Annotated in this window: 41 protein-coding genes and 1 tRNA gene; 22 read left to right on the forward strand and 20 right to left on the reverse strand. The window is 66.4% G+C overall.

What is annotated here, in order from left to right:
* Window positions 1-9 precede the first annotated feature (9 nt).
* Window positions 10-2,070 carry a bifunctional diguanylate cyclase/phosphodiesterase gene (locus tag QRO95_RS12840; RefSeq protein WP_285302744.1) on the forward strand — a complete coding sequence of 687 codons (2,061 nt, stop codon included), beginning with the start codon at window positions 10-12 and terminating at the stop codon, window positions 2,068-2,070.
* Between the two features lie 119 nt (window positions 2,071-2,189).
* On the opposite strand, the gene cyoD is transcribed toward QRO95_RS12840, so the two are convergent.
* From cyoD to cyoA, 4 genes are read right to left on the reverse strand one after another with little or no spacing between them, the layout of a single operon-like run.
* Window positions 2,190-2,531 (reverse strand): cytochrome o ubiquinol oxidase subunit IV, encoded by a 342-nt coding sequence (cyoD, locus tag QRO95_RS12845; protein ID WP_005408584.1) that lies wholly within the window; start codon window positions 2,529-2,531, stop codon window positions 2,190-2,192.
* Window positions 2,531-3,169 (reverse strand): cytochrome o ubiquinol oxidase subunit III, encoded by a 639-nt coding sequence (cyoC, locus tag QRO95_RS12850; protein ID WP_012510428.1) that lies wholly within the window; start codon window positions 3,167-3,169, stop codon window positions 2,531-2,533. The genes cyoD and cyoC overlap by 1 nt, the downstream gene beginning before the upstream one ends.
* A complete protein-coding gene (gene cyoB / locus QRO95_RS12855) occupies window positions 3,166-5,163 on the reverse strand; it encodes a cytochrome o ubiquinol oxidase subunit I (RefSeq protein ID WP_049462341.1) in 1,998 nt (665 codons plus the stop codon). Before cyoB ends, cyoC begins: the two co-directional genes overlap by 4 nt.
* A 2-nt stretch (window positions 5,164-5,165) precedes the next feature.
* The gene (gene cyoA, locus QRO95_RS12860) at window positions 5,166-6,206 is read right to left on the reverse strand and encodes a ubiquinol oxidase subunit II (protein ID WP_049424459.1); all 1,041 of its coding nucleotides are present in this window, start codon (window positions 6,204-6,206) and stop codon (window positions 5,166-5,168) included.
* A 352-nt stretch (window positions 6,207-6,558) separates the two neighbouring features.
* Between cyoA and QRO95_RS12865 the strand changes: the two genes are divergently transcribed.
* On the forward strand, window positions 6,559-7,194 hold the full coding sequence (locus tag QRO95_RS12865; RefSeq protein ID WP_285302730.1) for a GyrI-like domain-containing protein: 636 nt from the start codon (window positions 6,559-6,561) through the stop codon (window positions 7,192-7,194).
* 71 nt (window positions 7,195-7,265) lie between these two features.
* Here QRO95_RS12865 and QRO95_RS12870 read toward each other — a convergent pair.
* The 3 genes from QRO95_RS12870 to QRO95_RS12880 all read right to left on the reverse strand — a co-directional run bounded on the left by QRO95_RS12870 (window position 7,266) and on the right by QRO95_RS12880 (window position 11,367).
* Window positions 7,266-7,341 (reverse strand) — tRNA-Thr (locus QRO95_RS12870).
* 50 nt (window positions 7,342-7,391) lie between these two features.
* Window positions 7,392-8,396, reverse strand: a complete 1,005-nt coding sequence (locus QRO95_RS12875) for a 2-hydroxyacid dehydrogenase (protein WP_285302731.1) — start codon at window positions 8,394-8,396, stop codon at window positions 7,392-7,394.
* A gap of 97 nt (window positions 8,397-8,493) precedes the next feature.
* Window positions 8,494-11,367, reverse strand: coding sequence for an autotransporter domain-containing protein (locus QRO95_RS12880; RefSeq protein WP_121503909.1), 2,874 nt, complete (start codon window positions 11,365-11,367; stop codon window positions 8,494-8,496).
* Window positions 11,368-11,623: 256 nt separating this feature from the next.
* Between QRO95_RS12880 and QRO95_RS12885 the strand changes: the two genes are divergently transcribed.
* Genes QRO95_RS12885 through QRO95_RS12905 form a run of 5 tightly spaced genes read left to right on the forward strand, consistent with a single transcriptional unit; the run spans window position 11,624 to window position 17,627 of the window.
* Window positions 11,624-12,133 (forward strand): RNA polymerase sigma factor, encoded by a 510-nt coding sequence (locus QRO95_RS12885; RefSeq protein ID WP_029379863.1) that lies wholly within the window; start codon window positions 11,624-11,626, stop codon window positions 12,131-12,133.
* On the forward strand, window positions 12,130-13,098 hold the full coding sequence (locus tag QRO95_RS12890) for a FecR domain-containing protein (RefSeq protein ID WP_285302732.1): 969 nt from the start codon (window positions 12,130-12,132) through the stop codon (window positions 13,096-13,098). The genes QRO95_RS12885 and QRO95_RS12890 overlap by 4 nt, the downstream gene beginning before the upstream one ends.
* Window positions 13,099-13,109: 11 nt before the next feature.
* Window positions 13,110-15,908, forward strand: coding sequence for a TonB-dependent siderophore receptor (locus QRO95_RS12895; protein WP_285302733.1), 2,799 nt, complete (start codon window positions 13,110-13,112; stop codon window positions 15,906-15,908).
* Window positions 15,909-15,954: 46 nt separating this feature from the next.
* Window positions 15,955-16,911 carry a hypothetical protein gene (locus tag QRO95_RS12900; RefSeq protein WP_032127575.1) on the forward strand — a complete coding sequence of 319 codons (957 nt, stop codon included), beginning with the start codon at window positions 15,955-15,957 and terminating at the stop codon, window positions 16,909-16,911.
* Window positions 16,908-17,627 carry a hypothetical protein gene (locus QRO95_RS12905; protein WP_285302734.1) on the forward strand — a complete coding sequence of 240 codons (720 nt, stop codon included), beginning with the start codon at window positions 16,908-16,910 and terminating at the stop codon, window positions 17,625-17,627. Before QRO95_RS12900 ends, QRO95_RS12905 begins: the two co-directional genes overlap by 4 nt.
* 83 nt (window positions 17,628-17,710) lie before the next feature.
* Here the strand turns inward: QRO95_RS12905 and QRO95_RS12910 are convergent, their stop codons facing one another.
* The 7 genes from QRO95_RS12910 to murJ form a co-directional block, all read right to left on the reverse strand.
* Window positions 17,711-18,376 carry a lysoplasmalogenase gene (locus tag QRO95_RS12910; protein WP_285302735.1) on the reverse strand — a complete coding sequence of 222 codons (666 nt, stop codon included), beginning with the start codon at window positions 18,374-18,376 and terminating at the stop codon, window positions 17,711-17,713.
* Window positions 18,373-20,256, reverse strand: coding sequence for a M61 family metallopeptidase (locus tag QRO95_RS12915; protein WP_285302736.1), 1,884 nt, complete (start codon window positions 20,254-20,256; stop codon window positions 18,373-18,375). The genes QRO95_RS12910 and QRO95_RS12915 overlap by 4 nt, the downstream gene beginning before the upstream one ends.
* Before the next feature lie 201 nt (window positions 20,257-20,457).
* On the reverse strand, window positions 20,458-21,408 hold the full coding sequence (gene ispH, locus QRO95_RS12920) for a 4-hydroxy-3-methylbut-2-enyl diphosphate reductase (RefSeq protein ID WP_049424359.1): 951 nt from the start codon (window positions 21,406-21,408) through the stop codon (window positions 20,458-20,460).
* Between the two features lie 27 nt (window positions 21,409-21,435).
* Entirely contained in the window at window positions 21,436-21,960 is a 525-nt protein-coding gene (lspA, locus tag QRO95_RS12925) for a signal peptidase II (RefSeq protein ID WP_049424357.1), read from the reverse strand.
* Window positions 21,960-24,791, reverse strand: coding sequence for an isoleucine--tRNA ligase (ileS, locus tag QRO95_RS12930; RefSeq protein ID WP_121503914.1), 2,832 nt, complete (start codon window positions 24,789-24,791; stop codon window positions 21,960-21,962). Before ileS ends, lspA begins: the two co-directional genes overlap by 1 nt.
* Entirely contained in the window at window positions 24,788-25,735 is a 948-nt protein-coding gene (locus QRO95_RS12935; protein WP_032127582.1) for a bifunctional riboflavin kinase/FAD synthetase, read from the reverse strand. Before QRO95_RS12935 ends, ileS begins: the two co-directional genes overlap by 4 nt.
* A 75-nt stretch (window positions 25,736-25,810) precedes the next feature.
* Window positions 25,811-27,415 (reverse strand): murein biosynthesis integral membrane protein MurJ, encoded by a 1,605-nt coding sequence (gene murJ, locus QRO95_RS12940; RefSeq protein WP_049462332.1) that lies wholly within the window; start codon window positions 27,413-27,415, stop codon window positions 25,811-25,813.
* A gap of 117 nt (window positions 27,416-27,532) precedes the next feature.
* On the opposite strand from murJ, the gene rpsT reads away from it, so the two are divergent.
* Window positions 27,533-27,802, forward strand: coding sequence for a 30S ribosomal protein S20 (gene rpsT, locus QRO95_RS12945; protein ID WP_005408560.1), 270 nt, complete (start codon window positions 27,533-27,535; stop codon window positions 27,800-27,802).
* A gap of 203 nt (window positions 27,803-28,005) precedes the next feature.
* Here rpsT and cgtA read toward each other — a convergent pair whose 3' ends face one another.
* The 3 genes from cgtA to rplU all read right to left on the reverse strand — a co-directional run bounded on the left by cgtA (window position 28,006) and on the right by rplU (window position 29,826).
* Complete coding sequence (cgtA, locus tag QRO95_RS12950) at window positions 28,006-29,058, reverse strand: Obg family GTPase CgtA (RefSeq protein ID WP_285302737.1); 1,053 nt, start codon at window positions 29,056-29,058, stop codon at window positions 28,006-28,008.
* A 177-nt stretch (window positions 29,059-29,235) separates the two neighbouring features.
* Complete coding sequence (rpmA, locus tag QRO95_RS12955; RefSeq protein WP_005415704.1) at window positions 29,236-29,499, reverse strand: 50S ribosomal protein L27; 264 nt, start codon at window positions 29,497-29,499, stop codon at window positions 29,236-29,238.
* Between the two features lie 18 nt (window positions 29,500-29,517).
* Window positions 29,518-29,826 carry a 50S ribosomal protein L21 gene (rplU, locus tag QRO95_RS12960; protein WP_005408557.1) on the reverse strand — a complete coding sequence of 103 codons (309 nt, stop codon included), beginning with the start codon at window positions 29,824-29,826 and terminating at the stop codon, window positions 29,518-29,520.
* 339 nt (window positions 29,827-30,165) lie between these two features.
* Between rplU and uvrA the strand changes: the two genes are divergently transcribed.
* The 3 genes from uvrA to QRO95_RS12975 all read left to right on the forward strand — a co-directional run bounded on the left by uvrA (window position 30,166) and on the right by QRO95_RS12975 (window position 34,399).
* Window positions 30,166-33,168: an excinuclease ABC subunit UvrA gene (gene uvrA / locus QRO95_RS12965; RefSeq protein ID WP_121503917.1), complete on the forward strand. Its 3,003-nt coding sequence runs from the start codon at window positions 30,166-30,168 to the stop codon at window positions 33,166-33,168.
* The gene (locus tag QRO95_RS12970) at window positions 33,168-33,575 is read left to right on the forward strand and encodes a thioesterase family protein (protein ID WP_006424673.1); all 408 of its coding nucleotides are present in this window, start codon (window positions 33,168-33,170) and stop codon (window positions 33,573-33,575) included. The genes uvrA and QRO95_RS12970 overlap by 1 nt, the downstream gene beginning before the upstream one ends.
* A 98-nt stretch (window positions 33,576-33,673) precedes the next feature.
* Window positions 33,674-34,399 carry an enolase gene (locus QRO95_RS12975; RefSeq protein WP_285302738.1) on the forward strand — a complete coding sequence of 242 codons (726 nt, stop codon included), beginning with the start codon at window positions 33,674-33,676 and terminating at the stop codon, window positions 34,397-34,399.
* A 238-nt stretch (window positions 34,400-34,637) separates the two neighbouring features.
* On the opposite strand, the gene QRO95_RS12980 is transcribed toward QRO95_RS12975, so the two are convergent.
* On the reverse strand, window positions 34,638-35,084 hold the full coding sequence (locus QRO95_RS12980) for a copper chaperone PCu(A)C (protein WP_149909378.1): 447 nt from the start codon (window positions 35,082-35,084) through the stop codon (window positions 34,638-34,640).
* Between the two features lie 34 nt (window positions 35,085-35,118).
* Here QRO95_RS12980 and QRO95_RS12985 point away from each other — a divergent pair, with 34 nt between their 5' ends.
* From QRO95_RS12985 to QRO95_RS13000, 4 genes are all read left to right on the forward strand, one after another.
* Window positions 35,119-35,895, forward strand: a complete 777-nt coding sequence (locus QRO95_RS12985) for an enoyl-CoA hydratase/isomerase family protein (protein ID WP_049462328.1) — start codon at window positions 35,119-35,121, stop codon at window positions 35,893-35,895.
* A 127-nt stretch (window positions 35,896-36,022) separates the two neighbouring features.
* The gene (gene tesB, locus QRO95_RS12990; protein WP_004148214.1) at window positions 36,023-36,943 is read left to right on the forward strand and encodes an acyl-CoA thioesterase II; all 921 of its coding nucleotides are present in this window, start codon (window positions 36,023-36,025) and stop codon (window positions 36,941-36,943) included.
* 4 nt (window positions 36,944-36,947) lie between these two features.
* Window positions 36,948-37,457 (forward strand): pathogenicity-like protein, encoded by a 510-nt coding sequence (locus QRO95_RS12995; RefSeq protein ID WP_285302739.1) that lies wholly within the window; start codon window positions 36,948-36,950, stop codon window positions 37,455-37,457.
* Window positions 37,458-37,665: 208 nt separating this feature from the next.
* The gene (locus QRO95_RS13000) at window positions 37,666-38,883 is read left to right on the forward strand and encodes an RNA polymerase sigma factor (RefSeq protein ID WP_121503921.1); all 1,218 of its coding nucleotides are present in this window, start codon (window positions 37,666-37,668) and stop codon (window positions 38,881-38,883) included.
* 51 nt (window positions 38,884-38,934) lie between these two features.
* Here QRO95_RS13000 and QRO95_RS13005 read toward each other — a convergent pair whose 3' ends face one another.
* A complete protein-coding gene (locus QRO95_RS13005) occupies window positions 38,935-39,495 on the reverse strand; it encodes an EF-hand domain-containing protein (protein ID WP_285302740.1) in 561 nt (186 codons plus the stop codon).
* A 156-nt stretch (window positions 39,496-39,651) separates the two neighbouring features.
* Here QRO95_RS13005 and QRO95_RS13010 point away from each other — a divergent pair, with 156 nt between their 5' ends.
* Together QRO95_RS13010 and QRO95_RS13015 are read left to right on the forward strand one after the other, a co-directional pair.
* The gene (locus QRO95_RS13010) at window positions 39,652-40,407 is read left to right on the forward strand and encodes an arginyltransferase (RefSeq protein ID WP_032127594.1); all 756 of its coding nucleotides are present in this window, start codon (window positions 39,652-39,654) and stop codon (window positions 40,405-40,407) included.
* A gap of 38 nt (window positions 40,408-40,445) precedes the next feature.
* Window positions 40,446-41,651, forward strand: a complete 1,206-nt coding sequence (locus tag QRO95_RS13015; protein WP_164081499.1) for an endonuclease/exonuclease/phosphatase family protein — start codon at window positions 40,446-40,448, stop codon at window positions 41,649-41,651.
* A gap of 71 nt (window positions 41,652-41,722) precedes the next feature.
* On the opposite strand, the gene purT is transcribed toward QRO95_RS13015, so the two are convergent.
* Window positions 41,723-42,910 (reverse strand): formate-dependent phosphoribosylglycinamide formyltransferase, encoded by a 1,188-nt coding sequence (gene purT / locus QRO95_RS13020; protein WP_285302741.1) that lies wholly within the window; start codon window positions 42,908-42,910, stop codon window positions 41,723-41,725.
* A 137-nt stretch (window positions 42,911-43,047) separates the two neighbouring features.
* Here purT and QRO95_RS13025 point away from each other — a divergent pair, with 137 nt between their 5' ends.
* From QRO95_RS13025 to QRO95_RS13045, 5 genes are read left to right on the forward strand one after another with little or no spacing between them, the layout of a single operon-like run.
* Window positions 43,048-43,929 (forward strand): SPFH domain-containing protein, encoded by an 882-nt coding sequence (locus tag QRO95_RS13025; protein ID WP_164081502.1) that lies wholly within the window; start codon window positions 43,048-43,050, stop codon window positions 43,927-43,929.
* A 45-nt stretch (window positions 43,930-43,974) separates the two neighbouring features.
* Window positions 43,975-44,154, forward strand: coding sequence for an Arc family DNA binding domain-containing protein (locus QRO95_RS13030; protein WP_065178114.1), 180 nt, complete (start codon window positions 43,975-43,977; stop codon window positions 44,152-44,154).
* Window positions 44,151-44,330: a DUF4177 domain-containing protein gene (locus tag QRO95_RS13035; RefSeq protein WP_285302742.1), complete on the forward strand. Its 180-nt coding sequence runs from the start codon at window positions 44,151-44,153 to the stop codon at window positions 44,328-44,330. The genes QRO95_RS13030 and QRO95_RS13035 overlap by 4 nt, the downstream gene beginning before the upstream one ends.
* 3 nt (window positions 44,331-44,333) lie before the next feature.
* Entirely contained in the window at window positions 44,334-44,927 is a 594-nt protein-coding gene (locus QRO95_RS13040) for a PH domain-containing protein (RefSeq protein ID WP_107433610.1), read from the forward strand.
* Window positions 44,928-44,936: 9 nt separating this feature from the next.
* On the forward strand, window positions 44,937-45,746 hold the full coding sequence (locus tag QRO95_RS13045) for a D-alanyl-D-alanine carboxypeptidase family protein (RefSeq protein WP_285302743.1): 810 nt from the start codon (window positions 44,937-44,939) through the stop codon (window positions 45,744-45,746).
* The last annotated feature ends 110 nt before the right edge of the window (window positions 45,747-45,856 follow it).

A 45,856-nucleotide genomic window follows, 5' to 3' on the forward strand; every position in this document is an offset into this window, starting at 1 on the left:
GGATTCAACATGACTGGCAGTTACAGTCAGAGCCTGGTCGCCATCTCCCTGCTGGTGGCCATTCTTGCTTCGTACACGGCGCTGGACATGGCCGGCCGCCTGGCCACGGCCGAGGGCCGCGTGGCCCGCTGGTGGCTGGCCGGCGGCGCGGCGGCGATGGGCCTGGGTATCTGGTCGATGCATTTCATCGGCATGCTGGCCTTCGACCTGCCGATCCCGGTCGGCTACGACCTCGGCATCACCCTGTATTCGCTTGCAGTGTCGATCGGCGCTTCGGCCTATGCGCTGTGGCTGGTGTCACGACCCAGCCTGCCCTGGCGACGACTGCTGGCCGGCGCCGTGCTGATGGGCCTGGGCATTGCCACCATGCACTACCTCGGCATGGCCGCGATGCGCATGCAGCCGGGTATCGACTATCACCCGGGCTGGTTCGCCGCCTCCATTGCAGTAGCCATCGGTGCCGCCGGCGCGGCGCTGTGGATCGCCTTCCGCCTGCGTTCCGAGCAGCGCCACACCATGCGCCTGCGCGCACTGGCCTCGCTGGTGATGGGCCTGGCCATCGTCGGCATGCATTACACCGGCATGGCCGCCGCACGCTTCCCCGAAGGCAGCATCTGCGGCGCGGTCGGCAGCGGCGGCATCGACACGCGCTGGCTGGCAGTGCTGGTGATCGTCACCACCGTGGCCACGCTGGGCATCGCCCTGGTCGCCTCGCTGTTCGATCGGCAGATGCGCGTGCGTACCGGGTTGCTGGCCGATTCACTGGCACACGCCAACGACAAGCTGATCCAGGCCGCCCTGCATGACCCGCTGACCCAGCTGCCCAACCGCATGCTGCTGCAGGACCGCATCGAGCAGGCCATCGAAAAAGCGCGCCGCCGCGGCCGCGCAGTGGCGGTGATGTTCTGCGACCTGGACGGCTTCAAGGCGGTCAATGATGCCTATGGCCACCAGCTCGGCGACCGTCTGCTGGTGGCGGTGGCACAGCGCATCGGCGGCCTGCTGCGGCCGCAGGACACGTTCGCGCGCCTCGGCGGCGACGAGTTCGTGATAGTGCTGGCCATCGACACCCCGGACGATGCGGTGGTGGTGGCCGAACGCATCATCGCCGCTGCCGGCGAACCATTCACCCTGGATGCCGCCGAACTGCAGGTCAGCGCCAGTCTCGGCATCGCCCTGTACCCGGATGACGCCAGCAACGAGCGCGAACTGATGGCGCACGCCGATGCGGCGATGTACCACACCAAGGAAACCGGCCGGAACGGCTATACGTTCTTCACCCCGTCGATGCAGCTCAGTGCCAACCGCCAGCTGCGCCTGCTGCAGGACCTGCGCAAGGCGATCGCGCGTGACGAGCTGCTGCTGCACTACCAGCCGAAGTTCCCGGCCGCTGGCGCACCAGCTACCGGTGCCGAGGCCCTGCTGCGCTGGCAGCACCCGGAACTGGGCCTGCTGGCGCCGGATGTGTTCATTCCCATCGCCGAGCGCAGTGGCCTGATCCTGCCGATCGGCGACTGGGTACTGGACCGTGCCTGTGCACAGCTGCGTGCATGGCACGAGGCCGGGCATACCGGATGGTCGATGGCGGTGAACCTGTCGCCGCTGCAGTTCGCCTCGCCGGCGCTGCTGGACAGCGTGCGCGAGGCGCTGCAGCGGCACCGGATCGAGCCGGCGCGGTTGACCCTGGAGATCACCGAGACCACGGCGATGAAGGATGTCGACGCCAGCCTGGCGATCCTCAACGACCTGACCGCGATGGGCGTGCATATCGCCATCGACGATTTCGGCACCGGCTACTCCAGCCTGCTGTACCTGAAGCGGATGCCGGCCACCGAACTGAAGATCGACCGCGCGTTCGTGCATGACCTGGAACGCAACGACGAAGACGCCGCCATCGTGTCGTCGATCATTGCGCTGGGACGCACCCTGCAGCTGCAGGTGGTGGCCGAAGGCGTGGAGACGCAGGCGCAGCGCGAATACCTGAGCGAACTGGGCTGCGACCAGCTGCAGGGCTATCACCTGGGCCGGCCTATGGATGCCGAAGAGTTCCTGCGCCGGGTGGCGGGGTAGAGCCGGCCTCCGGCCGGCTTCCCGCGATTGCCGGCCAGCGGCCGGCACTACCCATATCCGCAGACAAACAAAAAGGCCGCCCGAAGGCGGCCTTTCTGCGTGGCAACGTCGCGAGGACGTCAGTGCATCATGTGCACGTTCATGTTGTGCATGACCCACAGGGTACCGACCACGATGATGCCGATCACCACCACGGTGAAGGCCGCAGCGTTGACGTTCCAGCGGCTTTCCGAAGAGCGGTCCAGGTGCAGGAAGAACACCAGGTGGACCAGCATCTGCAGCACCGCGGTGATCGCGATCACCACACCGTTGACGGTGCGCGAGAAGTCGCCCGACATCACCATCCAGAACGGGATGACGGTCAGCACCACCGCCAGCACGAAGCCGATCAGGTACGACTTCACGGTGCCATGGCTTTCGCCGCCGGTGCCGTGGTCGTGTGCATGGTTGTCATGTGCCATTACAGGGCTCCATTGAGGTAGACGACGGAGAACACGCCGATCCAGATCAGGTCCAGGAAGTGCCAGAACAGGCTCAGGCACGCCATGCGGGTCTTGTTGGTCGGGGTCAGGCCGTACTTCTTCAGCTGCACGAACATCACCAGCAGCCACAGCAGGCCGGCGCTGACGTGCAGGCCGTGGGTACCGACCAGGGCGAAGAACGCCGACAGGAAGGCACTGCGGTCCGGACCGTAGCCCTGATGGATCAGGTGCTGGAACTCCCACACTTCCATGCACATGAAGCCGAAGCCCAGCAGCCAGGTGATGCCCAGCCACAGGTACATCTGGCCCATCTGCTTGCGGTGCATGGCAATCATGCCCAGGCCGAAGGTCAGCGAGGAGGTCAGCAGCAGCGCGGTTTCCCATGCCACGAACGGCAGTTCGAACAGGTCCTTCGCGGTCGGGCCACCATCGGTACCGCCGGCCAGCACCACGTAGGTGGCGAACAGCGAGGCGAAGATGAGGCAGTCGCTCATCAGGTACACCCAGAAACCGAAGACGGTGTTGCCGCCGGTGTCGTGGTGCTCGTGGTCGTCATGGCCATGGGCCGCCGCTTGCGCGGCGTGCCCGTGGCTCAGGGTCGAGGTATTGGTGCTCATGCCTTCAGCTCCGACTTCACCAGGCCCTGGTTTTCCAGGTGCTTGCGGTGTTCGTTCTCGATGCGTTCCACCTCGGCGGCCGGGACCCAGTAGTCCACGTCCTGGTCGAAGGTGCGGTAGATGAACGTGGCGATCATGCCGACGAAGCCGACGATGGCCAGCCACCAGATGTGCCAGATCATCGCGAAGCCGAACACCAGGCTGAAGGCACCGATGACAACGCCCGTGCCGGTGTTGCGCGGCATGTGGATGTCGGTGTACTTGGCCGGCTTCGGCCAGGCTTCACCACGCTGCTTGCGCTCCCAGAAATCGTCCAGCTCGGTGACTTCCGGCAGGCTGCCGAAGTTGTAGAAGGCCGGCGGCGAAGAGGTTTCCCACTCCAGCGTACGGGCATCCCACGGGTCGCCGGTCAGGTCGGCGGTCTTCTTGCGGTCGCGGATCGACACGGCCACCTGGATGATCTGGCACAGGATGCCGGCACCCACGATGAAGGCACCTGCGGCAGCGACCAGCAGCAGCGGCTCGTAGGCCGGGTTGACGGTGCTCTGCAGACGACGGGTCATGCCCATGAAGCCCAGCACGTACATCGGCATGAAGGTCACGTAGAAGCCGATGAACCAGCACCAGAACGCGCACTTGCCCCAGAACTCATTGAGGCGGAAGCCGAACATCTTCGGCCACCAGTAGGTGATGCCGGCGAACATGCCGAACACCACGCCGCCGATGATGACGTTGTGGAAGTGGGCGATCAGGAACAGGCTGTTGTGCAGCACGAAGTCGATGGCCGGGATCGCCAGCATCACGCCGGTCATGCCGCCGATGGTGAAGGTGACCATGAAGCCGATGGTCCACAGCACGGGCGTGGTGAACTGCACGCGACCGCGGAACATGGTGAACAGCCAGTTGAAGATCTTCACGCCGGTCGGGATCGAGATGATCATCGTCGTGATGCCGAAGAAGGCATTGACGTTGGCACCCGAGCCCATGGTGAAGAAGTGGTGCAGCCACACGATGAACGACAGCACGCCGATGCAGGCGGTGGCGTAGACCATGCCCTTGTAGCCGAACAGCGCCTTGCGCGAGAAGGTCGCGATGACTTCGGAGAACACACCGAACGCCGGCAGGACCAGGATGTACACCTCCGGGTGACCCCAGATCCAGATCAGGTTGATGTACAGCATGGCGTTGCCGCCACCGTCATTGGTGAAGAAGTGCGTACCCAGGTAACGGTCCAGGGTCAGCAGCACCAGGGTGATGGTCAGCACCGGGAAGGCCGCAACGATCAGCACGTTGGTCACCAGGGCGGTCCAGGTGAACACCGGCATCTGCATCAGCTTCATGCTGGGGGTACGCATCTTCAGGATGGTGATGAAGAAGTTGATACCGCTCAGCGTGGTACCCAGGCCTGCGACCTGTAGACCCCAGATGTAGTAGTCCATGCCTACGCTTGGACTGTATTCGATGCCCGACAACGGCGGGAACGCCAGCCAGCCGGTGGCAGCGAACTCACCGATCCACAGCGACAGCATGATCAGCACCGCACCGGACACGAACAGCCAGAAGCTGAGCGAGTTGACGAACGGGAACGCGACGTCGCGCGCACCGATCTGCAGCGGCACGGCCAGGTTCATCAGGCCGGTGATCAGCGGCATCGCCACGAAGAAGATCATGATCACGCCGTGCGCGGTGAAGATCTGGTCGTAGTGGTGCGGCGGCAGGTAACCCTCGGACCCGCCGACGGCGAGCGCCTGCTGGGTACGCATCATGATGGCGTCGGAGAAACCGCGCAGCAGCATGACGAAGGCGACGATGAGGTACATCACGCCGATCTTCTTGTGATCCACCGAAGTGAACCACTCCTTCCACAGATAGCCCCACAGCTTGAACTTGGTGATCAGGGCCATGACGCCCAGGCCACCCAGCACCGCGCCGACCAGGGTGGTCAGCACGATCGGATCGTGGGGGATCGACTCAATTGAGAGTTTACCCAACATGTTCATTCTCCCGAGCCCGCATGGCCGGCGTGGCCTGCGTGTTCGTGTTCGTTGGCATCCAGGTTTTCACCCGATTCCTTGGAATCATGCGCGTCACTGGGGGCATGGCCCTCGTGCGCTTCATGGCTGGCGGCATCGGCAGCGGCGGCACCGGCGTGTTCGTGCTTCATGCCGTAATGCTTGTTGTCGCCCATGTGCTTGGCGATGACCCAGTCGAACAGGCCTTCTTCGGTCTTGCCGAAGTAGGTGACCGGATACCACTCGGCGTTGCGTGCTTCACCCAGCGCCTTGAACGAGGCCTTGTCCAGGGTCTGCTCGCCGGCGCGGACCTGGTCCAGCCACTGGCGGTATTCGGCATCGGTGACCGAGTAGGCGGTGAAGTGCATCTTGGCGAAGCCCGCGCCGCTGTAGTGCGAGGACATGCCCGGGAATTCACCGGTCTCGTTGGCGATCAGATGGAGCTTGGTCTCCATCGCAGCCATCGAGTAGATCATGCTGCCCAGGTGCGGGATGAAGAACGCATTCATCACCGAATCGGACGTGATCTTGAAGTTCAGCGGCGTGTTGACCGGGAACTTGATTTCGTTGACGACCGCCACCTTCTCTTCCGGATAGATGAACAGCCACTTCCAGTCCAGCGAGATCGCCTCGATGGTGACCGGCTTGACGTCCGATTCCAGCGGCTTGTACGGGTCCAGCGCGTGCGACGAACGCCAGGTCAGGACCGCCAGCACCAGCACGATCATGCAGGGAATGGACCACACCACCACCTCGATCGCCGTCGAGTGGGACCACTTCGGCTCGTAGCGGGCCTTGGTGTTGGAGGCGCGATACTTCCACGCGAAGGTCAGGGTCATGATGATGACCGGGATGACGACCAGCAGCATGAGCACGGTGGCCGTGATCAGCAGGGTCTTCTCATCCTGGCCGATCTGGCCCTTCGGACTGAGGATGGCCACCGCATCGCAGCCGGTGAGCATCACCAGCAACGACAGCAGCAGGCCCGGGCGCAACCAGCGCCCAAGGGTTTTCAACGGAATCATCGGTCGATCCAATTGCGAGGGAATGCCGTTCCCCGTCCTGCCTGTTCCGGCCAAAGCCGGTCCCACCGGTCCGGAAGACAGGCAGGGAGGTGGGGTCGAGTCAGCCTTTCAATTTTAGGCCGTCACCCACCATTTAAGAAAGGCATTGACAATGATCGAGCGCAGGAAAGGCCCGTTTCTGGCTGCGACACGTTGTCGCACCGCGCAACCGCGGCGGGCAGAACACCCGGGGGCGGCATCCTAGCATCGGGCGATGGCGGCTGCTCCGCCCGTGTTCGGCAAAGTCATCTGAACCTGTTCAGGCGTGCTGGCGGGTGCCCGGCGTGGGATGCTCGGCGCAGGAGGAAGGCCCGTGGACAAGTTCGACTTCAAGAAGCGCGATCGCGCGTTGTACCTGCCCCCGGCGGGCCGGTTCGTGACGGTAGACGTACCGCCCCTGCCCTACCTGATGGTCGACGGCCACGGTGATCCGAATACCGCCCCCGCCTACCTGCAGGCCGTGCAGTGGCTGTACGCGGTGAGCTATGCACTGAAGTTCGCACTGAAGGCCGGGGGCCAGGACTACGTGGTGCCACCGCTGGAAGCCCTGTGGACCGCCGAGGATCCGTCGAGCTTTGTCGCACGCCGCAAGGATGAGTGGAGGTGGACGGTGATGATCCGTACGCCGGACGGGATCAGTCCAGCGCAGTTGGAGGCTGCCATCGCCAAGTCGGCGAAGAAACTGGGCGAGGTCCCGGCCAGCCTTCGCCATGAAATTCTTGAAGAAGGCCTCTGCCTGCAGACCCTGCATGTAGGCGCCTACGATGACGAGGGTCCGGCCCTCGCCCATCTGCACAACGAACTGATGCCTTCGCTGGGCTACGCCTTCGCCGGCCCCCATCACGAGATCTACCTGAGCGATCCGCGCAGGATCGACGCGGCGCGGTTGAAGACCGTGCTGCGGCAGCCGGTGCGCGCGCTTGAGCCTGATAAGGGTTCGCGCTCATGACACAAGGCCAGTGATTGCTTCAAATGCCAAAACAAAAAGCCCCAACCAAGGCCGGGGCTTTTCATTACAACTGGTGCCGGAAACAGGAGTCGAACCTGCGACCTACGCATTACGAATGCGCCGCTCTACCAACTGAGCTATTCCGGCGGAGCCCGCGATTTTACGGGCTGGGCGACCCGGCGGTCAATCCATCCGGCTCAGCCCACCTCTACCCGGTTGGCGCACACCCGCCCGGCCACGAAATCCTGCAGGTTCCCCAGCGTGATCGCCGAGATCTCCTGCAGCGCCTCCACGGTGAAGAAGCCCTGGTGGCCGGTCACCAGCACATTCGGGAAGGTCATCAGGCGCTGGAAGGCCTCGTCGTCGATGATCTCGCCAGACAGGTCCTGGAAGAACAGCGCGCTTTCCTGCTCGTACACGTCGATGGCCAGATGACCCAGCCGGCGTGACTTCAGCGCGCAGATCACCGCATGGGTATCGACCAGCCCGCCACGCGAGGTGTTGACCAGCATCGCGCCCGGCTTCATCCGGGCCAGTGATGCATCATTGATCAGGTGATGAGTCTCAGGCGTCAGCGGGCAATGCAGCGACACGATGTCGGCACGCGCCAGCAGTTCATCCAGCCCGACCATTTCGCCGATACCGCCGAACGCGGGTGACGGATAAGGATCGTGCCCCAGCACGGTGCAGCCCATGCCGTTGAAGATGCGCGCGGTGGCCAGCCCGATCTTGCCGGTACCCACAATGCCAACCGTGCGGCCATGCAAGGTGCGTCCGAGCAGGCCATCGAGCATGAAGTTGCCCTCGCGCACGCGGTTGTAGGCGCGATGAGTCTGCCGGTTGAGGGTCATCACCAGCGCCAACGCATGCTCGGCCACCGCCTCCGGGGAATAGGCCGGTACGCGTGCGACGAACAGATCCAGCGCTTTCGCGGCTGCCAGGTCCACATTGTTGAAGCCGGCACAGCGCAGCAGTACGGCCCGCACGCCCATCGCATGCAGGGCGTGCAGCACCGGCGCATCCAGGCGGTCGTTGACGAACACGCATACGGCTGCGCAATCCTGCGCCAGCGCGGCCGTGTGCACGTCCAGCGCCACATCGAAGTACACGAACGCAAAGCCGTCCCCAGCCGCATCGCGCTGGTTCGCCTCATCAAGGAAACGACGGTCGTAGGGACGGGCACTGAAGACGGCGATCTGCATGGACGGGCCTGGGTGGAATGGCATACCGACCATACCGCAGCAGCACCCGCGTTGGGATGGCACCGGCGATGCCGTCATCGCCGGTGCCGGGTGCCACTTAGAACTTGTAGCCCAGGCCCAGCATCACGCCGTTCTGGATCTGCCCGTCGCGGCGCTCACCCACGTAATCGGCCATGATCGACAGCCGCTCGCTGGCACGGCTGGTCACACCCAGGTTCCAGGCCAGCACCTGCTCGCCCACCGCCTGGCTGCTGGCGCCGAACACCAGATCCGGTGCCGCGGCGAAGCCGGTGCTGTAGCGGGCCTGCGAATCGCCCAGTTCCTTCTGCCAGACCACCCGGGCGCGCGGGGTGATGCGCTCGCCGTTGTTGCCTTCAAAGGTCTTGAACAGCTGCAGACCCGCACCCACGCGGATGCTCTCCAGGCTGCCGCTGCGGCCAACCAGCGCACCGGCGCCCTGCCCTTCGTTGAAGCGGGTAGCCGAGGTGCGCGCGTAGTCCACCACCGGCAGCAACGGCTGGATCACCAGGCCCTTGGCGGTGGTGAAGGAGAACGCATGTTCCACCCGTGCGGAGATCGCATCGTTGCTGTACTTGGCGCGCAGTGGCTGCTGCAGGCCATCAATGCCGTTGATGCTGCGACGCGTATCGTGGCGCAGATCGGTGTAGCGCACGGCCGCCGACAGATAGCCGCGCGCGTACGTCGCATCGAGGTAGCCGCCCACGTCCAGCGCACGCACGTCACCGGTGAAACCAGAGCCATCGCTGGCCTTGGTCGACATGTCCGCCGCGGCCACGCTGACGCCCAGGGTCACGCGGTCATCGGCCACGCGGGTATCGGCACCGACCACGATGCCACCGATGGTGTGGCTCAGGCCGGCCACGCCACCGTCAGCATCGATGCGACCATGGCTGGCGAAACCACGTGCCCAGATGCCGTGGCTGCGTCCAGCGTCACCGCTGCCCGCAACGCTGTCCGACGCCGGCTCGACCAGGTGCATCGCCAGCTGGTTGAACAGGCTGCCATGGCGCATGCCCGGCTGGGAGGAGACCGACTGCGCCACCTGCGAGGCCAGGCCATCGGCATCACCGCCGCTGCGCATGGCCGACTGGTGCTGCTGCACGACGTTGCCGATACTGCCCACCAGCGCGGTGTCGGCCAGTCGCAGGCTGGCGTGCGCATCACCGCGCAGGGCACCGGCCTGTTGTGCGATCACATCGCGGTCGGCGAACTGCAGTGCGCCCAGCAGCGATCTCAGTCCCTTGTCCTGGCGATCGGAGGCGGTCGCCAGCGCGCGGCCCAGGCCGTCGCCGGACGTACCGTTGGCAAACAGGCCCAGCTGGTCGAAGCCCGGGTTGGCGGTCAGCCACAGGCCATCGGCCGTCTGCTTCACGTTGAAGCTGAGCAGTGAATTGTGGCGCGGGCGGAACACTTCACCGGCAGTGATGCTGGCACTGTATCCGGCGTCCCCCAGCCGCACGACATCCTGGAAGCCCCCCTGGTAGATCGGCCCTTCCACCAGATCGCGGCGGTAGGCACCGGCATAGAAGCCCTGGGCCACATTCAACGCAAGGTGTGCGCCCTGCGCGATCACCAGCGCGCCCTCCTCGGTGCCGCCGTCGTAGAAGCTGCCGACGCGCAGGCGGCCACTGCCGGTACCACCGGCTTCGGTAACATCAAACAGCACCTGGCCGCCGGGCATGATGTTGACGTAGCCGTGGGTCACCAGATCCCCACCGCGCGGCATCAGCGTGCCGAACACGCGCAGGCGGTTGAAGCCATCTTCGCGGTAGGACGGGCCGGTGCCATCCAGCAGCGCATCGCTGTCGGTGCCGACCGATGCGATATCACCGTGGCCAACCACGATGCTGCCCGGCATCACCCGCAGCTCGGGGGTGCGCAGCGCACCACCCTCCAGTGCGATGGTGCCGTTGTCCACCAGAATGAAATCGGCGCCGGTGGTTTCAGCAGTGCGCCAGGTGGCGCCATTGCTGACACGGATCACGCCGGCGGAGTTGGCCAGGGTCGAGGCATCCAGATCGGCCAGCCGCAGCTGGCCGCGCAGTTCATCCTGGAGGTCGGGGTCGGCGAGCAGCTGCTGCAACGACTGCGCGCCGATACCGTTCGCCCCCCGCGTGGAGAAGTTGTACAGGCTCACCGCATAGTTGATGTAGGTGCTGGCCCAGTCGGTATTCCAGCGCGCGAAATCGTCGTCGACGAAGGCCTGCAGCTGGCGCGCGGTGCGCAGGTAGCCCGGGTTGATGTCGCCGCTGACGTTGCTGGTGACACGAAGGGTGTCACCCGGATCGCGATAGCCCGCCGTGTTGATGATGCTGTTGCTGCGGATGTCCTGGCCCGGGAATGACTCCAGCTTGCTCCCACTGCCATCCGGATCGAAGGTAACCGACGTACCCGTGGTACGCGCCGGGTCGCGGAATACCAGCAGGCCATTGGGCTGCACCACTTCATACATGGCCTTGTGCAACAGGCCCGCATCCATGCCACCGCCGTAGTTGCCTGTGTAGATCTGGGTCATGCGCGGCGACGGCGCATAGGTGATCCTGCCACCACTGCTGGCGGCATGGATCTGCACCGAGTCGACCAGCGGCAGATCGCCGCCGAGGTAACGGTTGACGCCACCGGACTGCATGATCGAGCAGGACGAAATGCAGTGGCCGGACACGATGGTGTCCAGGCCCTGGGTACGGATCACCGCCTGCAGCCACTCGCCGGCGATCAGCGCGCCACCGTTGGACGTTCGCAGCACGACTTCGCGGATCGGACGGCCTTCAGCCTGCGCCTTGGCCAGCAGTGCGGGCAGCGCCACCACATCGGCGACGGTGACGCCGCCGCTGAGGAAGACGCGATCGTCCTGCACGTGATAACTCATTGCCATGACGTCATCAGCTGCCGCGATGGCGCCAACGCCCATCAGCCCGGCCAGGGCCAGGCTCAACTTCGAATACTTCATGCGTTCTCTCTCTCCACCCGCAACACGCGGGTAGAACGATCAACGCCGCAGCGGGGCGATCTCCCCCAGTGGAACGGATCCTGAAAAATGAATACATTCACAATGAGAATCCGATCGATGCACACTCTTCCCCATCCGGTCATCGTCGCGTAAAACTCGATGACGCATTCGCCACCGACAGTCGAGGCCAGCCCTGTCCACCCCGTCTCCCCTGATCCATCGCGCGCCGGAGCCGCCTGCACCTGCGGATGCCTTCATCGCGTTCGTACGCGAAGAGCGCGCACCGCTGTGCGCGTTCCTGCGCACGCGGGGGGTCGGGCCTGAGGATGCGGAGGATATCGCGCAGGACTGCATGGAGCGGCTGATCCGCTATCGCGCACAGGGCCCGGACGAACTGCGCCTGCTGCTGTATCGTATCGCCCGCAACCGCCTGGCAGACCGCGGCCGCTCGCCGCAGTCGCGGCCGCATCTGCCGCTGGCCGAACACGATGGCAGCGACGAACCGTCCAGTTCCTCGCCCGATCCATTGCGCCAGGCCGAGTCAGGGCAGATGCTGTCCCTGCTGCGGCAGGCCCTGTTCAAGCTGCCCGAACGCGCACGCGAGGTCTATCTGCTCAACCGCATCACCGGCATGAGCTACACCCAGATCGCGCGGCATTGTGGAATTACTGCCAAGACCGTGGAAAAACATATCGCCCGGGCCCTGCAGGGCCTGCGTCAGGAGTTGGGATCGGATCCGCTGCACAACGACAGGGACGGCCAATGAGTGGCACCCCGCACAGGGATGATGCACAGCTGTTTGAACGCGCCAGCGCCTGGGTAGCCCGCCTGGAAGCCCCGGACTGCACATCGGCCGAACGCGAAACGTTCGAGGACTGGCTGGCCGAAGATCCGGCCCACGTCAAAGCCTGGGTGCAGGCCGAAACCCTGTTCCAGCAGGGTGCGGAGCTTGCGGCTGACCCCTGGCTGCGCACCGCCGCGGCACGGGCGGCGCGTCCGCCGCGCCGGCGCTGGTTGCCGGGCATGGCCGCTGCCGCCGGTGTCTGCATGGCGATCGGCATCGGCTGGATGGTTGCCGTCGACGGCAACCCGACGCCACAGGTCTACGCCAATGATTCGCACCAGGCACAGCAGCAGACGCTGGCCGATGGCAGCGTCGCCATGCTGGATGCCGGCACCACCCTCCGCGCCCGCTTCGGCTGGCGTCATCGTGATCTGGTGCTGGAGCGGGGTCGGCTGCAACTGCAGGTCGCTCCGTCGAACAAGGCGCTGCAGCTGCACGCCGGCGACAGTACGATCCGCGACATCGGCACGACCTTCCAGGTGGAACGCCTGCGCGACGGCCTGGTCGAGGTCGCACTGCTGGAAGGTGCCGTGGAAGTCAGCAACGGCGCAGCGCAGCACACGCTGGCACCCGGCCAACAGCTGCAGGTATTGCCCTCCGGCCGTATCCAGCCGGGCCCTGCCCTCTCGTCCAACGCAGCCGCTGAAGGCTGGCTGCGTGGGCAACTGGTGTTCGATGCCACGCCACTGTCGATCGTGGTCGAGCGCATGAACCGTTATGGCCGCACGCCACTGGTGATCGTCGATCCGGAGATCACCGACCTGGCTGTAAGCGGCACCTTCCGCGCCGGTGATGCACAGGAGCTGCTGTCGGCGCTGGAACTGGGTTGGTCCGTGGCTGGCCAGACGCGTCCGGATGGCGCGCTGGAACTGCGCCGCACCTACTGAGGAGACCGGCAGTGAAGGCAGGTCCGGGTGCGCTGCAGTGGGGGCTGCTCCGCGCCCTGCTATGCCTTGCACTGGGTGTTGCCGCACTACCGATGGCCGATTCCGGCGAGCCCGCCGGCACGCTGGAGATCGACGTGGGCGCCGGCCCACTGGTGCCGGCACTGCAGCAATGGGCCCGGCAGAGTGGCACCGCCCTGCTGTTCGACGCACGTGAACTGGATGATCTGCGCACCGGCGGCAGCCGTGACCAACGCGATACCGGGGCCTCCCTGAAGCAGCTGGTCGCCGGCCTGCCGGTGAACATCCTGCGCACTTCATCCGGTGCCTTTGTCGTGCGGCGCGTCCATCCCGAGCCCCCTGCCACGCCGCCGAAAGCGGTCGCAGTCCCGCGCCTGCCGCGCCCGGCTCCCAAGTCCGCCGACACGCCACACCAGGTGGAACTGGCGCCCATCCATGTCACCGGCAGCCGGCTGCCGCGCTCTTCGGTGCAGACCACACTGCCGGTCACCACCATCGATCGCGACGATATCCTGCGCAGCGGCTACGGCAATCTGTTCGACCTGCTGCGGCACCTGCCCGGCATGAACGGCCATCCGGCCATGAGCACCTCGCGCGGCGGCGATTCGCAGTACCTGCCGGTGGGCGCAGCGGCCACCACCAGTCTCGACGGCATGGGCCCGCGGGCGACGCTGTTCCTGGTCAACGGCCGGCGCCTGCCGCGCTATCCGATGGTGTCGCTGGAACAGGGTGGGCTCACCGACCTCGGCGGCATTCCGCTGAGCTTCGTCGACCGCATCGAACTGGTACGCGGTGGTGCCTCGGCCATCTATGGGGCCGACGCCATGTCCGGCGTGGTCAACATCATCCTGCGCGACCAGGCCGATGGGCCCGAAGCCATGCTGCAGACCGGGCTCAGCAGCCGCGGCGATGCGGGCCAGTACCGCCTGCAGGCCGCCACGGGCGGCGCGCGTGGCAACGGGGACCGCTGGTTTGCCGGACTCGATCTGCACCGTGTCGAACATGTCGCCGGTGACCAGCGTGACTGGCACGCGGAAACCTCGCTGTATCCGATCGGCGCGATCTTCGGCAACTGGTACGTGCCCGCCCGGCGCTGCGAGCCGCCCCTGAAGCGGCGCGAGGATGGCTGCTGGTTTGACAGCGCGCGGCCGCGGTCGCTGCAGCCCGCCTCGGATACCGCGTCGGCCTTCCTGCACTACCGGCATGAACGTGGTGAGGGACGCTATGCCTATGTCGAGGCGCGGGCCAGTCACAACCGCCAGCGCTTCGATCTGGGCCCGACCGCCGTTGCGGTGGTCTCGCGCGGAATCACCTTCAACAGTGTGCTGCGTGAGGCCGGCAACGTGCGCCCCAGCGTCCGCGCCACCGATGCCGACCTTACCTTCGGCATCGGCCGCGACCAGGGCCGGCGCAGCTGGGAGGCGGGCATCAGCGCGCAGCGCAGCGACGTGACCTTGTCCACTGCAGGCACCGTGCGCACGACACGCCTGCTTGAAGCAACGCAGGCGCGCAGGTTCACTCCCGGTTTCGACGCGCCGCCGGCGGCCGAGGCGGACACGCTGTTTCCGTCCATCCGCAACCGCGGCAGCACCGCACAATGGCAGGGCTGGTGGGGCGTGCAGCGTGAGCTGATGGCAATGCCCGGCGGCAATGCGCAGCTGGCCACCGGCATCGACCTGCGCCATGAACGCTGGACCTCGCGCCCGGACGCACTGCTGAGCCAGGGCGACCTTGCGCTGGGCCTGCCACAGCAGCGACGCCGCCTGTCGCGACAAAGCAGTGGCGTCTACGCCGAGCTGGGCCTGCCGCTGGCCCCCACGCTGCGCGCGGACCTGGCTGCACGCTGGGACCGCGACGGCGGCTTCATGGCGTTCTCGCCTCGTGCCGGGCTGCGCTGGAGCCCGACGCCGCACTGGTCGTTCCTGCTGGCCAGCGGGCGCGGCTATCGTGCACCGAGCCTGTTCGAGCAACGGCGGCCTCCCGGCTACTTCGGCTCGATCACGCTTCCGGTGTCCAGTGCCCTTCCGGAATGTGCGATCACCACGCGTGGTGGCGGCTGCAGCGTCACGGCCAACGTGGTTGAGAACGATGCACTGAAGGCCGAACGATCACGCAGCCATTCGCTGGCAGCCACGTGGACGCCCGACGACACGTTCTCGCTGTCGCTGACCCACAACATCGTGGAACTGCGCAACGAGATCCTCGCCCTGCAGCCGAGCGATGCGGTGTGGAACCGCAGCACGTGGGAACTGGATGAAGACGGCCACCTGGGCAGCCTGCGCCTGTCGTTCGACAACATCGGCCGCACCACCTCCCGCAACTGGGTGCTGCGTGGCGAGTACCGCATCGACAGCGGCAGCAACGGCCAATGGTTGTTTTCGCTCGATGCGCTGAAGCAGCAGGAACTGCTTCGCCGCCGTGACCATGAGGCCGCCGTGGACCTGCGTGGCCATGTGACACCCGAGCTGGCTGCGGTGTTGAACGTGCAATGGCAGAACAGCAACTGGGACATCGCGCTGCGCGGCAACCAGATCGGGCGCACGCGTGCCTGGCTGCCGGGGGCGGAGTGCCCGCAGAAGCAGGTCGACCGGAACCACTGCATGAACCCACGGCAGCTGCGCTGGAACCTGCACCTCGCACGCCGGCTGGGGCCGCGCATCGTTGCAGCGCTGGACGTGCACAACGTGCTGGACACGCAACCGGTGAACTATCTGGTCGGCAATGGCGGGCAGATGCCCGGGCTGGACGATCCGCTCGGCCGCTACTACCTGCTTACCCTGCAGTTCCGCTGAAGCGTAGTAATCTACGCGCCCTGTTCCACCGCGGTCCCCTTCCCCCATGAAAGCCTATCTCTGGTTCTGGGGCGCGTTCCTGCTGTTCTTCGCGTTGCCTTTTCCCTGCATTCTCTATTTCGGCACTTCGTGGCCGGTAGCGCTGGTCGACCGCAGCGCACCGTGGCTGGCACTGTTGCTGCTCGCACTGTCGATGGTCCTGTGGCTGATGCTGCTGTTCGCCTTCCTGCACTACCTGTTGCTGGGGCCGCCACGCGCACTGCACCGGGTGCAGTCGATCCTGGCCGACGGTGAACCGCGCAGTGCGCTGATCGAGCAGGCCGAACAGACCGGCGTGCAGGTACGTGGGTTCGCGCAATGGAAACTGCAGTTGTCCTTCAAGAACCTGTCCGGTACGCCGGTCCGCGAACAGATGCTGGTGGTCGACAGCAAACCCCAGCTGCATCGCTTCGAGGTGGGCAGGCACATCGATGCGCGCCTGGGCCGGACACCCGGAGCATTCCCCAACATCGTGCTGGACGGTGCCCAGCCCGAACTGAATGTCGCCAGCCTGTGGCGGCGCGGCATCGGTGCAGCACTCGGCATCGCCATCGTTGCCGCTGCCTATGTGTGGGCCTACCAGCTGCAGAGCGAGGGGCTGGGCTGGACCTTCCTGTCGTTCGGTCACCCGCTGCTGGTGTGCCCGCTGGTGCTGTGTGGCTATGCGCTGGGCCTGCGCCTGCTCGGCCGCCTGCTGCACGCCGATGCCCGCGGCGATGCGCTGAAGTATCGCGGCATCGGCGTGGAGGCCAGGGTGTTGAAGGTGCGTCAGACCGGCACCTACCTCAACGAACAGCCGCAGGTGGAGTTCCAGCTGGAATACATCGACCGCGAAGGCAACGTGCAGCAGGCTCGCGTGCGCCGCTTCATCCCGCTGATTGAACTGGCCAACATCCCGCGCGAGCATGTGACGCTGCTGTACGACCCGGATGACCGCAGCAACGTGCGCCTGGAGGGAGTATGAAACAGCCGCCCTCAACCCGCACAGTGTTCCTGGTACTGCTGCTGGTTCTGGCGGGCGTGGCCGTTGCCGGAGGCGCCCTGCAGACCATCAGCGAAACGCTGGGGCATTCGGTACAGCCGGACTGGTTGCCCGCGTCCGTCTCGTCCCAGTCGCCGCGCGAGCAATCCGCATCGCTTGTGCCGTCCCCGGCGCCCTTCCCCGCCGCGAGCACCGCTGGAGCGCCCGAGCGCAACAACCGCCTGTTCGGTGCGGACTACCTGCTGGCTGCCCGTCAGGCACTGGAGCAGATGCCAGCGCTGGCCGGCCAGCGGCTGACGGTCTTCCACAGCATCCACTTCTACGACGATGGCCGCATCAACCTCGATCTGGTCGATCCGCAACAGCCGGGCCACGTCGACAGCTATCACTTTGAACGTGGCCAATGGCGCAAGGGCAATCCGGTGAACCCGCAGCAGTTTGCGCCGACCATCAGCCTGCAGCGCAGCAGCACATCCCTGGCCAGCATCGATTTCGAAGCTGTTCCGCGCGTGGCGCAGGCGCTGCAGGAACAGCGCAATGCGCTGCAGAACCCCGCATCTGAAGTCGGCCACGTCTACGTGATCGTGCGCAAAGCCGGCAAGCTGGTATGGCTGCCGGACGAAGTCGCCGGTGACCGCGAATCCGTGCGCCTGCAGTTCGATGCGCAGGGCGCCCTGCGCGGCGTGAGCCGCCGGTAGGCCACACAAAAAAGGGGACGGAGGGGATTAAGTCGTATGTGCCTTGGTGCGGTTTGCGACTTGATCCCCTCCGTCCCCTTTTTCTATTTCACCGAGCGCGCGATGGCGTACTGCGCGGCGTAGTACGTGGACAGCACCAGCAGGCTGGCCAGCGGCAGGCCGCCGGCGAAGCGCTCCCAGGCCAGCAGTGAATCGCTGGCGACGAACAGCAACGCACCGGCAGCGGCCCAACGGGCACTGGCGGCCTCCATGGCGTCAGGCTGCGGGCGGCGCCACTGCCGTGCCAGCGCCAGCACCGCCATCGATGCCAGCACCACCACGTACGCCAGCACCGGAATACGCATCGGTGCGGGCAGGTGTGGCCACAGGCCCAGCACGTTGAGCACGGCAAACGCACCGAGCAGGACGCTGGCGCCGACCAGCCCACGCCCGGCACGCAGGCCTCCGCGGAAGGCGATGATGTAGCAGACATGCGCTAGCAGGAATGCGACCAGCCCCGGTACGAACGCATCCATTGGCAACATCAGCGCGATGTCACCCACGCACGAGAGCAGCATGCCGGCCAGCACCGCGCGGCGGTAGAACGGCTGCACCGGATCATGCACGCGCCAGACGATGGCAGCGATCAGCAGCGTGGTGGCCGGCTTGGCCAGCCAGTGCAGCCAACGCCCATCGCCGTGCAGGAATGCGCCCACGATGGCGAGGATCGCCATCAACAGGATCACGCCATCGCGGGCGCGCGGCTTCATCGCGCCTTCCACAGATCCGCCAGGCGGTCAGGCTTGCCGGCGATGCGCTCCAGCACCGGGTACTGCAGGCCACCGTGGTAGGCGATGCTCATCGTTTCGATGCGATCGAACTGCTTCACCAGCAACACGATCGGCGCCTTGTCCTTTGCTGCGGCGGCGACTGCATCCTTCAAGCGCTGGCTGCTGTATTCACGGCCGCCAACCGCGATCACCTTCATGCCCGGTGCAAGACCGGCGTTGAACGCCGGACTGTCCCAGATCACGTCACCGACCGTGCCGTTGTCGAGCACGGTCGCACCCAGTGAGTACGCCAGCAACGCGGCCTTGGCGCGCTTTTCCTGCGCCTTGTAGGCGTCGTTCGGGGTATCGCGGTAAACCAGCTTCCAGCCCGCCAGTTCCAGGCCACCGGTCAACGAACCATGGCCATCCAGGCGCCCGCGCAGGAACGTCGCCCAGTCGTACGGCGCGATACCGTTCAAGGTCGCGACCACATCATCGAAGGTGTACGGATTGACGTCCCAATTGCCATTGCCGACGCCGAAGAACGCACGCGCGAAGTCGTCCAGGCTGCGGCGATTGCCGCTCAGTTCGCGCAGCTTGCCCTCCACTTCCAGCCACAGCATCTGGCCGCCGGAGTAGTAGTCCTCGCTCATCTGGTAGTTGCGGTAGGGCAACGTGCGGCGCTGGGCGATGGTCGGGTCGTTCGTGGTGTCCTGCAGCGGCCGCCAGGCCAGGCCCGGGCGACCACGGTCATAGGTTGCGGCCACGTTGGCCAGCATGTCGCGCGCCTGTGTGGTCGACCACAGGCCCGAACGCGCCGCCAGCACCTGGCCCCAGAACTGGGTCTGGCCCTCATACACCCACAGCAGGCTGTCGCCCATCGGCACGTTGAAGTTGGCGGTGGCCAGATCGGCGCCGCGACGGTACTTCCCGTTCCACGAATGGGTGTACTCATGTGGCAGCAGGTCGCGCATCCACGCGTTGCTGTCCCACTCTGTGAAGTAGCCTGGATCGGCACTGTTCTCGCTGGAGCGGTGATGCTCCAGGCCGATGCCGCCAAGGCGGTCGGTCAACGCCAGCAGGAATTCATAGTGGTTGTAGTGGCGCGCGCCATAGAGTTTGTCGGCCTGCTGCACCAGCGCGCGGTGCATCGTGATCTGTGCCTCGCTCGGCTTCAACGACTTGGCCTCGTCGGCGAACACATTGAGGTGCACCGGCACCTTCGCACCCGGGTCGAGATCGATGCGCTGGTAGTGCTCGCCGGCGAACAACGGCGAATCAACCAGATGGTCATACGAGATCGGCTTGAACACCACGGTGTCACCGTCGCGTCGCGCGGTTTCCAGCGCAGTGGCGAACGACCAGCCCTTGGGCAGGGTCACGCTGGCCTGCGCCTGCAGGTTGCGCGCATCGACGCCGGCCGGATACAGCGAATTGGCGTTCCACTGCAGGTTGAGCATTTCCGGGGTCATCACCACCCGGCCCTGGCTGCCGCCCTGCGAGGACAGGAAATCGAAGTGGGCGACGATCTCGCTCACGCCCTCGGGCACGTTCACCTTGAACGCATAGACGTTGAACTGGTCGCGCTGCCAGGCCAGCGGCTTGCCGTTGGCGGTCACGCGCAGGCCGGCCAGTTTGTCGATCGGGCCGGTGGGCGAATGGTTGCCGGGAATCCACTGCGGGTACAGCAGGGTCATCGGGCCGGGTTTGGCCGGCACCGTGGCGGTCACCTTGAAGATGCGCCGGGCAAGGTCACGTGCATCCACATCGATGCGCAGCAGGCCGGGAGCCGCCGCGTCCGCCGGCGGCGAGGTCTGCGCCAGTGCAGGCGTGGCGGCCAGCGCGAACAGCACGGACATCACCAGGGCTCGGGTCTTCATCGGGCAGGTTCCAACAACGGAGAATCTTCCGATGCTAGGCCTGTGCGATGCAGGGCCCCATGGCCAAAGGTCATGGGCGCGCGCCCATCTGTGCATGCCCAGAAGCGTGCGAACCAAGGTTCGCACCCACCTTGTGCTGGTTTGCACCCACCAGAGCAGTTTCAGTAGATCCACGCCATGCGAGGATGAGGCGCTTCGCGGTCAGTCGACCAGGCGCAGGCGCAGTTCCTTCGGCAGCGCGAACACCATCGATTCCGGTTCGCCGTCCAGCTCGCCCACGCCGCTGGCGCCCAGCTCGGCCAGACGCGCCAGCACGCCATCAACCAGCACCTGCGGCGCCGAGGCACCTGCGGTCACGCCGATGTGCTGCTTGCCAACCACCCACTGCGGGTCGATCTCGTGCGCGCCGTCGATCAGGTACGACTCCACACCCTCACGACGGGCCAGCTCGCTCAAGCGGTTGGAGTTGGAACTGTTCGGCGAGCCGACCACCAGCACCAGGTCGCAGCGCTTGGCCAGATCGCGCACGGCGTCCTGGCGGTTCTGCGTGGCGTAGCAGATGTCGTCGTTCTTCGGGCCCTGCATTGCCGGGAAGCGCTCACGCAATGCATCGATGATGCCGCGCGTATCGTCCACCGACAGCGTGGTCTGGGTGGTATAGGCGAAGTTTTCCGGCTGGTTGATGTGCAGCGTGGCAACCTGCTCGACATCCTCGACCAGATAGATCTGGCCGGTGCCGGCTTCGCGGTTCCACTGGCCCATGGTGCCCTCCACTTCCGGGTGACCGGCGTGGCCGATCAGCACCACGTCACGGCCGGCACGGCAGTGGCGGGCCACTTCGAAGTGGACCTTGGTCACCAGCGGACAGGTGGCGTCGAACACCTTCAGGCCACGACGCTCGGCCTCCTGGCGCACGGCCTGGGACACGCCATGCGCGCTGAAAATGACCGTGTTGTTGTCCGGCACTTCATCGAGTTCCTCGACGAAGATTGCACCGCGCTGCTTCAGGTCGTCGACCACGAAGCGGTTGTGCACCACTTCATGGCGGACATAGATGGGCGCGCCCAGCGTTTCGATCGCGCGCTTGACGATCTCGATCGCACGATCGACGCCGGCACAGAATCCACGCGGGTTGGCGAGCAGCACATCCATCAGTTCAGTCTCCCGGCAGCGGCCGGCTTACGGTTTCGGATTGGCATTATCCGCCTTTTTGGCGGACTTGCCGTCGAACAGGCCAAACAGGGCGATGCCGATGGCACCCACCACGATGGCCGAATCGGCGATGTTGAACGAGGGCCAGGTGTAGCTGCCCACGTACCACTGGATGAAGTCGACCACGTGGCCGTGCACCTGGCGGTCGATCACGTTGCCGATGGCGCCGCCGATGATCAGCGCGTACGGCACCGCGGCCTTCCAGTTGCCGCGGGCAGTGCTACGCAGCCACCAGGCCATCAGGCCGCTGATGACGATCGCCAGCACGGTGAAGAAGTGTTTCTGCCAGCCACCGGCGTCGCTCAGGAAACTGAACGCGGCACCGGTGTTGTAGGTGCGGTACCAGTTCCAGAAGCCGTCGATGACCACCACTGGCTGGAACTCCGGCAGGCTCGACAACACCCAGGCCTTGGACCACTGGTCCAGGCCGATGATGGCGGCCGACAGCAGCAGCCAGACCAGGGCGTTCGGATGCGGACGGGGCGCGGCCATCAGAACCAGCTCCGCACTTCACCGGCGCCGGTGATGTTGCTCACGCAGCGGCCGCACAGTTCCGGGTGGTCGGCGTTGCTGCCGACGTCGGCGCGGTGGTGCCAGCAGCGCACGCACTTGGCCTTGGTGGTCGGCTGGGCGCTGACGAACACCTCGTCGGTGGTCGCCGGGCGCACCTGCACGTCGCCACTGATGAACAGGAAACGCAGTTCATCGGCCAGCGGCTGCCACTTCGCGGCCTGCTCTTCGCTGGCGGCGATGGTGATTTCCGCTTCCAGCGCGGCACCGATCGCGCCGTTGGCACGCATCGGCTCGAGCACCTTGGCCACCTGCTCGCGCACGGCCAGCAGCTGGTCGAAGTCGGCGGCGTTGAGCTGGGCATCGGCCGGCAGCGGCGCCAGGCCGTCGTACCAGGTGGTGAACAGCACATGGCCGGCATGCTCGCCCGGCAGATAGCCCCACAGCTCGTCAGCGGTGAAGGTCAGGATCGGCGCCACCCAGCGGGTGAACGCTTCGGCGATGTGGTACATCGCGCTCTGTGCCGAACGGCGACCGTGCGAATCGGTCGGCATCGTGTACAGGCGGTCCTTGGTCACGTCCAGGTACAGCGAGCCCAGGTCCACGCTGCAGAAGTTCAGCAGCAGCTGCACGATCTCGGCCATGTTGTAGCCGTCGTAGGCCGCCTTGATCTTCTCCTGCAGCTCCCACGCGCGATGCACGATCCAGCGGTCCAGCGCGACCATCTGGTCGAGCGGCTGCAGGTGCTGGGCCGGATCGAAACCGTCCAGGTTGCCGAGCAGGAAGCGTGCGGTGTTGCGCAGGCGACGGTAGGCGTCGGCGTTGCGCTTGAGGATCTCCTGCGACAGCGACATCTCGTTGCTGTAGTCGGCCGAGGCGATCCACAGGCGCAGGATGTCCGCGCCCAGCTTGTTCATGATGTCCTGCGGCTCGATGCCGTTGCCCAGCGACTTGGACATCTTGCGGCCGTGCTCGTCCACGGTGAAGCCGTGGGTCAGGCACTGCTTGTACGGCGCGCGCTTGTCGATCGCCACGCCGGTCAGCAGCGAGGACTGGAACCAGCCGCGGTGCTGGTCGGAACCTTCCAGGTACAGGTCGGCCGGCTTGCCGAAGCCACGCGCCGCAAGCACGCCTTCATGGGTCACGCCCGAGTCGAACCAGACGTCGAGGATGTCGGTGACCTTCTCGTAGTCGGCCGCTTCGGCGCCCAGCAGTTCAGCAGCATCCAGCGAATACCACACGTCGATGCCCTCGGCTTCGACGCGGTCGGCGACCTGCTGCATCAGCTCCACCGAACGCGGGTGGATCTCGCCGGTCTGGCGATGGGTGAACAGTGCGATCGGCACGCCCCAGGTGCGCTGGCGCGAGATGGTCCAGTCCGGACGACCGTCGACCATGCTCTGGATGCGCGCCTTGCCCCAGGTCGGGAACCAGCCGACGGTATCGATGGCGGCCAGCGCATCGTTGCGCAGGTTGGCCTTGTCCATCGAGATGAACCACTGCGGGGTGGCGCGGAACACCACCGGCGTCTTGTGGCGCCAGCAGTGCGGGTAGCTGTGGCGGATCGGGTGGAAGGCCAGCAGCGAACCGTTGTCGCGCAGCACGCCGACGATGGCCTCCTGCGCCTTCCACAGGTGCTGGCCGGCCAGCACCGCGTCACCGGCCGGCGGGGTCGATTCCAGGTACACGCCACGACCGTCGATCGGGGTCACCTGGCCGGCGTTGTACTTGTCCAGCAGGCCGTACTTCTGGCTGACCACGAAGTCTTCCTGGCCGTGGCCGGGGGCGGTGTGCACCGCACCGGTACCGTCCTCGTCGGAGACGTGCTCGCCGTTGAGCACCAGGATCTCGCGCTCCGGGTAGAACGGGTGCGCCAGCAGCTGGTTCTCCAGCGCGGCACCGGTGGTTTCACCGTGCAGCACCACGTTTTCGACGCCATAGCGCTGCAGCGCGCGCTCGGCCAGGGCCGCGGCCAGCACCAGCCAACGGCGCTTGCCGTTGTGCGCCGGGCCTTCGGCCAGCACGTAGTTGATCTCCGCGCCCAGCGACACCGCCAGCGAAGCCGGCAGCGTCCACGGGGTGGTGGTCCAGATCGGCACGGCCACTTCCACGTCAGCCGGCACGCTCACGCCGAACGCCTGGCCGATGGCCTGCGCATCGCGCGCGGCGTAGGCGACGTCGATCGCCGGCGATTCCTTTTCCTGGTACTCGATCTCGGCTTCGGCCAGCGCCGAGCCACAGTCGAAGCACCAGTACACCGGCTTGGCGCCACGCACCAGGTGGCCATTGGCCACGACCTTGGCCAGCGCACGGATCTCGTTGGCTTCGAAGTCGAAGCTCAGGGTCTTGTACGGGTTGTCCCAGTCGCCGGTCACGCCCAGGCGCTTGAAGTCCACGCGCTGGATGTTGATCTGCTCTTCGGCGAACTCGCGGCACTTCTGGCGGAATTCGACGGCGTCGAGCTTGGTGCCGACCTTGCCCCACTTCTTCTCGACGGCGATTTCGATCGGCAGGCCATGGCAGTCCCAGCCCGGCACGTAGGGCGCATCGAAGCCGGCCAGGTAGCGCGACTTGACGATGATGTCCTTCAGGATCTTGTTGACCGCGTGGCCGAGGTGGATGCGGCCGTTGGCGTACGGCGGGCCGTCGTGCAGCACGAACAGCGGGCGGCCGGCGGCGTTGTCGCGCAGCTGCTGGTAGAGCCCCTGCTCTTCCCACCGCGCCAGAATGCCCGGCTCGCGCTTGGGCAGGTCGCCGCGCATCGGGAATTCGGTGGCTGGCAGGTTCAGGGTGGTCTTGTAGTCCTGGCTCACGCAGTGGCTCGCAATCTATGTTCGGAAAGGATGGCGCGCGCCTGTTCGGCATCGCGGTGCATCTGGTCGGTCAGCGCCGCCAGATCATTGAATTTCTCTTCGTCGCGCAGCTTGGCGACGAACTCTACGTCGATGTGGCGCCCGTACAGGTCGCCCTGGAAATCAAACAGGTGCGCTTCCAGCAGCGGCTCCACGCCGTCCACCGTCGGCCGCGTGCCGAAGCTGGACACCGACGGCCACGGCTGGTCGAACACGCCGTGCACCCAGGTCGCGTAGATGCCCGACAGCGCCGGGGTCTTCGGGAACCGCAGGTTGGCGGTGGGGAAGCCCAGCGTGCGGCCGAGCTGGCGCCCGCGCACCACCCGCCCGCTGATCGCGTAGGGACGGCCGAGCAGATCGCCGGCACGGGCGAAATCGCCGTCCTGCAGCAGCTGGCGGATGCGGGTGCTGGAGATGCGCTCGCCGTGCAGATCCACCGCTTCGATCTCGCCGGCGCTGAAGCCGAGCTCGGCGCCGAGCTGCTGCAGCAGGGCCAGGTCGCCGCGGCGGCGGTTGCCGAAGCAGAACTCCGGCCCGATCCAGACCTCACGCGCACTCAGGCGATTGACCAGCAACTGGCGCACGAAGGTCTCGGCCGGCATCGCCGCCATCGCCGCGTCGAAACGCAGCAGGCCGATCGCATCGACACCCAGCTCGCGCAGGATCTCGACCTTGCTGCGCGCCAGGGTCAGCCGCGGCGGCGGCGTGCCCTGGGCGAAGAATTCACGCGGCAACGGCTCGAACGCCACGGCCACGGCGGCCACGCCCAAGGCGCGCGCGCGGGCAACCGCATGGCGCACCAGCGCACGATGGCCCAGATGGAGGCCGTCGAATGCGCCGATACAGACCACGCTTCCGTTGGGGAACAGCTCCCCGCCCTCGACGCTTCTGAACAGCCTGCTCATCAACTCTCGTTCCGGCCCGACCGGGGCCGCCGCTTCAATGGTGTAACCCTGAAGTATAGCCGCCACGGGCCGCGATCAATGCCCACGCAGGTCGCGCGGGCGGAAGCCCATCGCCAGCATGGCCACCGCATAGGTCGCGCCACCGCCGCCGACCAGCAGCATCAGGCCACCGATACGGTGCCATTTGTCCATGACGGTGAAGTCGGGAACCCAATGCAGCAGGGCCAACAGCACGCCGACCATGGCCGCACAGGCCAGCAGCAGCCGCACCAGATAGCCGCCCCAGCCCGGCCGGCGCTGGTAGACATCGGTCTTGCCCAGCCAGTACCAGAGCAGGCCCAGGTTCAGGTAACTGGACAGTGCGCTGGCGATGCCCAGCGCCAGGTGCAGGCCCGGCTGCTTGCCGATGGCCGCCATCACGCCCTGCGCCTTCAGCTCGTCCGGCACCATGACCTGGTACAGCACGGCCAGCAGGGCGAAGTTGAACACCATGTTGGCCACCAGCGCGGCCACACCGGCACGGACCGGGGTCTTGGTGTCCTGGCGGGCATAGAACGCCGGCAGCACCACCTTCAGCAGGGCGAACGCCGGCAGGCCGAAACTCAGGCCGTACACCGACAGCGCGGTCATGCGGGTATCGAAGGCGGTGAACTGGCGGTACTGGAACAAAGTGGCGATCAGCGGCTCGGCCAGCAGCAGCAGGCCCAGCATGGCCGGCACCGAGATCAGCAGGGTCATCCGCAGGCCCCAGTCCAGCGAGCGCGAGAAACCCTCGCGGTCGGTGCTGACGTGATGGCGGGCCAGCGCCGGCAGGATCACCGTGCCCAGCGCCACGCCGAACACACCCAGCGGCAGCTCCAGGAAGCGATCGGCCAGCGACAGCCACGACTGCGAGCCGTCGGTCAGCTTGGCCGCGATGAGGGTATCCAGCAGCAGGTTGATCTGCGCCACCGACGAACCGAACAGGGTCGGCACCATCAGCGTCAGCACCTTGCGCACGCCCGGATGGCGCCAGCCCCAGCGCGGCAGGGTCAGCAGGTTGATGCCCTTCAGCGAGGGCAGCTGGAACAGCAGCTGCAGGATGCCGGCGGCGAGTACCGCCCAGCCCAGCGCCAGGATCTGTTTTTCCGGGGTGCCGCCCAGCCGCGGCGCCAACCATAGCGCACCGGCGATCATGCACAGGTTGAGGATGACCGGGGTCAGCGCCGGCATCGCGAAACGCTGGAAGCTGTTCAGCGCGCCACCGGCCAGCGCGGTCAACGAGACGAACAACAGGAACGGGAAGGTCAGGCGGAACAGGTCGACCAGCAGGGTCTGCTTGACCGGGTCGGTATCAGCACCACTCGAGAATGCGACCGCCAGCTGCGGCGCGAAGATCAGCGCCAGCGCGGTAACCAGCATCAGCACCCCACCCAGGGTGCCGGCGGTGCGGGCCATCAGTTCACGCAGCTCGGCATGACTGCGGGTTTCCTTCACTTCCGTGAACACCGGCACGAAAGCGGTGGCGAAAGAGCCTTCGGCGAACAACCGGCGCAGGAAATTGGGTACCCTGAAGGCAACCCAGAACGCATCGGTAACCGCATTGGTGCCGAACGTGGTGGTGATCACCTGGTCACGGACAAGTCCGAGCACCCGCGAGACCATGGTCATGCTGCTGAACGACAGCAGGCCTCGCAACATCTTCGGTGAACTCACTCAGCGTCCCTCTTGACAATCGACTTGACGTGCATTTCTCGGGCCATCATACTAGCTAGCTTGCTGTTCCCATAACACCGATTTTTTCAGGAAACCACCACCGTGGCCAATATCAAGTCCGCCAAGAAGCGCGCCAAGCAGACCGTCGTGCGCAACGCGCGCAACGTGGCTCAGCGCTCGATGCTGCGCACCGCTGTCAAGAAAGTGATCAAGGCGCTGGACGCCAACGATGCCGCCGGCGCCGAAGCCGCCTTCGCCGTTGCCCAGCCGATCCTGGATCGCTTCAGCGCGCGTGGCCTGATCCACAAGAACAAGGCTGCTCGCCACAAGAGCCGCCTGAACGACCGCATCAAGGCCCTCAAGGCCGCCTGATCCGGCGTTGCCGCCCTGCCCCTTCGGGTAGGGCAGCAGACAAGAACCCGGCCCCGGCCGGGTTTTTTGTTGCCTGCGATCCACGCGATCCGGTAGTGCCGGCCGCTGGCCGGCAACCCCGAGGAATGCCGGCCAGCGGCCGGCACTAATGGAAAATAAAAACCCGGCCGAAGCCGGGTTTTTCGCATGGAACCACAACAGCATTACTGCGCGTTGCGGGCTTCCAGCTCGTCTTCCTTCTGGCGATCGAAGAAGGCCATGATCCGGCTCATGATCGGGTAGGTACCTTCGCGGCCCAGCGCGGAAACCAGGAACCACGGCTCCTTCCAGCCCAGCTCGGCGACGATCTGTTCGGCCGCAGCCTTCGCTTCGTCTTCGAACATCAGGTCGGCCTTGTTCAGCACCAGCCAGCGCGGCTTCTGCAGCAGCTCCGGATCATGCTTTTCCAGTTCGCGCTCGATCGCGCGCACCTGCTCGACCGGGGAAATGCCTTCCACACCGCCTTCCATCGGCGAGATGTCCACCAGGTGCAGCAGCAGGCGGGTGCGCTGCAGGTGGCGCAGGAACTGCGCACCCAGGCCGGCACCGTCGGCAGCGCCTTCGATCAGGCCGGGAATGTCGGCAATCACGAAGCTGCGGTAGTTCTCCACCTTCACCACACCCAGGTTCGGGTACAGCGTGGTGAACGGGTAATCGGCCACCTTCGGCGTCGCCGCCGAAACGGCACGGATCAGGGTGCTCTTGCCAGCGTTGGGGAAGCCCAGCAGGCCGACGTCGGCCAGCAGCTTCAGCTCCAGCTTCAGCGTGCGCTCTTCGCCCGGCTCGCCCGGCAGCGCCTGGCGCGGCGAACGGTTGGTCGAGCTCTTGAAGTGCATGTTGCCCAGACCACCACGACCGCCCTGCGCCACCAGCAGGCGATCACCATGCTGGGTCAGGTCGCCGATGATTTCATCGGTGGCGACGTTGATCACCACGGTGCCGACCGGCACGGTGATGGTCAGGTCTTCGCCGCCCTTGCCATAGGCCTGGCGGCCCATGCCGTTCTCGCCACGCTGCGCCTTGAAGATGCGGTCATGGCGGAAGTCGACCAGGGTGTTCAGGTTTTCGTCGGCGCGGATGTACACGCTGCCGCCCGCACCGCCGTCGCCGCCGTCCGGGCCGCCGAGCGGAATGAACTTCTCGCGACGGAAGCCAATGCAGCCGTTGCCGCCGTTGCCGGCGAACACTTCGATTTCTGCTTCGTCTACCAGTTTCATTGTTTCGATGCCTGCGATGGGCGCGGCCTGCCTGCCGTCGCCTTGAATGTTATGCCAGCCACTGGCCGGCACCCCGGCCTGGCCGGTCTTGCTTTCACTCTAACGAAAAGCCCCGCCGAAGCGGGGCTCTTCATGCAGCACCCCCATGCCGAGGCACGGGTGCCGGCGATGCCTGGATCAGGCGTCGGCCGAGACGATGCTGACGGTGCGGCGCTTCTTGGCGCCCTTGACCGAGAACTCCACCTTGCCGTCCACGAGGGCGAACAGGGTGTGGTCACGGCCCAGGCCAACGCCCGAACCCGGGTGGAACTGGGTGCCGCGCTGACGCACGATGATGTTGCCGGCTTCGATGGCCTGGCCGCCGAAGATCTTGACGCCCAGGTACTTCGGGTTGGAGTCGCGACCGTTGCGCGAGGAGCCTACGCCCTTTTTATGTGCCATGACTGCTTCTCCTGATGCTTAGCCGGCGATGCCGGTGATCTCGATTTCGGTGTAGTACTGACGGTGACCCTGACGCTTCATGTGGTGCTTGCGGCGACGGAACTTGATGATCCGGACCTTGTCAGCACGACCCTGGGACAGGACCTTGGCGGTGACGGCAGCGCCCTTCAGCGCATCGCCCAGCTTCACGCCGTCGCTGTCACCCAGCATCAGGATGTTGTCAAACTTGATCTCGCTGCCGACTTCGACTTCGAGCTTTTCAATGCGGAGCTTTTCGCCCTGCGCCACGCGGTATTGCTTACCGCCGGTGACCAGTACTGCGTACATGACCAGGCCTTCCTCTGTAGTTATTGTGGTCTGAGCTGCCGCCATCGAGGGCGGACAGGAGCGGAATTGTACGCAGATCAGCGGGCGCGGGTCAAGTCAACCCCTGAACGGCCTGGAGACCGGGCCCTGTAGAGCCGGGCCATGCTCGGCTGAACGGTTCGGGGTCCCGGCAGCCGAGCATGGCTCGGCTCTACACAAAGCTGTCGGCCTGTCTCATCAGGTGAGACATCGGGCTGGCATTGTCGCCCATTGCCCCCATCTGGTCACCTCGGTAGGCTGACCGATTGCCGTTCCCTGCTGGCCCGGCACCCAGCCAACGCCCCCACAACCGGATCCCCCATGGCGATGGATTTCATCCGCATCCGCGGCGCGCGGACGCACAATCTGAAGAACCTCGACCTCGACCTGCCCCGCGACAAGCTGATCGTGATCACCGGCCTGTCCGGTTCGGGCAAGTCCTCGCTGGCGTTCGACACCATCTATGCAGAAGGCCAGCGCCGCTACGTCGAGTCGCTGTCGGCCTATGCGCGCCAGTTCCTGAGCGTGATGGAAAAGCCGGACCTGGACCACATCGAAGGCCTGTCCCCGGCCATCTCGATCGAGCAGAAGTCGACCTCGCACAACCCGCGCTCGACGGTCGGCACCATCACCGAGATCTACGACTACCTGCGCCTGCTGTACGCCCGCGTCGGCACACCGCGCTGCCCGGACCACGGCTACCCGCTGGAAGCGCAGACGGTCAGCCAGATGGTCGACCAGGTGCTGACGCTGGACCCGGAACAGCGCTACATGCTGCTGGCGCCGGTCATCCGCGACCGCAAGGGCGAACACGCACAGGTGTTCGACCAGCTGCGCGCGCAGGGTTTCGTGCGCGTGCGCGTGGACGGCGAGCTGTATGAAATCGATGCGGTGCCGCCGCTGGCGCTGCGCCAGAAGCACACCATCGAGGCGGTGATCGACCGCTTCCGCCCGCGCGAGGACATCAAGCAGCGCCTGGCCGAGAGCTTCGAGACCGCACTGAAGCTGGGCGATGGCATGGCCTCGGTGCAGAGCCTGGACACCGCCGACGCCACGCCGGCGCTGTTCTCCTCCAAGTACTCCTGCCCGGTGTGCGACTACTCGCTGCCGGAACTGGAGCCGCGCCTGTTCTCGTTCAACGCACCGATGGGCGCCTGCCCCGGCTGCGATGGCCTGGGCATCGCCGAGTTCTTCGACCCTTCGCGCGTGGTGGTGCATCCGGAGCTGTCGCTGGCCGCCGGTGCGGTGCGCGGCTGGGACCGCCGCAACGCCTACTATTTCCAGCTGATCGCCTCGCTGGCCAAGCACTACAAGTTCGACGTGGATGCCGCGTGGAATTCGCTGCCGGCCAAGGTGCAGCAGGCCGTGCTGTACGGCAGCGGCGACGAGACGATCACCTTCACCTACTTCACCGAAGCTGGCGGCCGCACCCAGCGCAAGCACCGCTTCGAGGGCATCATTCCCAACCTCGAACGCCGCTACAAGGAAACCGAGTCGCCTGCGGTGCGCGAGGAGCTGTCCAAGTACATCAGCGAACAGCCGTGCCCGGAATGCAATGGCGCGCGCCTGAACAAGGCAGCACGCAACGTGTTCGTGGCCGATCGCCCGCTGCCGGAGCTGGTGGTGCTGCCGATCGACGAGGCACTGAAGTTCTTCAGTGAACTGAGCCTGCCGGGCTGGCGTGGCGAGATCGCCGCGAAGATCGTCAAGGAGATCGGCGAACGCCTCGGCTTCCTGGTCGATGTCGGCCTGGATTACCTGACCCTGGAGCGCAAGGCAGACACCCTGTCCGGTGGCGAGGCACAGCGCATCCGCCTGGCCAGCCAGATCGGCGCCGGCCTGGTCGGTGTGATGTACGTGCTCGACGAGCCGTCGATCGGCCTGCACCAGCGCGACAACGAACGCCTGCTCGGCACCCTCACCCGCCTGCGTGACCTGGGCAATACGGTGATCGTGGTCGAACATGACGAGGATGCGATCCGGCTGGCCGACTACGTGCTGGACATCGGCCCGGGCGCGGGCGTGCACGGCGGCGAGATCGTCGGCCAGGGCACCCTGCAGGACATCCTGGAGGCACCGCGTTCGCTGACCGGCCAGTACCTGTCGGGCAAGCGCGCGATCGAGATTCCGGCGCGCCGGCACACGCCGAACCCGAAGATGACCCTGCACCTGCGCGGGGCGACCGGCAACAACCTGAAGGGCGTGGACCTGGCGATTCCGTCGGGCCTGCTGACCTGCGTGACCGGCGTGTCCGGCTCGGGCAAGTCGACCCTGATCAACGACACCCTGTTCTCGCTGGCCGCCAACGAGATCAACGGCGCCTCGCACCCGATCGCTCCGTACAAGGAGATCGATGGCCTGGACCTGTTCGACAAGGTGGTGGACATCGACCAGTCGCCGATCGGCCGCACCCCGCGTTCGAACCCGGCTACCTACACCGGCCTGTTCACGCCGCTGCGCGAACTGTTCGCACAGGTGCCCGAAGCGCGTGCACGCGGCTATTCGCCGGGCCGCTTCAGCTTCAACGTGCGCGGCGGCCGCTGCGAAGCCTGCCAGGGTGACGGTCTGATCAAGGTCGAGATGCACTTCCTGCCGGACGTGTACGTGCCCTGCGACGTCTGCCATGGCAAGCGCTACAACCGCGAGACGCTGGAGATCCTGTACAAGGGCTTCAACATCAACGACGTGCTGGAAATGACCGTCGAGGATGCACTGAAGCTGTTCGAGCCGGTGCCGTCGATTGCGCGCAAGCTGGAAACACTGGTCGACGTCGGCCTGAGCTACATCAAACTGGGCCAGAGCGCGACAACGCTGTCCGGTGGTGAAGCGCAGCGCGTGAAGCTGTCCAAGGAACTGTCGCGCCGCGATACCGGCCGCACCCTGTACATCCTCGACGAGCCGACCACCGGCCTGCACTTCCACGACATCGAAGCGCTGCTGGGCGTGCTGCACAAGCTGCGCGACGAAGGCAACACGGTGGTGGTGATCGAGCACAACCTGGACGTGATCAAGACCGCCGACTGGATCGTTGATCTGGGTCCGGAAGGCGGCCATCGCGGTGGCACCATCCTGGTCACCGGCACGCCGGAAGACGTGGCGGCCTGCCCGCAGTCGTACACCGGCCAGTTCCTGGCGCGCATGCTGCCCTCCACCAGCGCGCGCCCCGAGCAGCCGGCCGCCGTGGCGAACAAGCCCGACGCCCGCCCGCCGCGCAAGGTGAAGCCTGAAAAGGCCGAGAAGCCGGCGAAGAAGGCCGTGGCTGCCAAGAGCACCGGCAAGACCAGCAAGACCGCCACTGCCAGCAAGAAGAAAAAGGACGCCTGATGAGCAGCGAACACAAGATCCTGGCCCGCATCCCGATCAGCGTGCGCTGGCGTGACATGGACAGCATGGGCCATGTGAACAATGCCAAGTACATCTCCTACCTGGAAGAAGCGCGCGTGCGCTGGATGCTGGGTGTGGACGGTGTGTCGATGACCGACCGCATCGCACCGGTGGTGGCCGCGACCAACGTCAACTACCGGCTGCCCATCGTGTGGCCCAACGACATCCTGGTCGAACTGTTCGTCGAGCGCCTCGGCAACAGCAGCGTGACCATCGGCCACCGCATCGTCGACCAGCAGGACGAATCGAAGCTCTATTCGGACGGCAACGTGGTGGTGGTCTGGATGGACACCCAGACCGGCAAGAGCGCACCGCTGCCGGAGGCGATCCGCAGCGCGTCGACCTGACGCGCCTGTGGTAGTGCCGGCCGCTGGCCGGCAACCTCCAGATGTATCGCGGATGCCGGCCAGCGGCCGGCACTACCGATCCAATTCAAAGGACTGACATGATCCACCAGACTGAACTGCGCGACCTGCTGCCCGGCATGGTCGCCTTCCCCACCGACGTCTTTCCCGCCGACCAGGCCTGGCTCGGCCAGCACCTGCTGCCGCTGCTGAAGATCGACCTCGGCGTGCTGCGCCCGGAACTGGCCGGCCAGGTGGCAACGATGCTGTGCCCGATCGAGCCGTATGACGGCTGCATCGGCGAGACCACAGAAGAACACCACAACGATTTCACCGGCACCAACTGGATCGCCTTCGAACTGACCGCCGGCAACGAGATGCACTTCCTCGGCAACGCGGGCTATTTCATCGGTGATGCGGTGCAGGACAAGGATGCGCAGGAACACATCGCGCAGATGCGCGAGAGCTACGCCAAGGCCCGCGATTACCATGCCACGCATGGCCGCCTCGCCTGCTACTCGCGCTACGGCAAGGGTGAGGCCAGCGAGCGCGATTATCTGGATACGCTGGGCGGCCCCATCGGTTTCGGCAACTGGACCGAAACCGCAGAGATTCCCGCGGCATTCGAGCTGGGTTTCACCGAAGCTGCCGATGACCCCAACGCTGCGGACGATGCCGAAACAGTGATCATCACCCGCAATGGCAACAAATTCTTCGCCGTGGCCGACGTGGCCGGCTACAACTGGTGCGCCACCGGCGCCGATGCGATCGTGATGCTGTACGAGCCGGAAAGCCGCACGGTGCTGTTCTCGTACGACTGGTCGTAGGCCCCCTGGTAGTGCCGGCCGCTGGCCGGCTTTCACCACGCTGCCGGCCAGCGGCCGGCACTACCGGATATTCCGTTCGCGCCCAGCGTCCTCGACGCTACGGCAGCCATCCCAATCGTCGCCTCATCAGAGTCGAGCTTGCTCGACTGCTGCAGGCCGGGGCCGTCGAGCAAGCTCGACGCTACGACGGCCATCCCAACCCCTTGCGTCAGCAGCAGCGTCCCGTTTCCCCGCGCGCTTACGGCGCGGCCTTGCGCACCACCAACGTCGCGCTCGCTTCGCCACCGCCCTCCAGCTGCAGCCGCAGCGGCAGCGCCTGGCCTTCCTTCAACGCGCCCTTGCCCTGCATCAGCATCAGGTGCAGGCCACCGGGCTTGAGCTCGGCGCGCGCGCCCGGCGCCAGCGGCAGACGCTCGATCGCGCGCATCCGGCTGACCCCATCCGTGATCGTGGTTTCGTGCAGCGACACATCATTGAAGCTGCTGCTGGTCGCGCCAGTGATCGCCACCGCCTTGCTGCAGCCGTTGTGGATCACGCCATAGCCGGCGGTCATCGGCATCGCCGGATTCGGTGGCAACCGCGCCCAGCCCTGCTCCACCGTGACGCAGTCCGGTTCCGCCGCCGACGCCGATGCTGCGGCCGCACACAGAACCAACAGTACGCCAACGAATGGTTTGGTTATCATCGCCCAGGTTCCTTCTTCGCAACGAGACCGCAGCATGACGACGCTCATCGAGGTGATCAACCATGGCCCCATCCGCGAACTGCGCCTGGCGCGGCCGCCGGTCAACGCACTGGACACCGAACTGTGCCGGCAGTTGATCCATGCCATCGAGCTGGCCATGGCCGAAGACGCGCACGGCATCGTGCTGTCGGGCAGCGAGCGCATCTTCACCGGCGGTATGGACGTGCCGCACCTGCTCTCGCATGGTGATGACAAGCACAAGTTGTTGGACACCTGGAACGCCTTCTTTGGCGCCGTGCGCACGCTGGCCGAGAGCCGGATCCCGGTGGTCGCGGCGATCACCGGCCACGCACCGGCGGGCGGCTGCGTGCTGGCCCTGTGCTGCGACTACCGGGTGATGGCGCGCAGCGCCGATCCGTCGCGGCCGTATGCCATCGGCCTGAACGAAGTGCAGGTGGGCCTGATCGCGCCGGAGGGCATCCAGCGCCTGCTGCGCCGCGCGGTGGGCGTACACCGCGCCGGCGTCCTGCTGACCACCGGCTCGCTGGTGCCGGCCGAACAGGCGCTGCAGATCGGCCTGGTCGATGAACTGGCCGAAGGCGACCTGGTGGTGGCGCGCGCCATCGCCTGGCTGCAGAACCTGCTCAAGCAGCCGCGCCAGCCGATGCTGCTGACCCGCGCCATCGCCCGTGCAGACCTGCACGTGGCGCTGCAGCCGGACCTGATCCAGCTCGACCGCTTCGTCGAGGCCTGGTTCGCCCCGGATGCGCAGAATGCCCTGCAGGCGCTGGTCGCCCGGCTGGGCAAGTAACCGGTAGTGCCGGCCGCTGGCCGGCAACCGCAGGTGCCCCAGGAGGATCATGAGGTTGCCGGCCAGCGGCCGGCACTACCAATGATGGACTGGCCTGCAACGGTATAATCGGGGCCTCTTCATTGCTGTGGCCGCCCCCTTGAACGACACGCCCGAACCCGTCGTCTCCGAGCTGATCGACCTGCTCACCCTGGAGCGGCTGGAGGACAACCTGTTCCGCGGGCAGAGCCGCGACATCGGCACCAAGTACGTGTTCGGCGGCCAGGTGCTGGGCCAGGCGCTGGCTGCGGCGCAGGCCACGGTCGACAACGGGCGCCACGTGCACTCGCTGCACGCCTACTTCCTGCGCGCCGGCAACATCGACCACCCCATCGTCTACGACGTGGACCGTACCCGCGACGGCGGCAGTTTCTCGGTGCGCCGGGTTACCGCAATCCAGCACGGCAAGGTGATCTTCTTCTGTGCTGCCTCGTTCCAGCAGGCCGAAACCGGCGCCGAGCACCAGCACAAGATGCCCGAAGTGCCGCAGCCGGAAGACATCGAACCGAACCGCCCGCTGCCGGCCGAAGTGCTGGAGCGGCTGCCGATCAAGGTGCAGCGCTGGCTGTCGCGCGGTGGCCCGTTCGAGTTCCGCCACGTCTACCCGCGCGATGAACTCAATCCACCCAAGCGCCCCCCGTACCACCAGGTGTGGCTGCGCCTGAGCGAGCCGGTCGGCGATGCCCCGGAGCTGCACCAGGCACTGCTGGCCTATGCCTCGGACTTCCACCTGTTGGGTACCGCCACGTTCCCGCATGGCATCAGCTACTACCACCCGCACGTGCAGATGGCCTCGCTCGACCACGCGATCTGGTTCCACCGCCCGTTCCGTGCCGACGACTGGCTGCTGTACTCGCTGGACAGCCCCAGCGCGCAGGATTCGCGCGGCCTGGCCCGCGGCCAGTTCTTCACCCGCAATGGCGTGCTGGTGGCCAGCACCGCGCAGGAAGGCCTGATCCGCGTGGTTCCCGACCAGGCCGCGGCCGCCGCCGTGCCGGCCAAGGACTGATCCGATGCGCCAGATCTTCAGCAGCCAGCGTGTGGAAACCGTTGAAGGCGTCGCCGAGCTCCTGCGCGGGCATGGCATCGACGTCAAGGTGACCAATGGGCGCTCGTACAAGACCCGTCGTCGCGGCCAGTTCAGCTATACCGACCTGGGCAACGCCAACGCCTACCCAGCGGTGTGGATCGTGCGCGCCGACGACCAGCCGCGCGCGCGTGAAATCCTGCGCGAGGCGCGACTGCTCGACACCACCCGCCGCGACCATCCGACCGCCGAATTCGCCTTCCGCGACACCGCAGAGACGACCGGCGGCGGCCGTGGCTGGGCCTGGCGCATCCGCATCGCCCTGCTGGTGGTGATCGCCGGCGTGGCGCTGGTGATCGGCCTGCGCCATCGCGGCGCCCCGGCGCCGGTCGCACCGGCCCCTGCCCCGCAGACCCAGCCGCAGCAGGCGCAACCGGCTCCGCAGGCCGCACCGGAAGAGGAAGAAGTCCGGGTCCGCATCCAGCCCTCGAAGTGACGCACGGGTAGTGCCGGCCGCTGGCCGGCAGCCGAAAAAGGGGACGGAGGGGATTAAGTCGTTTGTGCCACAAACGACTTAATCCCCTCCGTCCCCTTTTTTTGTCATGAGGTTGCCGGCCAGCGGCCGGCACTACCGTGCAGAAGGCCGGTCACATTCGGCGCGCGGCTCCGTCATGGGACACAATCCCAGCAGGAGAGCCGCCGCCATGACGACGTTCGCCGCATCGATCGACCAGACCCTGGAACGCGAACTGCCTGCCGCTGCCAGCGGTTGCCAGCACGCCTATGGCCGCATCGTGCTGGCCTGCCAGAACACGGTTACCGCCATCGCGCTGGCCATCACCCGCGATCGTCAGGCCAGCGAGGACATCGCCCAGGAGGCCTTCGTGAAGGGCTGGCAGCAGCTGCACCAGCTGCGCAGTTCGACCAGCTTCCTGCCCTGGCTGCGGCAGATCACCCGCAACCTGGCCCGCGACTGGCTGCGCGCGCAGCGCGGCCGGCCGCTGACCGGCGAGGCCGCCGAGGTGGCGATGGGTATGGCGGCCGACCCGGCCCCGGGCGCGGCCGACCGGCTGCAACGGGTGGAAGAGGAAATCGCCGCCGAGGACATCATTTCCGCGTTGCCGGCCGACAGCCGCGAAGTGCTGCTGCTGTACTACCGCGAAGGCCAGCGTTCGCAGCAGGTGGCTGACCTGCTCGGGCTCAGTGACGCCGCCGTGCGCAAGCGCCTGTCGCGTGCCCGCGCCCTGGTGCGCGACGGCCTGCTGCAGCGCTTCGGTGAATTCGCGCGCAGTAGCGCCCCGAGCGCGGCATTCGCCACTGCCGTGGTATCGATGGTGCTGGTGGCTGCGCCCGGCACCGCCAGCGCCGCGATCCTGCTCGGCACCGGCGTCGGCATCGGCGGCAGCAAGCTTGGCCTTGGCGGCGCCAGCGCTGCGGGCGGCACCGCGATGGGCTCGCTGACTGCCACGCTGGGCCAGCTGCACGTGCTGCCGGCCGAAAGCTGGGGGGCGGTGATCGGCGGTGTGGTCGGTGGAGCGATCGGCAGCTATCTGGGCGGACGCTTCCTGATGTCGTACACCGAAACGGCATCCGAGCGCGCCGACGTGCGCCGCTTCCTCTACCTCAACATCATCACCGGCATGTTCTGGTGCCTGGCGATCCTGCTGGCTGTGATGCTGCAGGCGCCGGTCTGGACGCAGCTGACGGTGCTGGCGGTAGGCCTGGGCGTGGTCAACTACCAGTGCCTGGTGCCGCTGCAGCGGGTGATGGCACCGATGATCGCGCGCGATTCGGCCCGCCGCGGACGCACCGGCATCAACTGGAAGTTCGAATCGATGTACGGCCGCACCGGCATCATCGCGATGAACCTGATGGTCATCGCGCTGGTGCTGTACTCACTGATGCGCAGCGGCCGCCTGTAACGGACAACGCCGGCAGTGCGCCGGCGTTGTCGTCATTCACTGCGTTGAACCTCAGCGCTGCGGCTTCGGCGCCGCGCCATCGCGCGGACCGCCGTGGCGCTGGCCACCGTGCATCGGGCCCTTGGCCGCGTCGAACTCGGCCTTGCTCAGCTGGCCATCCTTGTTGGTGTCGGCGGCGGCGAACCAGGCATCACGACGCTGCTTCATGCGCAGCTCGCGGTCGGCCTTGTCCAGGTAACCGTCCTTGTTGAGGTCGAGCTCGTCGAAGCGCGCGGCCAGGCGCGGATCGGCCTTGGCTTCCTCGCGGCTGATGCGGCCGTCCTTGTTGACGTCCAGCTTGGCCCAGCGCTCACCGCCGTGGCCACGGCGACCGTGCTTCCAGCGCGGCAGCTCATCGCGCGAAAGCTTGCCGTCTTTGTTCTTGTCCAGCTCGTCGAACTTCGCGGCCAGGCGCGGGTTGGCAGCCGCCTCGCTGCGGTCGATGACGCCGTCGCCGTTGGTGTCCAGCTTGACCGGACGCTGCGCGGGCGTGGTCGGGGTGTCGGCCGCGAGCGCGATACCGGAAGCGGAAGTGCCGAGCAGCAGGGCCAGCAGCAGGGGGGTACGGATCATGAGGTCACTCCTGGGGATGGGAACAGCGTCGGGGTGATCACTTCACCCTCGGGGGACAACAACGCCCGGGCGCGACGTCGGTTGACGCCTCTGCCAGTTCCATTCATCCGGCGGACAGTCGCCACCACTGCGACAGGCTGGGGCTATGCTGTGCCTATGGCGATACATGGCGACAGAGACGACGAACTGCGACTTTTCCAGACCGGCGAGCACCCCTGCGGGTACTGGTCGGACCGGGTGGCGCGCGACCTGGTGCTGGACCCGCACGATCGCCGCCTTGGCGGCCTGTACCCGCTGGCACTGAGCTGGGGCTTCCGCCGTAGTGGCGACCTGGTCTACCGGCCGCATTGCGCGCACTGCCAGGCCTGCGTGGCGGTGCGCATCCCGGTGGCGCGCTTCGCCCCGGATCGCAGCCAACGCCGCTGTGCCGCCCGCAATGACGACCTGGAGGTGCGGATCACCGCGGCCACCGCCCGCGATGACCTGTTCGCGCTGTATCACCGCTACCTGACCCACCGCCATGCCAACGGCGGCATGGATGACCACGGCCCGCACGAGTTCGAGCAGTTCCTGATCGGCAGCTGGTCGCACACCCGCTTCATGGAGATGCGCCTGCCCGGCCACGACGGCCAGCCCAGCCAGCTGCTGGGTGTGGCGGTGACCGACGTCACCGAGCACGGCCTGTCGGCGGTCTACACCTTCTTCGACCCGGACCATGCCGCGCGTGGGCTGGGCACCTTCGCGATCCTGCAGCAGATCGAATGGGCCCGCCGCGAGGGCCTGCCGCACGTATACCTGGGCTACTGGATCCGCGGGCATCAGAAGATGGACTACAAACGGCGCTATCGACCGCTGGAAGCCTACGACGGCCGCCGCTGGCACGATTTCGACGACGAACTGGACGGACGCTGACAAACCACTGACACCGGGCCGGGTGCACAATACGGCGCATGAACCTCCGACCCCAGATCCTCGCCCTGGCCCTGCTCTGCGGCGCCACCGCCCCCGCCTTCGCCACGTCCCCTGCGATGACCGAAAAGCCGTCCGCTGCGCTGCGCCTGGCCACCTACAACACCTCGCTGTACTCCGATGAGACCGGTGGCCTGATCAAGGAGCTGGAAGGCGACAGCGAGCACGCGCGCAAGATCGCCGCGGTGCTGCAGCAGGCACGCCCGGACCTGGTGCTGCTGAACGAATTCGATTTCGACGACGCCCACCGCGCCGCCGACCTGTTCCAGAAGCGCTACCTGGAAGTGGCCCAGCCCGGCGGCGGCAAGCCGCTGCACTTCGCCTACCGCTACCTGGCCCCGGTCAACACTGGCGTGCCCAGCGGCCTGGACCTGGACAACAACGGCGTGGTCGGCGGCGAAGGCCGCAGCCGCGGCAACGATGCCTGGGGCTACGGCCTGCACCCGGGCCAGTACGGCATGCTGGTGCTGTCGCGCTACCCGATCGATGAAGCCAAGGTGCGCAGCTTCCAGCTGCTGAAGTGGAGCGCGATGCCGGGCGCGATCCGTCCGGTCGACCCGCGCACCGGCAAGAGCTTCTACAACGACCATGTGTGGTCGCAGCTGCGGCTGTCGTCGAAGTCACATTGGGACGTGCCGGTGAAGACCCCGGCCGGCGTGGTCCACGCTCTGGTCTCGCACCCGACCCCGCCAGTGTTCGATGGCCCGGAAAAGCGCAACGCCGCGCGCAACCACGACGAACTGCGCCTGTGGCAGGAATACCTGTCCAAGGGTGACAAGCCGTGGCTGTGCGACGACAAGGGCCAGTGCGGCGGCCTGGCGCAGGACGCGCGCTTCGTGATCCTCGGCGACCTCAACAACGACCCGGTCGACGGCGATGGCCGCCATGAGGCGATCGTCGAACTGATCGAGAACGCCCGCGTGTTGCGCTACCCCACCCCGCGCAGCGTTGGTGGCGAGCAGACCAGCCTGGCCTATGCGGCCAAGGGCATCGAGCGCAAGGGCGCACCGTTCCATGCCACCGGCGATTTCGGCCCGAAGTCCGGCACCATGCGCCTGGACTACGTGCTGCCCTCGACCGGTTTCGAGTACATCGGCAGCGGCGTGTTCTGGCCGGCCAATGAAAGCCCGGAAGCGAAGATCGCCGATGGCAGCGACCATCACCTGGTGTGGGTGGATGTGAAATAACAGAAAGGGGACGGAGGGGATTAAGTCGTTTGTGCCACAAACGACTTAATCCCCTCCGTCCCCTTTTTGCTTTACGGGCGCAGTTCGACGCCGATGGCGTCGGCTGCATCACGCGCGATGGCGCGCGCTTCGTCGATGGTTTCCGCGCGCGCCAGGGTCACGCCCACGCGGCGGTGGCCATGCACGCTCGGCTTGCCGAACAGGCGCACGGCGGTGTCCGGCACCTGCAGTGCGGCGGCGACGTTGTTGAAGTACGGCACGCCCTCGCCATGCGCCAGCAGCGCGCACGAGGCCGACGGGCCGCTCTGGCGGATCACCGGGATCGGCAGGCCGAGGATGGCGCGCGCGTGCAGCGCGAACTCGCTCAGTTCCTGCGAAACAAGCGTCACCAGGCCGGTGTCGTGCGGGCGCGGCGACACTTCGCTGAACCACACCTCGTCGCCCTTCACGAACAGCTCGACACCGAACAGGCCCCAGCCACCGAGGTCATCGGTGATCGCGCGCGAAATCTCTTCGGCACGCGCCAGCGCCCTGCTCGACATCGGCTGCGGCTGCCAGCTTTCGCGGTAATCACCGTCCTTCTGCAGATGGCCGATCGGCGCGCAGAACGAGGTGCCGCCGGCATGGCGCACGGTCAGCAGGGTGATCTCGTAATCGAAATCGATGAAACCTTCGACGATGCAGCGGCCGGCACCGGCACGGCCACCGGTCTGCGCATAGTCCCAGGCGGGTGCGATGTCCGCCTCGCTGCGCAGGGTGCTCTGGCCCTTGCCCGAGGACGACATCACCGGCTTGACCACGCACGGCAGGCCGATGGCGGCCACGGCGGCGCGGTACTCGGCTTCGGTATCGACGAAGCGGTACGGCGAGGTCGGCAGGCCCAGGGTCTCGGCGGCCAGGCGGCGGATGCCCTCGCGGTCCATGGTCAGGCGGGCGGCGCGCGCGGTCGGGATCACCCGCAGGCCCTGCTCCTGCTCCAACTGGACCAGGGTCTCGGTATGGATGGCCTCGATCTCCGGCACCACCAGGTGCGGCTGCTCCTGGGCGATCAGCGCGCGCAGGGCCATCGCATCCAGCATGTCGATCACATGCGAGCGGTGCGCGACCTGCATGGCCGGGGCATCGGCATAGCGGTCGGCGGCGATCACTTCCACGCCCAGCCGCTGCAGCTCGATGGCCACCTCCTTGCCGAGTTCGCCCGAGCCGAGCAGCAGCACGCGGGTGGCGGAGGGGGACAACGGAGTTCCAAGCTTGGCCATGGCGGTTCCAGCAGCGATGTGAAGGCGGGTGGGCATTCTAGCTGGCCGGGCACCCCGGCCATGGCATCCGACGAACGGTAGTCGACAAGTGATATCACTTTGATATCTTCATTCCGAACCCTCAAGGACGTACCGCCATGAAAGAGAAGTCGCTGTCTTCCCTCAACGGCCTCGGCACGCTGGCCGGCGCCCTGCTTGTCGCCCTCGCCGGCGGCGCCCTGTTCGTACTGGGGGTAGCAGCCAAGGCCAGCACCGGCTCGCCCAACCTGCTGCTGATGTTGGCAGGCATCCTGATGGCGGCGCTGGCGATCTTCGCCCTGGCCGGCCTGTACACGGTCCAGCCCAACCAGGCGGCGGTGCTGAGCCTGTTCGGCAAATACATGGGCACCGTGAAGGACAACGGCCTGCGCTGGAACAACCCCTTCTATGCCAAGCGCCGGGTCAGCCAGCGCGTGCGCAACTTCGAGAGCGGCAAGCTGAAGGTCAACGAGCTGGACGGCAGCCCGATCGAGATCGCGGCGGTCATCGTCTGGCAGGTGGTCGATGCCTCCGAGGCGGTCTACAACGTGGACGACTACGAGAGCTTCGTGCACATCCAGTCCGAATCGGCGCTGCGCGCGATGGCCACCAGCTACCCCTACGACCAGCATGAGGATGGCCAGCTGGCCCTGCGCAGTCATGCCAGCGAGATTTCCCAGCACCTGAAGAACGAACTGGCCGAGCGCCTGGCCGACGCCGGCGTGCAGGTGATCGATGCGCGCATCAGCCACCTCGCCTACGCCGCTGAAATCGCCCAGGCGATGCTGCAGCGGCAGCAGGCCAACGCGGTGATCGCCGCACGCACGCGCATCGTTGCCGGTGCGGTCGGCATGGTCGAGATGGCCCTGGCCGAACTGCAGAAGAACGGCGTGGTGCAGCTGGACGAGGAACGCAAGGCGCACATGGTCAGCAACTTGCTGACCGTGCTGTGCTCGGACCGCGGCACCCAGCCGATCGTCAATGCAGGCTCGCTGTACTGAGCCACCCTCGCAACGGGGCGCCCCACCGCCCCGCCAGGAGCCCCCATGAGTGAGAAGAAAGCCTATCCGCTGCGCATCAATGCCGAGGTCCTGGCCGCGGCGCAGCGCTGGGCTGATGACGAACTGCGCAGCCTCAACGCGCAGATCGAGTACGTGCTGCGCGACGCCCTGCGCAAGGCAGGACGCCTGCCGAAACCCACGCCATCGTCGGAGGACAAGGAATGAGCAAGCGCTGGAGCTACCAGACCATCGAGGTCAAGACCTCCATGATGGGCGTACTCAAGGCCGAGGATGTCCAGGCCGAGCTGAGCCGGCAGGGCCAGCTGGGCTGGGAGCTGGTCAACATCATCATCCCGACGCCGATGCGCCCGGCGATGCTGGTGTTCAAGAAGGAGGCCTGAACCATGGGCGGCAGTGACCCGAAACCCTTTGACGTGGCCGAGAGTTCGCCGCTGCGCGTGCTGTGGATCGTGCTGCCGCTGCTGGCTGCCTTCGTGGCCTGCCTGTATGCGCAGCTGTACAAGGCACCGGCGAACGCACCCTGGATCGAAGTTACGCTGTCGCCGCCCTGGTTCCGGATGGGCGGCAGTGCGGCATGGAGCCTGATCGTCATCGCTGTACTCGCTGTCGGGCTGGGGGCCGCATTCTTCCGCCGCCGGGTGGAACTGGCCGGCGATGTGCTGGACGTGCGCTCGACGATGTATCGGCGGCGGGTGCCGGTGGCGCAGTTGCGGCTGGACCAGGCCGAGGTGGTCGACCTGCAGCGTGACCGCCGCTATGGCATCCGTGTCAAAACCAATGGCTATTCAATGCCTGGCTTCTACTCGGGCCACTTCCGCCTGCAGGGAGGCGGCAAGGGCTTCGCCCTGGTCACCGACCGTGCGCGTGTCCTCGCCCTGCCGGTCAGTGATGGCAGCACGCTGCTGCTCAGCGTGGACCGGCCGCAGGCGCTGCTCGATGCACTGCGCAAGGTGGCCGCGTCGGCACCACGGCAGTAAGCTGAGGCGATGCAACGACGCCCGCCCCTGCTGATCAATACCGAGGCCATCGAGCTGTGGCCCGCCCACCTGTTGCGTGCACGTAGCAACCTGGATGCACGCTTGCTGTCGCAGGCGCAGTGGGTGCTGCGGCGCAAGCGTGATGGCCGCTATCTGGCGGCGGTACTGCCGCACGGCGTGCATTCGATGGTGCCTCGCCTGCCGCGCGAGCCCGGGGTCGAGGATGCACTGGCGCTGCTGGACACCGCGGCTGCACGGCCCTTCGGCGCCGGACTGGAAGATCAGTGGCTGCCGCTGGCCGGGTTGCAGCAGCGCCTGCAGCAGCTTGGCCTGGACCCGCAGCGCTATGCCGACCACAGCGGCCTGCCGCTGGAACCCGAACCCTGCCTGCTGCATTTTGCCGGCCGCGATCGCTTCGCCCGCCCGCTGTGGCTGCGCCGTGGCGCCGCGCAGGGCTGGCGACGGATGCGACTGCATGCGGCACAGGATGGCATTGCGCTGGACGCCATCTCCGGCTTCCGCAGCCATGCCTACCAGTTGGGCATCTTCGAACGGAAGCTGGCGCGCGGCTTGAGCGTGGCGGAGATCCTGAAGGTCAATGCCGCCCCGGGTTTCAGCGAACACCACAGCGGCCACGCGCTGGACATCGGCACACCGGGCGACGCCCCGGCCGAAGAATCATTCGAAGCCACCGACGCGTTTGCGTGGCTGCAGGCGAATGCCGGTGGGCATGGCTTCCAGCTGAGCTACCCGCGCGACAACCCGCATGGGATCGTCTACGAACCCTGGCACTGGTGCTGGAAACCGGCCAACGGCTGAGCCCCTCGTGGCGGCTGCACGGCGAACTTCATGGAGCTGTCCGGGCGGGTAGGCTGGGCAGGGGACGCCGTGAATCCGTCCCTGGAGGCTTAGCCGCGCCATCCATGGCG

Origin of the sequence: Stenotrophomonas maltophilia group sp. Smal13, from assembly GCF_030236855.1 — a bacterium.
Classification (GTDB): Bacteria; Pseudomonadota; Gammaproteobacteria; order Xanthomonadales; family Xanthomonadaceae; genus Stenotrophomonas; species Stenotrophomonas maltophilia_A.

Bases quoted from the DNA above. Each gene is read 5' to 3' on its own strand.
- cyoA (WP_049424459.1), bottom strand. From the start codon at position 6,206: ATGATTCCGTTGAAAACCCTTGGGCGCTGGTTGCGCCCGGGCCTGCTG.
- QRO95_RS12995 (WP_285302739.1), top strand. From the start codon at position 36,948: ATGCGCCAGATCTTCAGCAGCCAGCGTGTGGAAACCGTTGAAGGCGTC.
- cyoC (WP_012510428.1), bottom strand. From the start codon at position 3,169: ATGAGCACCAATACCTCGACCCTGAGCCACGGGCACGCCGCGCAAGCG.
- QRO95_RS12975 (WP_285302738.1), top strand. From the start codon at position 33,674: ATGATCCACCAGACTGAACTGCGCGACCTGCTGCCCGGCATGGTCGCC.
- QRO95_RS12980 (WP_149909378.1), bottom strand. From the start codon at position 35,084: ATGATAACCAAACCATTCGTTGGCGTACTGTTGGTTCTGTGTGCGGCC.
- QRO95_RS12905 (WP_285302734.1), top strand. From the start codon at position 16,908: ATGAAACAGCCGCCCTCAACCCGCACAGTGTTCCTGGTACTGCTGCTG.
- murJ (WP_049462332.1), bottom strand. From the start codon at position 27,415: ATGTTGCGAGGCCTGCTGTCGTTCAGCAGCATGACCATGGTCTCGCGG.
- QRO95_RS12875 (WP_285302731.1), bottom strand. From the start codon at position 8,396: ATGCAGATCGCCGTCTTCAGTGCCCGTCCCTACGACCGTCGTTTCCTT.
- QRO95_RS13040 (WP_107433610.1), top strand. From the start codon at position 44,334: ATGGGCGGCAGTGACCCGAAACCCTTTGACGTGGCCGAGAGTTCGCCG.
- lspA (WP_049424357.1), bottom strand. From the start codon at position 21,960: ATGGCCGCGCCCCGTCCGCATCCGAACGCCCTGGTCTGGCTGCTGCTG.
- QRO95_RS12915 (WP_285302736.1), bottom strand. From the start codon at position 20,256: ATGAAGACCCGAGCCCTGGTGATGTCCGTGCTGTTCGCGCTGGCCGCC.
- QRO95_RS13000 (WP_121503921.1), top strand. From the start codon at position 37,666: ATGACGACGTTCGCCGCATCGATCGACCAGACCCTGGAACGCGAACTG.
- cgtA (WP_285302737.1), bottom strand. From the start codon at position 29,058: ATGAAACTGGTAGACGAAGCAGAAATCGAAGTGTTCGCCGGCAACGGC.
- ispH (WP_049424359.1), bottom strand. From the start codon at position 21,408: ATGGATGTGCTGCTCGCCAACCCGCGTGGATTCTGTGCCGGCGTCGAT.
- QRO95_RS12880 (WP_121503909.1), bottom strand. From the start codon at position 11,367: ATGAAGTATTCGAAGTTGAGCCTGGCCCTGGCCGGGCTGATGGGCGTT.
- purT (WP_285302741.1), bottom strand. From the start codon at position 42,910: ATGGCCAAGCTTGGAACTCCGTTGTCCCCCTCCGCCACCCGCGTGCTG.
- QRO95_RS12900 (WP_032127575.1), top strand. From the start codon at position 15,955: ATGAAAGCCTATCTCTGGTTCTGGGGCGCGTTCCTGCTGTTCTTCGCG.
- rplU (WP_005408557.1), bottom strand. From the start codon at position 29,826: ATGTACGCAGTACTGGTCACCGGCGGTAAGCAATACCGCGTGGCGCAG.
- QRO95_RS12985 (WP_049462328.1), top strand. From the start codon at position 35,119: ATGACGACGCTCATCGAGGTGATCAACCATGGCCCCATCCGCGAACTG.
- QRO95_RS12910 (WP_285302735.1), bottom strand. From the start codon at position 18,376: ATGAAGCCGCGCGCCCGCGATGGCGTGATCCTGTTGATGGCGATCCTC.
- QRO95_RS12935 (WP_032127582.1), bottom strand. From the start codon at position 25,735: ATGAGCAGGCTGTTCAGAAGCGTCGAGGGCGGGGAGCTGTTCCCCAAC.
- cyoD (WP_005408584.1), bottom strand. From the start codon at position 2,531: ATGGCACATGACAACCATGCACACGACCACGGCACCGGCGGCGAAAGC.
- QRO95_RS13030 (WP_065178114.1), top strand. From the start codon at position 43,975: ATGAGTGAGAAGAAAGCCTATCCGCTGCGCATCAATGCCGAGGTCCTG.
- QRO95_RS12890 (WP_285302732.1), top strand. From the start codon at position 12,130: ATGAGTGGCACCCCGCACAGGGATGATGCACAGCTGTTTGAACGCGCC.
- QRO95_RS13035 (WP_285302742.1), top strand. From the start codon at position 44,151: ATGAGCAAGCGCTGGAGCTACCAGACCATCGAGGTCAAGACCTCCATG.
- rpmA (WP_005415704.1), bottom strand. From the start codon at position 29,499: ATGGCACATAAAAAGGGCGTAGGCTCCTCGCGCAACGGTCGCGACTCC.
- QRO95_RS13045 (WP_285302743.1), top strand. From the start codon at position 44,937: ATGCAACGACGCCCGCCCCTGCTGATCAATACCGAGGCCATCGAGCTG.
- QRO95_RS13025 (WP_164081502.1), top strand. From the start codon at position 43,048: ATGAAAGAGAAGTCGCTGTCTTCCCTCAACGGCCTCGGCACGCTGGCC.
- QRO95_RS13015 (WP_164081499.1), top strand. From the start codon at position 40,446: ATGAACCTCCGACCCCAGATCCTCGCCCTGGCCCTGCTCTGCGGCGCC.
- uvrA (WP_121503917.1), top strand. From the start codon at position 30,166: ATGGCGATGGATTTCATCCGCATCCGCGGCGCGCGGACGCACAATCTG.
- QRO95_RS12970 (WP_006424673.1), top strand. From the start codon at position 33,168: ATGAGCAGCGAACACAAGATCCTGGCCCGCATCCCGATCAGCGTGCGC.
- QRO95_RS12840 (WP_285302744.1), top strand. From the start codon at position 10: ATGACTGGCAGTTACAGTCAGAGCCTGGTCGCCATCTCCCTGCTGGTG.
- QRO95_RS13010 (WP_032127594.1), top strand. From the start codon at position 39,652: ATGGCGATACATGGCGACAGAGACGACGAACTGCGACTTTTCCAGACC.
- QRO95_RS13005 (WP_285302740.1), bottom strand. From the start codon at position 39,495: ATGATCCGTACCCCCCTGCTGCTGGCCCTGCTGCTCGGCACTTCCGCT.
- cyoB (WP_049462341.1), bottom strand. From the start codon at position 5,163: ATGTTGGGTAAACTCTCAATTGAGTCGATCCCCCACGATCCGATCGTG.